The organism is Streptomyces sp. NPDC032822, assembly GCF_055578825.1.
Genome location: NZ_JBVIOL010000031.1, coordinates 1 through 57,671, shown reverse-complemented (window position 1 = coordinate 57,671; position 57,671 = coordinate 1). Strand labels below are relative to the sequence as shown.

Genomic DNA, 57,671 nt, shown 5'->3' with positions numbered 1-57,671 from the left:
CCCGAAGGGCCGGCGTCCAGCACTCTTTCCCGACCTCAATTCGGCCTGACGCGGCTGGACTGGGGCAATCACGTGGAGTTCGTCCTGCCGCACGGTGAGATGCTCCGTCTGCTTCGGTCCTGCGGCTTCGTCGTTGAAGACCTGATGGAGATTCAGGCGCCCCAGCCCGCGCGGGACTACCCAGAGGTCTCCGCCGACTGGGCCCGGCAATGGCCCAGCGAGGAGATCTGGAAAGCCCGGTTGGCAGGCTGACGGCACCGACTCATCCCGCAGAGCCTGTGCGGTCACGGGGTGAGGTCATGTTCGTCCACCACCTCATGCTCTGCATCACCCACCTGCGTGACCTCACCCTCGCCGGATGGCCGGCAGCCGACGGGCAGGCAAGTCAGCACGTGAGACATCTTTCTCGGGAGAGCGAAATTGTGGGGCGGCCACCGACGTTGATCACGTCATGACTCAAGGACCCGCACCTCGCCCCCTGTCGGACGAAGCCCTCTCCCACCTTCTTGGCAAGCAGCAGTTCGGCACGCTCGCCACCATCAAGCGCAGTGGCCACCCCCACCTCACCACCATGCTGTACAGCTGGGACTCCGAGGCCCGCATGGTGCGGTTCTCGACGACGGCCGACCGCACCAAGGTCGGGCATCTGCGGCGCGACCCGCGTGCGGCGCTGCATGTGCAGGGCGGCGACGTGTGGTCGTTCGCCGTCGCCGAAGGCGAGGCCGAGGTCTCCGGGATCACGTCGGTTCCTGGCGATGCGGTGGGCCGGGAACTGCTCGGTATGATCCCGCCGGCCGCGAGGCCGGAGAATGAGGAGGAGTTCCTGGAACAGCTGGTCGCCGAGCGTCGAGTGGTCATCCGGTTGAAGGTGGACCGGCTGTACGGAACAGCCCTGGACATCAGCGGCTGACGACGTCGCCCGCACATGGTGCCGCAGGGTCGGCCATGGGCGTTGTCACGTCCGTACACCCCAACCGGCGACGGGAGTTCACTTCGAGACGGCACCGTGGCTCTGTGGGATGTCCTTCACGAACACGATGCCGTCGATGTCCGCCAGATGGGCCGGGTCGAGCGTCGCGTAGCCGAACCAGGGGGATACCCGGGGCGCGGGCCGTGCGTCGCCCAGGGCCGTGGCCAGCCGCGGCGCGTCGATGACGCAGCGGTCCTCCGGGAGCGCGTACAGGAGCCCTTCGAGGGTCTCCGGGGGCGGCGTGTCCACTCCCCGGTGCCGGATCGTGCCGAGGGCCGTGGCCACGAAGGCGTACTCGTCGCCGAGTTGGGCGCTCACCAGTGCACCGGCGCTCCACCACTCCAGCGGCATCCCGCCCATCCGCATCGAGCTCTTGGGCCGTTGGAGATGGGCGTTCTGGGCGTGGACGAGTACCGGGCCGCGTTCGGCGACGGCGAGGAGGTTGTGGGCCATCATCTGGTCCCGGACACTCGCCAGCCGGGTCATGCGGGCCGGTGAGGTGTCGGCCATCCAGTGGTGGTAGCGCAGCAGGCCGGGCGCGGTGCGCGCGGACAGGCGCGCCCGGTGCCAGTCGTCCGGCGAGGTCGTCACGAGCAGGTCCGGCGTCTGCTGGTCGAGCAGAGCGACCAGATCGTCTGCGAGCAGCCGCAGTCGGCCGGCCTCGGCCGACTGCCCCGTGGACCGGGAGGGGTCCATCATCGCGGCGGGCTCGGTCCATCGGTCGTCCGGACCGAGCAGGCGGTCGAGTGTCTCCGCGGTGCAGGGGAGCAGGTCCGCGTCCACCCGGGCCGCGAGGTAGCCGTGGAGTGCGGTGAGGGCCTGCCGGGGGCTCGCGGCGTGGGTGATCTCCAGCGGGCCGTCGAAACCGGCGAAGCGGAGCCGCTCCGATGCGGGGCGGCCGTCCTTGGCGGCGCGGACGTTGTGGGCCCGCATCCAGCGCACGAGTTCGCGGTTGCCCGCAAGGGCTCCCCAACCGTGGCTGATTCCCTGCTCCATGACCTCGTCGAGGGTGCCTGTGCCCGAGGTGACGTAGTCGTCGACGAGCAGGCCCGTCATGCAGTCGCTCTCGATCGCGATCGTCCGGTAACCCTCCTGCTCGACGAACTGCCGGAAGAGCTCGTTGCGCAGGTCGAGCAGAGCGTCCTCGCCGTGGGTCGGCTCGCCCAGGGCGAGCAGCCGGGGCCGGGTCGGGAGCAGCCGCATGACGGCGGCGGCCTCGACGGCATGCGCGGTGTCCTTGATGTCGGTAGCCATGGCTTCAACGGTATCGTTGAACTTTCGGTTGAGACTTCTTGACGATATCGGCAGGCGTATGGGAAGAAACCTTCAAACGGGCGGGCGTCTCAGGCCTGTTGACCTGGCGCGCGGGCACGGTCTGTCCACGCAGGCGATCAGGAACTACGAGGAGGCCGGCATCCTTCCGGTCGCCGGCCGCACCCCCCACGGCTATCGCACCTACACTCCCCTGCACGCGGGGGCCCTGCGCGCGTTCCTTGCCCTGGTGCCCGGCCATGGCCATCAGAGGGCGACGTCGATCATGCGGGCCGTGAACCAGGGCGCGATCGATGAGGCGTTCCTCCTCATCGACGAGAGCCATGCCCAGCTCCTCGACGACCGGCGGACCCTCCAGGCCGTGGAGAGCGCCCTCCGTGACCTGGAGCCCGGCACGACGTCCGGGCCCGGTGCCGGGTCCGCGCCTGCCGCGCTGTCCGGGCCCGGCGGCACCTTCATCGGGCCGCTGGCGCACAAGCTCGGAATCCGGCCCGCGACGCTGCGCAAGTGGGAGCACGCCGGGCTGGTACGCCCGCGCCGCGACCCCCTGACCGGGTATCGCGTCTACGACGGAGCCGACGTACGCGACGCCCTGCTGACCCACCAGCTCAGGCGGGGCGGCTACTTGCTGGAGCAGATCGCCCCGCTGATCGCCCAGGTGCGGGCGGCCGGCGGACTGGAACCACTGGAGGGCGCCCTGCGCGACTGGCACGGCCGGTTGTCCGCCCGCGGGCGGGCGATGCTGACCGGGGCCGCGGAGCTGGAGGCCTACCTCCGCGCGCGCGGCTGAGACTTCGGTCGCCGCCCGAAGAGAACCGGACGGGCAGGCGTTGTAGTGGATCCCGTTCGTGCTGCACACCGGGAAGGAGCGGGCGCACCTGTCCCTGGGGGCGGGGCTTCGGCCGGTCCTGACGTCCCGGCGCTCTCACCCACCGACAGGCGATCCCGCTCCCGGCGCCGCTGTCCGACGGGAACCGCAACGCCGTTACGTGCTGGCCGCGGTCGTACGGCAGCAGCGGCCTGCGCACCTCCGTCATGCGGCCGAGCGCACCAGCGCATGCCTCTACGGCTTCCGCCGATGGGAGCGAACGTGTATCACCTGAGCGACAACTGGCGGCGGGTCCCCGACAATCCCACCGTCCTCAGCACTCAACGCAATGCGGCCACTGTCGAGTTCGGTCGGAAACTCCGCCGACGCGCTATCGGGCAAATGCTACGGGTGTTCTCGTCGGGGCCCATGCGATACGTTTACGAAACGCAGGTTGACCAGGGGGGCCTCTTGTGCTGTACATCCACTTTTCGGCGGCGGATCTCAGCCGAGTGCGGGTGGCCGCAGAGCCCGATCTTGCCTGGGAACTTCTCCTGAGCCTGCATGCCCTCCGAACCTCCCCCGATCATGCGGTGTTCGGCTCTTGGCGCAACGCAGTCGTGACGACGCCTGATTCCGCCACCAGTTCCCTGCTCGCTTTGGCGCCACCACGCGGCTATTCACCCGACTTCCTCACCCCCACCGGCGCCGACGGCGTGAAGTCGCTGGTCGACGCCGTAGTCGGCACCGCCGGTCAACGGCTGCGCTCCGAAATGGGGTTACTCGCCGCGGGACGTCATCTTCCCTCGTGGATGCGAGGGATGGCCGAGGGCGACTCGGACTCCTTGTGTCAACTCGGTGTCTCACTGCAGCGGTATCACCAGCGAGCGCTGGCCCGGCACTGGAGTCGAATCCGGACCATCACGACCGCAGAGCAGGCGATGCGGGTCCGCGATCTCGCCGACGGCGGTGTCGAGCGCCTCCTGAGCAATATCCACCCGTTGGTCCGCTGGGAACCACCGGTATTGCGAGTTGCCTACCCTGTTCATCAGGAACTGCATTTGAATGGTCGCGGGCTGCTTTTGGTCCCCTCGTTCTTCTGCTGGGGCCAGCCCATAACGCTACGAGACGGACAACTGCCACCGGTGCTGGTATATCCAGCCAATCGCGGCTCCCTCCCCCTCGTCCCGTCCGGCTATGCGGAAAAGTCCACGAACGTGGACCTGGCTCGCCTGCTGGGGCGCAGTCGCGCGGCCGTACTGCAGGACATCGCTGCTGCGGGTTCCACGACCGGTGGGGGCGTGGCACATCGGCTCGGAATGTCGGCGGCCTCGGCGAGCGAACACGCCGCCGTACTCAGGAGCACGGGTCTGATCTCGACCCACAGGGTCTCCAACGCCGTTCGGCACACGGTGACTCCGCTCGGGCAGGCACTCCTTCATGGGCATCAGCCCATCGACGACCCGCGGCGTGCGGAGTCGATGAGAGTGTCGATCCCGAGCGCGCCATGCGATGTTCCCCAGGGACGAGCAGGGTCGAAGGTGTGTGCCTGTTGAACCACGGTCTCGGGTGGGGCAGAGCCCATGAAGCCCACCGCCGGACAGGCGCCCCGGCGGGCCGGGCACGAGAGTCGCTGTGCCCGGCCCGACCGTTGCTCAGCAGTCCGGTACGCCGTCGATCCAGTTGGTGGCGTTCTGAATGTAGTAGCTCGCCATGTAGCCACGCTGACCGCTGGTGTTGAGGACCCACACCCAGTAGGGGTTTCCTCCCACCACCTGCGACCCTTCCTCCTGGCAGTACACGTACACGGCCTGCGGGGCGCTGACGGTGCCCGTGATGGTGGGGCAGTTGGCCACGGACGGGTACAGGTAACACCACTCGCCGCCGGTGCGCAGGTTGACTCCCGTGCCCCACACTCCGTACCAGCCCGGTCCGTTGCCGTCGGCCTGAGCGCCGCCCGCTGTACCCAGGACCGTTCCACAGGCGGTCAGGGCTACGGCGGCAACGCTGACCGCCAGGCGCGCGAGGGAACTCTGTCGGTTCTTCCGTCTGGGGCCGCTGAAGATCTTGTTCATGCGCCTGAGCCTTTCTGAGGTGGTGTCGGTGGTGTCCGGTTCACTACGACCGGTCGTTCCCTGGGCACCGGAGCAGTGGACCGCGCGCGCCCGGAAGGGCAGCGGTCCGCTCTGTGACGGTGGTGGGGACGACGGCGGTTCAGGAGGTCTGGGAACGCTCCAGGCGACGGGCCTTGGTACGGCGTGCGGGTGCTGCCGGATCCGTGACCGCACCGGCTGTCTGGGCCCGGGACCGGGGGCGCCGGCGGGTGTCGAGACGGGCCGCGACCCGGGTCAGGGCCTTGTCGCCGGGCCGGGCGGCGATGTGGAAGTGCGAGACCTTCACGGGGGTGAGGTCGCCGCCCCAGACGACTGTGCCGTCACAGTCCGCGAGGATGTCCCGCACGATCGCCTCCTGGTGCGGCCAGAGACCCTCGACGCCGTTCAAGGGGTAAGCGGTGGGGTGCAGGGCGAGAGCCGTACCGGAGAGGTAGTTGGACTCGAAGTCCGCATCGACGGTCCGACGGGTGGTGTACGCGGTGACGCCGCCGCCCTCGCCCGTGTCGAGGCCGGCGATCTCGTAGTGCCACCGGCGCGCGACATGCAACAGCACCGCGGCAGCGTCTCCGTGGCGCAGCGCGACGGATACGGCCGCTCCTTGGAGATCGTGGTCGGCGATGGCGTCGGGGTCGATCCGCCAGCCGTTGGCGGACAGTTCGCGGGTCCACCGTCCGATGTGGGTGTCGGCGGTCGCGGCCGCTGCGGGGCCGCTCTGGAGACTTGATGCCGCGGCGAGCATGCCGGTGCCCGCGGCGGCGCGCAGGAGAGTGCGTCTGGAGATCATCGATTTTCCCTACTCGCCTTGGCTGAGGGCGGAAACGCCCGGGTCGCTGCCCTGGCGCCAGATGTTGTGGTCCAGTCCCCAACCGGCCTGGAACTCATACTCGTGGATCTGGTTGAACGACCAGTTCTCCGGCAGCGGGAAGCCGAGATTCCCCGAGAAACCCCAGGACATTCCGGAGACGAACGACCAACGGGCGCCGACGCCGAGGGAGATGCGGGTGCAGACGTTGCGGGAGCCGTAGACACCGAAGTCGTATCTGCCTCCCAGTTCGACGAGACCGGCCTTGACACCCCTGAAGTACGGCGCCAGGTGGCTGACGATCTCCTCGTCCGTCGCGTCGTAGTCGACCCCGAAGTAGATGCACGTGCCGGGGCCGATCCGGTGCTCGACGGCCTTCTGGTGGGCCTTCTTCCCTTGGTCGTACCCCTTCTCGTAGGTGAAGTTCATCAGCTCTGTGCCGTTGTACTGGAAAATGGGGAAGAACCTCAGCCCGGCGTTCAGAATGGTCTGCGGCTCACCGGGTTTGAGAGCCTTGCCACGGTATCCGTCGTCGCCCGGGTTGAGATGCTCGTCCAGATACCGCCCGACGATCTGGTATCCGTTGGCCTTCAGCAACTGCCCGCGCTGAAGGGTGATCTCGGTGATGCAGTCGCAGCCGGTGGCATCCCGTGAGGTGTCACCGGACGACACCAGGAGTTGGGCCCAGGTGGTGTAGTCGTTGTGGCCCGTCACCGGGATCTGGGAGAACCTCTGAAAGGCCTGCAGCCAGCCCAGATGGGTGCCGGTCTGCGCGTCGATGCCGATGTCCTCCGCGAGGTACTCCTGCCTCCCCTGGGCCGTGTACGTCGGGGAGTTGAAGTAGCAGGCGGCGCGGAACAGGTAGCGCAGGTCTCCGGTGAGACCGGTGGAACCCTTCCCCTTGAGTGCGGCCTGCGTACCCTGGCCGAAGTATCCGTTGATGGAACTCGGGGCGATACCGATCTCGTACTGAATGGCCATCGTGAGTCCCTGCTGAACGTCACGGGAGTAGATCCCGTCACAGGGCACGAGGCCCATCGCGGGGATGCCCACTCCGGCGACATAGCGCGAGTTCAGCCGCTGCTGGATGGTGCGGACATCGGCATCGCCCCCGGGGACCAGGCGGAACTGGTCCATGCGCAGCAGCGCCTTCAGTACATGGGGCCACATGTTGTAGGCCGCTGCGCCGTCCCAGTACGAGAGACCCAGGTCGTCGTAGACCTGGATGATGGAGTCCTCGGAGTCACTCGTCCACAACTCCCGTTCCATCGACGCCCAGTAGCCCTTGCACCACAGTGCGCCGTTGTAGAGCTGGATCAGGTTCGCGTTGTTCTCGTCGACGGGCATTTTCCGGCGGTTCTTGACCGCGTCGAAGGTGCCGGGGCCGAAGACCTGGACCGTCGGTGATATGCCAATTTCCTTCTGGAGGGCCTGGGTGAGTGACAGCACGGTGGACCAGCCGGTGCGCCCGTCCTCCGGACACTTGATGTATCCGGCCGCGTCGCGGTAGGTCTTGTTCACCCACTTCTGCGTCCGGTACACGTGGATGTCACCGCTGAGACCCGTCCACGGTGCGGACGGGTCGATCGTCGAACCCGGGCGCGCGTACATGCCGAGGTCACCGGGGCATTCGGTCTCATATCCGTACCGGTGCGGGAATATCATCCCGCCGGTCTTCCGGGGAGCCTCGTGCCGCAGGTGATCGATGAGATCTCTGATGCCGCGCAACATGTCCTGGCCCACGGCGTCATTGGAGCGGACCATACCCACGATCGAGTAGAACCCGGCGTTCCGTCCCACGCCTTCGATGGGGTCGGCCGTGCCGCCGTTCCCCTCACCTCGTTCGTACCCACGGCCTTCGTAGATGTAGCCGTGCGGGCAGGCGAGGAAGTTGTAGGCGATGTCCCCTTCGAATTCCCCGCCGGATACATGGTCGTCATAAACGGCCGCGATCTCCCGCCGGCAATCCTCCTCGGTCTCCAGATCGCTGGTGCTTCCGCCACCGAGATAGTGGATGAACACCCCCATGTGCCCTGTCCACGGCTCTTTGGGAACGGGATCCGCCGAGGCGTGTTCTCGTCTCGACCCGGACACGTACTGGCCCCAGGTACTGCGCTTGTGGATGGTGAGTGGCATGGTTCCCCATTCAGCGACGGCGTGGAAGCGGGTGTGCGCGGTCGTGGCCCCGCGGCTCGGCCCTCCACTGCGCTGGGAAATGTGGTGACTGCACGCCGCTCGGTCACCGTCAGCCTGACAACTCCCGCCACGGGACCGCACCCCTTTTCGGCCTCACCCGAAAGACCCGGATGCCGGACCCGGCAAGACAGACGGGGCTTCGGCACGGTCGCATGATGTCCGGTTCGTGATCATGCGAGGGCTCAGAAGGGTGAGTGGGCGCCGTGGGCCGGGTGGCGGCGAGATCCCGGTCGACCGTGCCATGTGCGACGCCGCAGAGCGGTGCGGGCCGATCGCCGCGTTGACGCAGACATCACACGCAGCCCATGCCCTCCGCGACGATGGAGCGACGGAGACCACCAAGGCCAGAACCCGAACACCTTCGGCGCCCTGGGGGCGACGACGTTGACCCGTGGCGTGGTCGCGGGTCTCCACCGGCCCGGCCGTGGGCGGCGTAGTCCTGCCGTTCGCCCCGACAGCGGTCGTCTCATCGTGGCGTTTCTTCGTGGATGCCCCCGGCTTCAGCCGGGGGAGGAAACGAAGCTTCTGCGGAGCAGGGCAGGAAAAGCGGGTCCGCCCCCGGGGCGGACCCGCGTCTGCCGGTTACCGGCCACCGGCCAACACCCGTTGCCTGTATGGAAGCTGATAGCTTGTGGGGTATGGCGCGGCAGGTCAAGCGGGCGTTCAAGTACCGCTTCTACCCCACCGACGGTCAGGCGGCAGAGCTGTCGCGGACGTTCGGCTGCGTCCGCCTCGTCTACAACAAGGCGCTGGAGGAACGCACCCGCGCCTGGCACACCGAGCAGCGCCGGATCTCCTACACGCAGTCTTCTGCCGCGCTCACGCAGTGGAAGAAGAGCGAGGAATTCGCCTTCCTCACCGAGGTGTCCTCGGTCCCGCTCCAGCAGGCCCTGCGGCATCTCCAGATGGCGTTCGTCAGCTTTTTCGCCAAGCGGGCGAAGTATCCGCGCTTCAAGTCGCGGAAGAAGTCTGGTGCGTCGGCCGAGTACACCCGTTCCGCCTTCACCTGGCGTAAGGGGTGTCTGACGCTGGCGAAGATGCCGGGATCGCTGGACATCCGCTGGTCGCGTCCACTGCCTGGGGGAACACAGCCGTCCACGGTGACGGTCTCCCGTGATGCGGCGGGGCGCTGGTTCGTGTCCCTGCTGTGCGAGGATCACATCACCCCGGCCCCCGCCACCACAGCGGCAGTGGGCCTGGATGCCGGAATCACTTCCCTGGTGACCTTGTCCACGGGCGAGAAGATCACCAACCCGGAGCATGAGCGGCGTGACCGCGAGCGCCTGGCCAAAGCCCAACGGGAGCTCTCCCGTAAAGCCAAAGGTTCGGCGAACCGGGAGAAGGCCCGGTGCCGTGTCGCCAGGATCCATGCGCGGATCACTGACCGGCGCCGTGATTTCCTGCACAAGCTGTCGACTCGTCTTGTCCGTGAGAACCAAACGGTCGTGATCGAGGACCTCTCCGTCCGCAACCTGCTCAAGAACCACAGCCTGGCCCGCGCCATCTCTGATGCCTCCTGGAGAGAACTGCGCTCCCTGCTGGAATACAAGTGCGCCTGGTACGGGCGTGAACTCGTGGTGATCGACCGCTGGTTCCCCAGCTCGAAGCTGTGCGGGGTGTGCGGCAGGGTTGCGGCGAAGTTGGCGTTGGACGTCCGTACCTGGACGTGTGAGTGCGGTGCTGTGCATGACCGTGATGTGAATGCGTCACGCAACATTCTGGCCGTCGGGCTGACGGCGTCTGTCTGTGGAGCTGGCGTAAGACCTCAACGGAGCATTCCGGGCGGGCAGCCGGCGATGAAGCAGAAACCCCTACAGCGCGAGCCGTAGGAATCCCCCTCCTTCAGGAAGGGGAGGAAGTCAAGAGGGATCACCACGCCGACTAGGCTGCGCCACCAGGCTGAGGCGGACCGACGGGAGCCATGTGGATGTCACTGAGCGCGAGCTGACCGATCCCTGGGAGGGCGTACTTGTCGCTCCCCGCCAGGGCAGTGAGATCGGTGTCCTGGTGCTGGCGGGATCCAGCGGACGCATCGAACGGCAGAGGGCACACATCCTTGCCCAGCACGGCATGACGGCCGTGTCGATCCGCTGGTTCGGCGGTCCGGGGCAGTCCCCGGGAATCTGCGAGATCCCCTTGGAGACCTTCACCAGCGCCGTCGACCTCCTCCACTCCAACGGAGCACGACGCATCGGCATCCTGGGCACGTCCAAGGGGGCCGAGGCGGCGCTCCTCACGGCCGTGCACGATCCGCGTGTCGACGTTGTCGTCGCCGTGTCGCCCACGTCCCGGGTCTGGTGCAACGTCGGACCAGGGCGCGACGGAGTCCACCACCCCTATCGGTCCTCCTGGGCCTGGCGAGAGCAGGCGGTGCCCTTCCTCCCGCTGGACGACTCCTGGGCTCCCCCACCGACGGACGGCGGGCCCGTCGCCATCCGCGGCTGGTACGAACAGAGCGAGCGGACGTTTGCCGGTCTGCTGTCCGAGGCGGAGATCCCCGTGGACAAGGCGCGGGCCGATCTGCTGCTGGTCGCAGGCGGCGACGATGCGATGTGGCCCTCTCTGCCCTTCGCCGAACAACTGGTACAACGCCGGCGTTCGGCCGGGGCCACGGCACGTCTGATCACCCGACACGACGCCGGCCACCGCCCACGTTTTCCCGGCGAGAGCCCGGCCTCGCCATCCCCGCGCTTCCGGTACGGAGGCACATCCGAAGCCGACGCCCTCTTGGGGAGTGCTGCCTGGCCCCACGTCCTCGACACACTCACCACCACAGGCTGACTCTCCTTCCTCTCCGCTCCTGAGGTCCTGGAGGGCTTCCCGTTCGAACGTTCCCCGCTCCGCCCACCCTTCGGCCGGACGCAGAACGCATTCGACGGCGACGCGTACGAGTACGGCGACGGCGGCAGTCCGCACCTGGTGCCCGCCGGCCCAGGCAGACTGATCACAAGGCCCGGCGCCCAAGGCAGCCGACCACCTCCTCTTCCAGCGCCGCCCGTAGCCGTTGGCATCGACGCTCACGGGAGCAGGGTCGCACTGTGCCTGTGCCGCATGCCGGTCCGGGCATCCCGCGAGAGTCTGCACCCGACTCCACCACCCGGCACCTCGGTCTCCGGCTGTGCCGGCCAGGCCCAGGGTCCCGGGGAATGGACCGGCCGCTACGAGAAGTTGCAGCTGGCATGACGACCGACCAGCGCACGATCACGAACCCGGACGCCCTCCACGATCCGACTCCGTTCGGCTACAGCCACGCGGTCTCGGCACCCGGCGAACTCGTCTTCATCGGCGGGCAGTACGCCTCCGACACCACTGGCGCTCCGGTCCCCGGGGACTTCACCGCCCAGGTGGACCTGGCCTTCGACCGGCTGCGGTCGGCGCTGGAGGGAGTCGGCCTTCGCTACGAGAACGTCGTCCGCCTCGGCACCTTCGTCGTCGACCACGACCTCGACAAACTGGAGATCCTCGGCAAGGCGCTGCACGCCCGTTTCGGGGAGCGACTGCCCGCTCAGACCTTGAGCGGTGTGGCCTCTCTCGCCCTGCCCGGCATGCTGTTCGAGGTGGATGCGGTGGCGGTGCGGCCGTAGCGGACCGTCCGGCTGTCCCGTCCCCTGCCAGGCAGGCCGGGATGCGCCGTCGGCGAGGATGACACCGCTCATCTCCAGAGCCTCCCCGTGCCGGTGATCTCCCGGCGGTCGCGCACGTGCCGCCCTCGCACTGCCACGCCGGCGCACCGATTCCCCAGGCTGCGGGGATGGTGCTGCTATGTCAGGTCGACGAGCGTGGGCGTGGGGTCGTTCTCCAGGTCGTATTCGGAGAACTCCCAGGTCAGGATGGTGGCGTCCTTCGGGACTCGGTAGACGTACCGCATGTCGTCCTTGAATCCGGGCTGCAGTTGGGCATTGCATTCCGGATTGCCGGCGATGTCATAGAGATCGTCGATGGTGTCGGAGCGTCGGTCCTGGTCGTCGATGAGGGCGTTGACGATGGGCAGCGAGCAGGTGAGGTCCATGCTGCTCTTCGCCTTGTTGGTGACGACGGCGTACACGGTCACGTACTTGGCTTCGGCGCCGGCCTTCTTGCGCGCCCCGGCGAGGGTGATCGTGTCGCTCTCCTCGACCTTGGAGATCTTGACGACGGCTCCGCCATTGCGGGCCTGTTCGCCGATCGTGTAGTCGGTCTGCCGGGCGGAGGCGGCGGCGGTGTCTTCTTCGGAGGCGTTGTCGGCGGCGGCTTCGGTGACCGTGACGGTCACGGTGGGGGCCGGGCCCGCCTCGCTGTCGCCGGTGTTGGTGATGATGACGCTGCTGCCCACCACGGTGGCGATGATCGCGGCGGCAGTTCCGATGACGATCGCGTTGGTGTGGCTCCTCTGGGGCGGCGGGAGCGGTCTTCGGGAGGGCACGGGTGGTGGTGTGCCTTCGGTGTTCATGATCCCCCTACGCGGTTCTGTTGAGGGATGAATCATTCCGGTTCGGGTGAATGCATGGAAGTCGCGTGATGGAACTGTGCCCTGACGGGTGAGTGTCTCCGCCGATGCGCTCAGCGCGGGCTGTGCGGTGATCTCCGATTGCCGTGCGGTGTCGGTTCGCCGGCCGCTGGGCGCGACACCATCGGGTGAACCCCTTCGGGTTCCACAACCGGACGCGTCCTCCGGGAGTCGTATCCACCACACGACACCATCAGCCCTCGGGGGAACCGTGCATCATCAGCAGTCCTGTCCGCCTCGGCACTTGGGGAGCGGCTCCTCATGACGCACCGCTTCAACCCTCCGCCCGACTGGCCCACTCCGCCGTCGGGATGGGTTCCTCCGCCGGGCTGGCAGCCGGATCCGTCCTGGCCGGTGCCACCCGGATGGCAGCTGTGGCTGCCGGAACAGTCTTCGGCGCCGCCCGATCTCACATCGCCCTACACCGGCACGGGCAGTGCCGCTCCCGTCGGCCTGTTCGGACGACGACGCAAGCAGGCCGAGGCGGATGCCGAGCGTCTTGCCGCCGAGTTGGCCCACTCCGAGACACGGGCACAGACACTCCAGGCACAGGTGCGTCAGCTGACGGAGCAACTGGCCCGGGTGATCGGCGCCGACAGTGCGCAGATCGCCGCGGAACAGGAACAACTGCGGCAGGCGCACGCCGAGAAGGTCTCCGAACTGCAGCGAATCGACGGCCTGCTGGATGCGAAGGTCGAACATGCCGCGCAGCGGGCCGCCCACTCACTGGTCGATGTGCGCAGGGAGGCGGACGCGCTGGCACAGCAGGCACACCAGGCCCGGCAGCAGGTGGCGGCCTCACAGGCGGACCTGGTGGTCATCGATGAGGTACGGATGCTGCAAGAGGCCGGCATCTACGAATACCGGCATCCGCTGGCCGACGCGGTGTCCTGTGCACGGGAGTTGGAGGGGCTGAAGTCCCGGTACAAGCAACTGGCCCGTGACGACCGTGCGGTACTGGCCGCGCAGGACTGGTCCGTGAACGGTTCACTCGCGCAGGGCCGCAAGATGGTGCGGGACTTCTCCAAGCTGATGCTGCGCGCCTACAACGCCGAGGCGGACAACGCGGTGCGCGGCATGCGACCGCACCGGCTGGCCTCGCTCATCGACCGGCTGGGCAAGACGCGGGAGACCATCGCGCGGCTCGGGACCACGATGCACATCAGGATCAGCGACGACTACCACCACCTGCGGGTGCGGGAGTTGGAGTTGACCGCCGACCACCTCGCGCGCAAGGAAGCCGAGAAGGAGGAGCAGCGGGAGCTGCGGGCCCAGCAGCGTGAGGAGGAGCGGCTCCAACGCGAGATCGAACGCGAGCGGCAGCGTCTGGAGAAGGAGCGCAGCCACTACGAGAGCGCGCTGCGGCGGCTGCGGGCCGGAAGGGCCGATCCGGAGGGCATCGCCGAGCTGGAGGAGAGGCTTCGGCAACTGGACGGCGATCTGCAGGCGGTCGACGCCCGCGAGGCCAACATCCGAGCCGGTTACGTGTATGTCATCTCCAACATCGGCGCGTTCGGCGAACGCATGGTCAAGATCGGACTGACCCGGCGGCTGGACCCCATGGACCGGGTCAACGAACTCGGCGACGCCTCCGTGCCGTTCCGTTTCGATGTCCACGCACTGATTTTCAGCGAGGACGCCGTCGGCCTGGAACGACGCTTGCACCAGGAATTCGAGGACCGCCGCGTCAACCGCGTCAACGCCCGACGCGAGTTCTTCTACACCACCCCCGCCCAGGTCCGTGACGCCCTGCAACGCCTGGCCGGCCAACACCTCCTCGAATTCACCGACACCGCCGAAGCACCCGAATGGCGCGCCAGCCACCCGCCCACGGCCACCTGACACCCCGACTCCCCTACCCCTCACCCCTCACCCCGAGAGGAACCGCGTGCCAAGGGCCGCCCGGGCGATCACCGGGCACACTGGCCGACATGCCCTTGTCGCTGCACCACATCGTCATCGACGCCCACGACCTGCCCGCCCTCGCCCGGTTCTGGGCCGGGGTGCTGGGCTGGCGGATCCTTTCCGAGCGGGAGCGGGAGGTCGTGATCGGGCCGGACGAGACCGCGCCGGTGGGCATCTGCTTCATGCCGGTGACGGATCGTAAGGTCGTCAAGAACCGTCTGCACCTCGACCTGACGTCCGCCGCGGAGGACCGGGACGCCGAGATCGAGCGCATCCTCGCACTCGGCGCCCGCAGGGCGGGCGTCGGACAGAGCGGCGACGAGTCATGGACGGTACTGGCCGATCCGGAGGGGAACGAGTTCTGCGTCGTCCGCCCGAAGGCGACCCTCATCGGCTAGGCATCACGGCTGCTCAGTGCCGTGACCGGCGTGCGAACCTGCCGTCGCGTGTCGGCGAGTCGAGGAGCGAGACTGGCGCGGGTGGGGCAAGAGGGCTTGCGCTTGCCGATGCTCTGACGTCCTTGACCAACGCCTGCACTCCGTCGCCCCCTGCCGGACCACAGGGGAATCTGTGATCGAGACGTGGAGGGTGAGTTGAGGTTCCGCAAGGCGTTGATGCCGGGGGAAGCCTCACGCTCGCCCGCCAGGTCACGCAAGGTGGCTTTCGCGGCCTCGTCGTCACCACAATCACCAGCATGGGCGCACCCGTGACCGATGCGGGCGCGGTCCCGGCCGCGTGGGGACTGCGGTGTGCCGTCGGCCGGCGGGACCGTTCCTCCTGGCGGGCGGTCGTCGTGGCGGCGTTCCGCTCGATGCCCCAGCAGCCGCTCGTGCCCGTACTGTTGGCGGGGTCGGCGGTCGCCGTCGCCGCGCTCCTGGCCATGTCCCCCGTCCTGCTGGTCGTCGTCCTCGGGCCGCTCGCCCTCGCCGCCACCGCTGCCGAGATCTGGCGACCGCTGTCCCTCACCTCCCCCTCCCCCGAGTTGTCCCCCAACCGATCGGAGACCGTATGCCTGCCGACACCGCACGCCGCCGCTGCGCCGTGGTGGGACTGGGCGCCCGCGCCCGGCTCTTCACCCAGGCGCTCGCCGGTCCCTACGCGGACCGGATCGACCTGGTCGGCTTCTGCGATGTCAACCCCCACAGAATGGCGGTGCACAACGAGTGGATCGGCGCGTCGGTACCCACGTACGCCGCCGAGGACTTCACGGAGATGCTGCGCCGCGAACGCGTCGACATCGTCGTCGTGTGCACCGTGGACGGCACCCATGACCACTACATCGTCCAGGCCCTGGAGGCCGGCTGCGAGGTGGTCACCGAGAAGCCGATGACGACGGACGCCGACCGCGCCCGCCGTATCCTCGACGCCCGGCGACGCACCGGCGGCCGCGTGCGGGTCGCGTTCAACTACCGGTACAACCCGGTGCATTCGGCCGTACGGGAACTGATCGCGGCCGGGGAGATCGGCGAGGTCGGCTCCGTGCACTTCGAGTGGCTGCTCGACCTGCGCCACGGCGCCGACTACTTCCGCCGCTGGCACCGCGACAAGGCCAACTCCGGCGGCCTGATGGTGCACAAGGCCACCCACCACTTCGACCTGGTCAACTGGTGGCTGGGCACCGAACCCGAAACCGTGTACGCCCAGGGCGGGTTGTTCTTCTACGGCGACGAAGCGGGCGCGCGCCGGGGCCTGGCCCGTGACTACGCCCGGGCACACGGCTCCCCCGCGGCGGCGGACGATCCCTTCGCCGTCCACCTGGCCGACTCGCCGCTGCTCTCCGCGCTGTACCTCGACGCGGAGGCCGAGGACGGCTACCACCGTGACCAGAACGTCTTCGGTCCCGGGGTGACGATCGAGGACGACATGGCGGTACTGGTCCGCTACGCCTCCGGCGCCAGCCTCACCTACCACCTCACCGCGTACGCCCCGTGGGAGGGATACCGGATCGCCTTCAACGGCAGCGAGGGGCGCCTCGAACTGCTGGTCGAGGAGTCCACCTGGACCCGGTCCGAGGTGGCCGTGCCGGGTGACAGTGCGGTTCTGCACGGGGAGTCGGTGGGCGACACGGCGGGGCGTACGGAGCTGATGCTGCGTCGGTTCTGGGAACCGCCGCGCGAACTCAAGGTCCGGGCCGGCGAGGGCGGACACGGCGGCGGCGACGTACGCATGCTCGCGGACCTCTTCGGTGAGCCCGCACCCGACCCACTGGGACGTGCGGCGGACGCCGCGGACGGGGCCCGTTCACTGGTCACCGGCCTGGCCGCGAACCAGTCCTTCGAGTCGGGCGGCCCGGTGCGGACGCGAGACCTGCTCGACATCTGAGTACGGCCGGCTCACCGTGCTCAAGGCCGTCGGTGTGCCTGCCGTCGGTCCGCGAGGACAGTGGGCCGCGAGGTCGAGTCCTCTCGACGTCGTGGCGCCGGAGCAAGGGCTGTTCGCGTACTCCGGCGCCCGACACAGAACAGTCGCCGTGGCCCGGAGCCGGGGGCGAACCGCGTGTGCTCAGCCTCCGACCGCGGTCAGGCGGTCGGTGATCTCCTGAGCCGTGGTCAGCACCCTCTGAGCCAGTTCCGCCTCCGCTTCGGGAAACACCCTGGAGGTGAGCGCGGCGACGCTCACCGCAGCGACCACTTTCTGCCCGTCGTCGCGGATCGGTGCGGCTACGCCCGTCACATCGGGGTCGGGTTCACCGCGTGACCGAGTACCCGGCCCGACGAATGTGCGCGAGCCGGTCCATGAGCGTGTCCACGTCGGTGAGCGTGGCCGACGTGAGCGCTTCAGTTCGACTGCCTCCAGCCGTCGTCGCGCCTCGTCCTGCGGGATCCAGGCCAGCAGGACGAGCGCGGAGGCACCGGCGTTGAGCGGGAGCGTGCTGCCCCGCTCGTAGGAGATGCGCACGGCCCACGTGCCGGCCTCCGCCCGCTCGACGCAGACGACCAGTTCCCCGGCACGACGGGTCAGGAGCACCGTCTCGCGCACGTCGGCGGAGAGTTCGGTCATCGCCGGAACGGCGATCTCGGTCAGTCCATAGCTGCGCCTGGCCAGCCGGCCGATCTCCAGGACACGCAGCCCGAGCCGGAAGCCACCGCCCGGCGCCTCCTCCAGGAACCTGCTTCACCAGTGACTGCAGGTATCGGTAGGCGGTCGACCGGGCGACCCCCAGACGCTCGGCGACCGCGGTACCGGAGATGACGAGTTGGGTGTCGTCGAACATCATCAGGATGTCCAGGGCCCGGTCGGCCGTGGAGTTGCGTTCGCGATAACCGGGGGAAGCTGGAAACGTTTCAATCACCTGCTTGCAGGCGCGATCCCGGTCCCGTTCATGGCGCCATGTCAACGGTTGTGCAGCCAAGTTCTCGCGAGCGACCCGATCACCCGGGGAGATCGCCGCCGCCAAGGGGGCGAGCGAGGAGGGCCTTACCGCCACAAGCGGACACGGGTGTGAGTGCCGGGAGGCAAACTGGCCAGTTCCATTGACGCGCCCCTGATCCACATCTATCTTCTGCTCGAACTTGCGAACAGTGTTCGATTTTTCGAACCATGGCCGTCAAAGGAGACCGCCTGTGTTGCGCACGCGTCGCCGGTGCACTTCCGAGACAGCACTGCCGACCCTCTCCGCCGCCTTCGTCGCCCGGCCCACCACCGCGCACACGGGAACCTCGATGCGCCGGCCACTGAACACACATTGCGCGACGTCCACCTCCCACGGGAGACCGCCCCGTTCCCCACCCCCTGCCACGAAGGCCAGGGCCCGACAACCCTCGACCTCACTCGCGTCCGATCACGGCACTACAGAGAGACAGGAACGCATATGCCAAAGGTCGTCCTTGTCAGACTGGCGGCGGTATTCGTCGCCGCCTGCCTGCTCTTCACCGCCCAGGTCGTGACCACACCCCAGCGGGCCGCAGCCGCCGACCCGGGGTACCTGATGACGCACTTCATCGGGGAGGGATCGACCGGTCAGCAGATGTACTTCTCGTACAGCGCGGACGGTCTGAACTGGACCGATCTCAACGGCGGCGGGATGACCCTGCGCTCGACCGTGGGCACGCGTGGGGTGCGTGACCCCGCACTGGTCCGCTCGCCCGACGGCAGCAAGTACTGGATCATCGCGACCGACCTGTGCATCGACTGCGGGCAGACGTGGAGTCAGGCCATCAACGACGGCAGCCGCAACCTCGTGGTGTGGGAGTCGACGGACCTGGTCACCTGGTCGGCGCCGTGGCTGCTCAACGTCGCGGGCGCGATCCCCGACGGGCGCAACGCCTGGGCACCGGAAGCCATCTGGGATCCGGCCGGCAACGACTACGTCCTGTACTGGGCGACGAACAAGCCCCTCAACGGCGCGACGAAGCACCGCATCTACTACGCCCGCACCACGAACTTCCGCACGGTCAGCACCCCGCAGATCTACATCGAGCGTCCCGGCACCCAGGAAATCATCGACACCCAGATCGTCGAGGTCCCCTCAGGCGTCGGCAACTACCGCTACGTACGGGCCTCCGGCGACGGCCAGATCACCCTTGAGGGCAGCAACTCGATCCTCGGCACCTGGACCAACCTCGGTAACCTCTCCGGCATCGGCCTCACCGGTTCGCAGGTCGAGGGCCCGATGTGGATGAAGTTCAGGAACCGCAACGAGTGGACCCTCTACCTCGACCAGTACGCGGCCGGAAAGGGATACATGCCGGTCGCGACGACCAACCCGTCCGCCGTCGGCACCTACCACCTCCCGGCGTCGGGCACCTACTCCATGGGCGGCACCAAGAAGCGCCACGGCTCGATCCTGAACCTGACGGCCGCCGAGGACACCCGGATCCGGGCACGCTGGGCCAACGTCCCGGCCAAGCGGCTGCAGTCCTTCAACTTCCAGGACCGCTACGTGCGGCACAGCAACTTCGACGTCCGCATCGACCAGAACGTCACCAACGACGACGCCCAGTTCCGACAGCGGCCCGGTCTGGCCGGCACCGGCACCGTCTCCTTCGAGTCGGTCAACTTCCCCGGCTACTACCTGCGCCACGACGGAGCCGACTTCCAGCTCGTCCACAACGACGGCACCACCCAGTTCGCCGCGGACGCCACCTTTCGGCAGGTCGCCGGACTCGCCGACGCGACATGGGCGTCGTTCCAGTCGTACAACCACCCCGACCGGTACATCCGCCACTACGCGTACCAGCTGAAGCTCGAAACGATCAGCACAGCGACGGGACGCAGCGACGCCACCTTCCGGATGACAGGCTGACCCGACGAGGTGGTCTGCGGACGGCGCCGACGTACCTGTCCCGCCCGGCACGGCCGCGATGCCGAGAAGGCCATCAGGCGTCCGCCACTTCGGCGCACTCGACCACGGTCGCGTGGAATCCGCCGGTATCCGTCCCTCGGCTGGGCAGAGGGACGGATACCGGCGGTCACCACCGTGTCAGCAGGTCATGACAGCGGCGGGTAGGCGTTCTGGACCAACTGCTGGAACTGGGCGGAGAACCAGCGTCCCGCCAGCGGCGAGTTCGGCAGCGCGCCCGTCAGGTTGTTGCCGTTGCGGGCGTTGCCGCCGTATGTCGGGTCGCACATCCGGTCGAAGCCCTTGCCCTCGTCGTTCGGGATGGCGGTGCTGTTGCCGTCCGACTCCCCCGGGGGCTTGACCCACACGTAGGCGTCGATGCCGGCGGCCGGAGCCGCGGTCGGCCGTTCGCCGATGCCCGCGCCGCTCTGGTTGCACCAGTTGTTGGAGGTAGTGCCCAACTGACTGCTGGGTTGGCTCCTCCGTCCAGACACCCCTATGGGGTGGCAGGGACGCGTGACTCACGCCCCGCATTCCACACGATCTCGCCGCGTTGGCCGATCACGTGGGAAGCATTCCCGACGTGGGCAACGACCCCGCAGCTCCGGCAGACAAAGAGGGCCTGGCCGGCCCGGTTCTTCTTCTCAATGTGATGGCACTCGGCGCATTCCTGGCTGGTGTACGCCGGATCGACGTACACCAGCGGGACGCCGGCCCGCTGCGCCTTGTACTCGAGGAATGCGCCGAGCTGGGCGAAGGCCCAGGAGTGGAGCGTGACCCGTTGGGGCTTCCTCAGCCGTACCCTCTGCCTCAGTCACGATCTTCTTCGAGATGATGTGGTTGACGTTCGCAGCGTGCCGCTGTTCCTTGCGGCGCCGGCTCTTCAGGCGGCGCTTGGCGGACTTGGTTCGCTTGGCCTGGAGTTTGCGGCGCAGGTCACAGCGGTGCTTACGGCGCCTGTTCAGATCCCGCCCGGCCGCTCGGTAGCCCGTGCTGGTGGTGGCGATGTTGGCAATGCCAAGGTCCACGCCGATAAATCCATCAGGCTCATACCGATCGGCCTTGAGTACCTCGCAGGTGGCGATCAGCAACCACATGCCGTCACGGTGGACGAGATCACTCTCGCCCTCACGGTGCTCGGCGAGGAGCTTGCGGGCCTGCCCGGAGCAGGTGAACCGCACACTCCGGATACGTCCGGCAGTGGTCCAGATACTTACGGTCTGCTTGTCGATCTCCCAGCTGAGACAGCGATCGTCGTACGGCTGCGCCGCATCCGGCCGGAAGGTGACGGGCTTCGACTCGGCCTTGCGGCGGCGCTTGGAGCCTTCCTTGCCGAGGTTGACGTTGCGGATGTTCGCCTTCAACGTCGCGCAAGCCCTCCCGGAACGGGAGCGCTCCCAACTCTCGGGGCAGGACGACCGCCTGCTCCCGTGCCCCTGGCGAAGTCGTGTGCTCGGTTGCCTCCGGCCGGTAAGATCGGTGATCTCGTGGGGGAGGCGGTCATGGGCAAACGGCGCCCGGGCACACCGACGCTGGAGGAGGTGGCTGCCCACGCGCAGGTGGGAAGGGGCACGGTCTCCCGCGTCATCAACAACGCGGCCGGCGTGAAGGAGTCGACGCGCCGGACCGTCCAGCGGGCCATCGAGGAGCTGGGGTACGTGCCCAATCTCGCGGCCCGTTCCCTGGCAGGCCGGCGGGCCGACGCCGTCGCCCTGGTCATGACGGAGCCGGACTGGCGGCAGTTCGCCGAGCCCTTCTTCTCCGAGATCGTCCGCTCCCTCGGGGACGCGCTGACAGACACCGGGATCCAACTGCTGCTGACCCTGGTCCGGTCGGACGCCGAGCGGCAGCGCTTCCTTGAGTACGCGCGCGGCGGCCGGGTCGACGGAGTACTGCTGATGTCCGTGCACGCCGGTGATCCGCTGCCCGACATGCTCGCCGACGCCCGGTTGCCGACCGTGCTGCTGGGACGCCGCTCAGGGGAGGAGTACGTCAGCTACGTCGACGCGGACAACATCGGCGGAGCCCGTAGTGCCGTGACCCACCTCCTGCGACAGGGCCGCAGAGTGATAGCCACCATCACCGGTCCCCTCGACCTGTACGCCGCCCAGTGCCGGCTGCGCGGCTACGAAGAGGCCCTGGCGTCGGCGGGCCTGGCGGGCGAGCCGACCCGTGTCGCCCAGAGCGACTTCACGGCGGAGAGCGGACGCCGCGCCATGGCCGAGCTCATCGAACGGCATCCGGACATCGACGGCGTCCTCGCCGCGTCGGACACCACGGCCGCGGGGGCGCTGGAAGCCCTGCGCGCGGCCGGACGCCGAGTGCCCGAGGACGTCGCCGTGATCGGTTTCGACGACTTTTCGCTGGCCCAGCGGACCGAGCCACGGCTGACCACGGTGCGGCAGCCGATCGAGGAGATCGGGCGGGCCATGATCCGGCTGCTCCTGGAGGAGATGGAGGAGGGGGCCGTGGCCTGGCGTCACGTCATCCTCCGTACCGAGCTGGTGGTACGCGAGTCGACCTGACCCCTCGTCGGCACACCGGTCCGGAGAAGGCTCCCGGATCCGACGAGCCGCCTCGCGGCGCCCGGGGCTGACCTGCGGATCCGAAATCGGGTCGACACGTTTCGTGCCGACAGTCTTGTCAGGTACCTGAACCATCCCTACAGTCCCAGCCGAAGCCTCGTTTGGGAGCGCTCCCATACACGATCTCGTCACAGCGCTTCCGTCCCCACCCTCTGACACCCGCTGAAGAGGATCCGCATGCGTCCTTCCCCGCACCATGCCCGCAGCACGCGTGGCCTGCTCGGCGCGCTGCTCACCTCGCTCGTCTCGCTTGTCGCGCTTCTGACCACAGCGCCAGGGGCACAGGCCGACACCACGATCTGCGAAACCTTCGGTTCAACGACCATCCAGGGCCGGTACGTGGTCCAGAACAACCGCTGGGGCACCAGCGCCACTCAGTGCATCACCGCCACCGACTCGGGGTTCAGGATCACCCAGGCCGACGGATCCGTCCCCACGAACGGCGCTCCGAAGTCCTACCCCTCCGTCTACAACGGCTGCCATTACACCAACTGCTCGCCCGGCACCAAGCTTCCCGCCCGGCTCAGCAGCATCTCCAGCGCCCCTTCGAGCATCTCCTACAACTACGTGAACGGCGCGGTATACAACGCCTCGTACGACATCTGGCTCGACCCCACGCCCCGCACCGACGGCGTCAACCGGACCGAGATCATGCTCTGGTTCAACAAGGTCGGATCCATTCAGCCCATCGGCTCCCCGGTCGGCAACGCCAACGTGGGCGGGCGCACCTGGCAGGTGTGGTCCGGCAACAACGGCGGGAACGACGTGCTGTCGTTCGTCGCACCGTCGACGATCACCAGCTGGAACTTCGACGTCATGGACTTCGCCCGGCACGCCGTCTCGCGAGGCCTCGCCCAGAACAACTGGTACCTCACGAGTATTCAGGCAGGGTTCGAGCCCTGGCAGAACGGGGCGGGCCTTGCCGTCACCTCGTTCTCCTCCACCGTCAACACGGGCGCCTCCGGTGACCCGGGCACTCCCGGAGGCTCCACCGCCTGCAAGGTGGCGTACGGGGCGAGCTCCTGGCAGGGCGGCTTCACCTCCGACGTCACCGTCACCAACACCGGCTCCTCCCCCATCAGCGGCTGGAAGCTCGCGTTCACCCTCCCCTCCGGGCAGCAGATCACCAATGCCTGGAACGCGACCCTCTCCGGTTCGTCAGGAGCGGTCACCGCGAGCAACGTGGCCCACAACGGCGAGGTCGCGGCCGGCGGCCAGGCGACCTTCGGGTTCCAGGGCACCTCCAGCGGCACCTTCGCCAAGCCCTCCGGCTTCAGTCTGAACGGCACCGCCTGCGCCAACGCGTGACACACGTCCGGCCTCCGGGGCACGCCCGCTTCCGCCACTCCCACGGGCGGGCCCCGGAGGCCGCACGGAACGCACCTGCCGGTACGGAGCCCCTCGGCACATCGACGAACACGCACCCGTTCTTCGGTGCCGCCAAGCATTAAACGACAAAACGGACATGCATGATGACCCGGAGTGATCACGGGTGTGGGCCAGTCACCGATCCGCATCGTGGACACGCCTCACCTCCCCAGCTCCACAGATTGAGGTATGTCATGCATGGGTTCGATCTGAGTCGGCGCTCCGTCCTCGCCGGGACCACGGCCGCTGCCGCGCTCGCCGGCCTCTCCTCCTTCCAGGGCCGTGCCCAGGGCGCCGAATCCGCCATCGGCGCGGCAGCCGAAGCCTCTCCCTACGGCTGGCGCAACGTGGTCATCGGCGGCACCGGATTCGTCACCGGAGTGGTGTTCCATCCCGCCGTCCAGGGACTCGCCTACGCCCGTACCGACATGGGCGGCGCCTACCGCTGGGACGACGGCTCGGCCCGCTGGATCCCGCTGCTGGACTGGCTCAGCCAGGACGACTCGAACCTCCTCGGCGTCGAGTCCCTGGCCATCGACCCGGCCCGGCCGGACCGCGTCTACCTTGCCCTCGGCAGCTACACGCAGTCGTGGGCGGGCAACGGCGCGTTCCTGCGCTCCGACGACCGCGGGGCCACCTGGACCCGTACCGACCTCAGCGTGAAACTCGGCTCCAACGAGGACGGCCGGGGCACGGGCGAACGCCTTCTCCTGGACCCGCGCGACAGTGACACCCTGTGGCTGGGCACCCGGCACGACGGCCTCCTCAAGTCGACGGACCGGGGCGCCACCTGGTCCGCCGCGAAGGGCTTCCCGCCCGTCCCCAGCGCCTCCGGCCAGGGCGTCACCGTTCTCGTCTCCGCCGGGCGCACCCTGTACGCCGGCTGGGGTGACGGCGACGGCTCCGCGACCACGAACACCCTCTACCGCACCACCGACGGCACCACCTGGGTGCCCGTCCCCGGGCAGCCGACCGGGCCGACGGCCAAGATGCCGATGCGGGCCGTGTACGACACCCGCGCCGACGAGCTGTACGTGACGTACGCCGACGCTCCCGGCCCCAACGGCCAGTCCAACGGCAGCGTGCACAAACTGGCCGTCGCCGACGGTACGTGGACCGATGTCACCCCGGTGAAGCCCGGCGGCTCCGACAGTTTCGCGTACGGCGGAGCCGCCGTCGACGCCCAGCGCACCGGCACCGTCGTCGTCTCCACCAACAACCGCTGGTCGGGGGGCGACACCCTGTTCCGCACCACCGACGGGGGCCGGACCTGGACCTCCCTCAAGGACTCGGCGAGCATCGACGTGTCGGAGACCCCCTTCCTCAAGTGGGGCAAGGACGCACCGACGTTCGGCTGGTGGATCCAGATGGTCGCCGTCGACCCGTTCGACTCCCAGCACATCGTCTACGGCACCGGCGCCACCCTCTACGGCACCCGCGACCTGAAGAAGTGGGCCCCGCAGATCCGTGGCCTGGAGGAGACCTCGGTGCTCTTCCTGATCTCGCCGCCGACCGGCCAGGCACACCTGCTCAGCGGCTCACGGGACATCGGCACGCTGTACCACGACCGTCTCACGGCGTCTCCGGCCGGCGGCCTGGCGACCAACCCCCTCTTCACCACGGCGGCGGGCCTCGCCCAGGCCGCGAACAAGCCGTCCTATGTGGTGCGCACGGGCACGGGTGACAACGGCAACGGCGCCTTCTCGAACGACGGCGGGCAGACCTGGACCCCCTTCAAGACCCAGCCCGCCATCGCCAAGGAGGCACCGGGGCCGATCGCCACCACCGCCGACGGCAGCGTGCTGGTGTGGTCTTTCGTGCACTGGGACGGCACGAAGCACCCCACCGAGCGCTCCGCCGACAACGGCGCCACCTGGTCCGAGGTCTCCTCGTTTCCCACCGGCGCCACACCGGTGGCGGACCCGGCCGATTCCGAGGTCGTGTACGCGTTCGACACCGCCACGGGAAAGCTGTTCGCCAGCACCGACAAGGGGCTGACGTTCGCGGCCCGGGCCACCGGACTGCCCTCCGGCGACGCCGGGTTCAAGCTGGTCGCGACACCGGGACGCTCCGGTGACCTGTGGCTCAGCGCCAAGACCAACGGGCTGCTGCGATCCACCGACGGCGGCCGAACCTTCGCGAAGGTCGCCGGCTGCGAGGCCTCGTACACGCTCGGCTTCGGCGCGGCCGCCCACGGCGGCGACCATCCCGCGATCTACCACGTCGCCACCGTCAGCGGGGTCACCGGCGTCCACCGCTCCGACGACGCCGCGAGGACCTGGCTGCGCATCAACGACGACGAGCACCAGTGGGGCTGGATCGGTGAGGCCATCACCGGGGATCCCCGGGTCCACGGCCATGTGTACCTGGCCACCAACGGCCGCGGTATCCAGTTCGGGCAGCCCGCCTGACACACGAACACCGCCCGGCCGGCGGCGGATGAAGCGATACCGGGTCCCTCCGAGTGTTCCGCTCGGAGGGACCCGGTATCAGTGGCGGGGTCAGTGCCGGGCGAACTGGAGCCCCGTCGACTGCACGACGTCCGGCCGCAAGCCGATCCCGTCGACGGTCAGTTGTTCTCCGTAGATGTCGGTGAGCCTGATCGCCTTGCCGCACCCGCCGCCGTCGGGAGAGAGGAAGTAGTTGTAGTCGGTGCGGGCCAGTTGGCGCCAGCCGCCGCCGGTGCGCACCTCTAGCCGGGCGAGCGGGTTACGGTGACCGATCGCCTGGATGCCGCACCAGTAGGGGCTGGACCCGTCCTTGTAGCGGATCGAGATCGTGCCCGCCGTGCTGGGGCTCAACAGGCTCCAGGTGATGGCGAGTCGACCGGTCGAGACGGGGGCCAGTTCGGCGAAGGCCTGTTCACTGAGGTCGAGTTGGCCCGGCGCGCAGGGCAGGGGGCATTCGTTGGTGATCCGGACCGTGACGGAGGCGCCGTTCGCCGCGCGGACGAGTACGTACGCCCCGCATGCCTTGGACGTCTCGTAGTCGGTGGTGTTCATCGCCGCGATCATCATGTCGCCGCTCGGGCCGTACGAGCAGGCGCCGTCCCCCACCCCGGCCTTGTAGACCGTGGCGACTCCCGGGTAGGTGATGTTGTTTCGGATCCGTCCGGCCAGGGACGACGAGGCAGGCGCCTTCCGCGGGGAGGCCGCTGGCGGCGTCTCCGACGCGGATGCGGAGGCCTTCGCGGGGGTGGCACTGGCCGACGGGGACGCGGAGACCGTGGACGCGGAAGGTGTGGGGGATTTCTTCCCGGGCGGCGTCGGCGGCTGGGTCTCCTGGGAGTTGGCGACCGCGGTGGCCGGGGCCCGCCCGGCATCGTCCTCGCGGTCCGGCTGCAGCGCCATGACCAGGCAGACGAGGAGACCTGTGACGACCAGCCCTGTGGTGCTGCCCACCATCAGCCGGCGTCTGCGTCTGCGCTGTCGCGCGGCCTGGCGTGTTTCGTGCATGTCTGTCCGTTCGAAGAGCGCGTCGCTTGCGCTACTCAGTGGCCGCAGGAGGCGAAAAGGTTGCCGTCGACTCTTCTCTCGGACCGGGCAGGGAAGTTGAGCGCGGCCTCGGGGCCGCTCAGCGACCTCGGCCATGTTCCACCGCTGACGGAGCGGGCCGTATGCCGGGGTACCAGGCACGGGCGGCGAGAGCAGGCCCGTGCCCCGACCGGAGGCTGTCCTGCGGCCGGGGCCTGATGGGGGCTCTGACAGGTGGGCGCCGGTCAGCGGACTCGCTCGGGCTCCTTGGACTCCCCCTCGGGGACCTTCCGCAGACGTGTGCCCTCGACGTCGAGGTCGGGCAGGACGCGGTCGAGCCAGGCGGGGAGCCACCAGGCGTGCCGTCCGGCGAGGGCGAGGACGGCCGGCACGAGGGTCATGCGGACGGCGAAGGCGTCGATGGCCACGCCGACGGCCAGCGCGAAGGCGATGGGCTTGATCAGGGCATCGTCGAGGGGGAAGAACCCGGCGAAGACGGTGAACATGATCAGGGCGGCCGCGGTGACCACCCGCACGCTGTGCCGTGCGCCGTCGACCACGGACCGGCGGGCCATGCCGGTGTGGACCCATTCCTCCCGCATCCCCGACACCAGGAACACCTCGTAGTCCATCGCGAGTCCGAAGAGCACTCCGATCAGGATGATCGGCAGGAAGCTGACGACGGGACCGGTGTGGGCCAGCCCGAAGACGTCCGCCAGCCACCCCCATTGGAACAGGGCGACGACCGTGCCGAGCGAGGCGGCCACCGACAGCAGGAACCCGACAGCGGCCTTGAGCGGGATGACCAGGGAACGGAACACCATGGTCAGCAGGATCAGGCTCAGGCCGACGACGATCGCCACGAACGGCAGCAGGGAGTCGCTGAGCCGGTGGGAGACGTCGATGTTGACGGCGGTGGTCCCGGTGACCGCGACGGAGGCCCCGGTGGTCTCGTGGATGCCCGGTGCGGCGGCGCGGAGGTCGTGGACGAGCCGGGCGGTGCGGGCACTGTCCGGGCCGGTCTCGGGGATGATCTGGATGACGGTCTGCGCGGGGTCGCTGGTGGGCTGCGGCGGCATTACCGTCTTGACTCCCTTCAGGTCGCCGAGCTTCCGCGCGGCCTGAGCACCCGCCTGTGCGCCGGACTCGTCGTCGGTCTCGGTCAGCACCAGGAGCGGGCCGTTGAAGCCGGGGCCGAACTTCTCGCCGATCACGTCGTACGCCTTGCGCTCGGTGGAGCCGACCGGGGCCGATCCGTTGTCCGGCAGGGCCAGGCGCAGATCCGCCGCGGGGAGGGCCAGCGCGGTGAGGATGCCCGCGACGGCCAGCACCGTCAGCAACGGCTTGGCGACGGCGGCCTTCACCCAGCGGGCGCCCAGGGTGGCCCTTGCGGTGGATCCGCCCGGGCCGGCGGCCCGCTGAGCCGCCTTGCTGCCGGGCCGGGGCGTCAGCCGGGTACCGGCGAACCCGGCGACGGCCGGGAGCAGGGTGATCGCGGCGAGGACGGCGACGAGGACGGCTCCGGCGGCACCGAGGCCCATCGTGGTCAGGAACGGGATGCCGATGACGGCGAGTGCGGCCAGGGCGATGATCACGGTGCTGCCGGCGAAGACCACCGCGCTGCCGGCCGTCCCGTTGGCCAGGGCCATGGACTCCTGGGGGTCCGTTCCGCGGGCGAGTTGCTGCCGGTGGCGGGAGAGGATGAACAGGACGTAGTCGATACCGACGGCCAGACCCAGCATCAGCGCGAGGGTGACCGCCGTGGACGAGATGCTGACCGCCGGGGCGAGGGCGAGCAGCCCGGTCAGTCCCACCGCCACTCCGAACAGCGCGGGCAGCAGCGCCATGCCGGCGGCGAGCAGCGAGCCGAACGTGACGACGAGGACGAGCACGGCGACGGCGACACCGATGATCTCCGACGGTCCGATGTGGACGCCGTCGCTGCCGAAGACGCTGCCGCCCACCGAGGTCCTCAGCCCACTGCGTTCGGCCGCCTCGGCCGACTGCCGGATCGCCTCCAGGGACGAGGCGTGCACCTCGGCCCGCTGCACCGAGTACTGCACCTGCACGATCGCCGTGGTGCGGTCGGCCGAGACGGCTCCGGAGGCGCTCGGGCCCAGGACGGCGCTGACCTGGGGCGCCTTCGAGGCCGCCGACTCGACCGCGGCGATGGCCGCCCCGTAGCGGGCTTCGGTGACGCGGTGGCCCTCGGGTGCGGTGAGCACGATCTCGGCGCCCACCCCGGAGGCCTCGGGCAGTGTCGTGCCGAGTGTGTCCAGCGCCTGCTGTGACTCGGTGCCCGGCACGGTGAAGCGGTCGTCGAGTTTGCCGCCGAAGACGCTGACGCAGGTGATGAGCGCGGTGAGGACCACGAGCCAGATGCCTAGCACCAGCTTGCGGTGACGGTAGGCACTGCGGCCCAGCCGATGGAGCAGGACAGCCACGACTGACTCCCAAGGTCGGTGAGGGGATTCCCGGACGTCTCGACGCGGACGGGCGAACAGAGGATCGGCGGCCGTCGCGGCCGAGCGGTTGCGGGCAGGGAGGTGTCCTGGTGCCGCGGTCGACCTCCAAGTCGCTTCGAGCACTGGACTTTATCAGTCGCTCAAGTTGACTGAACCGGTCAACTGAATGACTTAACTCACCTCGGCAACAAAACCCACTTCCACCTGCGACTTTACCGGCATCAAGCGACCCGATCGCGCGACAAGGCCTATCGACCTTGTCGCTTGACAAGGTCGCCTGTATGGTCGGGGCAGCCGGGACCCACGACAGGGAGTGATCATGAGCAGCACGCAGCACGCGAACGTCACCACGTCGGTGCACAGCCGCAGGGCGGACGTCGTGGTGATCGGTGCGGGGCTGGCCGGTCTGGCCGCGGCACGGAAACTCGTCGCGGAGGGCAGGTCCGTAGCCGTCCTGGAGGCCCGGGACCGGGTCGGCGGCCGACTGCTCAACCACGACCTCGGCGACGGCCAGGTCACGGAGCTCGGAGGACAGTTCGTCGGCCCCACCCAGGACCACATCCTGACGCTGGCCGAGGAGGTCGGTGTGGACACCTACCGGGCCACCGTTCCCGGCGCGACCGTCTACGTCCACGACGGCAAGGCCAAACGCTTCTCCGGGCACACCCCGCCGGACCTGTTCGCCCTGCCGGACATCGGAATCGCCCTGGCGCGCATCGCCAAGGAGGCCGCCAGGGTGGACCCGACGGCCCCGTGGCGGGATCCCCACGCCCGCGAACTCGACGCCATGACCTACGAGACCTGGCTGCGCAAGGCCGAGATCACCGGCGACGCCGTCGACATGGTCAGCCTCTTCCTCAACTCCGCCTACGGCGGCGAGGCACGCGACGCGTCCGCCCTGTTCAGCCTCTGGTACGTCGCCACCTTCGGCAACGAGACCCACCCCGGCACCATGGAACGCGGCACCGGCACCACCGGCGGCGCCCAGGACAGCCGCTTCGTCGGCGGCTCGCAGCTCGTCGCCCAGCGGCTGGCCGAGCAACTCGACGGCCGCGTGCACCTTTGCGCCCCGGTACGGCGCATCAGCCAGGACGCCACCGGTGTCACGGTCGTCTCCGACGCCGGAGACTGGCGAGCCGACCGGGTGATCGTCGCCGTCCCGCCGCCGCTCGCCGCGCGGATCGTGTGGGACCCGCTCCTGCCGCCGCAGCAGGACCAGCTCTTCCAGCGGCTGCCGTTCGGCACCCTCATGAAGTGCGTCGCCGTCTACGACAAGCCGTTCTGGCGCGAGGACGGCCTGTCCGGCCTGGGGCTGCTACGTGGGGGCTCCCCCATCCGCGAGATGTTCGACAACACCCCGCCCGACGGTGGGCCGGGCGTCCTCATGGGCTTCCTCGGCGGCCGGGAATGGCGCAAGTGGGCCCACCGCGCGGCCGCCGAACGCCGTGGCGCGGTGCTGCGTTCCTTCGCCCAGGTCGTCGGGGAACGCGCCTTCGACACCGTCGACTACGTCGAGCAGGACTGGACCGCCGAACCATGGACCCGGGGTGGCCCCACTTCCGTCGCCGCCCCCGGTGTGCTCAGCGACTTCGGCCGGTGGATGGGGCAGGTCTTCGGCCGTGTGCACTGGGCGGGCGCCGAGTTCTCGCCGTACTGGAACGGCTTCATGGACGGCGCCGTCCGCTCCGGCCGGCACACCGCCATCGAGGTCATGGATCGGGACTGAGCGCGAGAAGCGCCGACGAGAGACACGACGAGAACCCCACAACAAAGGAAGCATGATGAACACGTACGTGGTCACCGAGCAGACTGTCATCAACGCACCCCTGGGACGCGTCTGGGACGTCGTCGCCCGCACCGACCGGTACGCCGAGTGGGTCGCCGGAGCGGTCGAGGTCACCGACCACCACGGTGTCGCCACCGTCGGCAGGACCTACGCCGAACGCAACCACACCCTCGGCCCTCTGAAGACCGACTCGGTCTGGACGGTCAGAGAGGTCGAGCCCTTCAGACGCCGCGTCGACACGGGCACCGGATTCGCCCCGCTCCAGAACCTGACCAACGTCTTCGAGTTCCGGCCGGCGCAGAGCGCGGAAGGCCGCGAGACGACGGAGATGGTCTACCAGGTCGAGTACACCATCGGGCTGGGACTCCTGGGGGACCTGCTGAACCGCATCCAGGAGCCGTCGATGCGGGCCGGGATGCGCACCTCCATGATCAACCTCGACAGACTGCTCCGCTCGGAGAATTCGGCGACCGCCCGGTGACGCGCTTCGCCTGCGATGGGCCGGCGGCCACGTACCGGACGTCAGCGACCGCGCGCCCACAGCGTCCACGTCATGGGCAGCCGAAGAGAAATACATGCCATGTCTGCTCGTCAACAAATGACCCAATGCACTGCATAGCCACCAACTGCCCCTCCGTGCACTGCCTTTCATCCCTCCAAACGGTTGACAGCGCTGTGTCACATGCCCGAGCTTCATGCGTAACATCTGGCGCCCGAGACCCCTGAGTGTCACGGCACCTGTGGGCCTTGTCCGTACCGGGAAGTGCTCATGGACGTCGCCGGGTATGCGCTGTCTCCTTCCTCATGGTCGGAGAGGGCTGGGCTGCGTCAGAACGGTTTTCCGGATCCGGAGCCACAGAAACGGGAGTGCGAGCATGTCGCCAGGAAACCTGTCCCGCCGGACGCTGCTCGGTGCGGTCGGCGCCGCCGGCGCCGCGACCGCGCTGCCCGTCGTCCCCGCCTTCTCGGGCCTGGTGTCCGAGGCGGCGGCAGCCGACCCCCAGACCAATCTGAGCAACATGGTCGACCTGCGGTTCGGCATGTTCAACCACTTCAACGTGGGCACGTTCACCGACGAGGAGTGGGCCGCCCCGAACCAGGACCCCGCCCTGTTCGCCCCCAGGGCCGTGGACTGTGCCCAGTGGGCGGCCGCCGCCGCGGAAGCCAAGATGAGCTACGGCGTGCTGACCACCAAGCACCACTACGGCTTCTGCCTGTGGCCGACCGCGTACAACGACTACAACGTCGCCAACAGCTCCTACAAGCAGGACATCGTCGCCCAGTACGTCGACGCCTTCCGGGCCGAGGGACTGAAGGTGGGCCTCTACTTCTCGATCTGGGACCGCACCTACAGCGTGCAGGCGTACGACACGCGGCACGGCGTCGGCGCCGACCAGACGATCCGGCCCGGCGATCTCCCCTACATGCTGAACCAGATCACCGAACTGCTGACCGGCTACGGCACCATCGACATGTTCATCACTGACGGCTACGGATGGCAGATGGGCCAACAGGCCGTCTCCTACCAGCGGATACGCGAGCATGTGAAGTCGCTTCAACCGGACATCGTCATGATCGACCACGGTGGGCTGTCGGTACCGTTCCTCGGCGACGCGATCTACTTCGAGGAACCGCTGGGCATCACCTCCCCGACCGGAAACACCTACGCCTCCATGCAGGGGCAGACCATCAGCAACGGATGGTTCTGGCATCCGTCCACGCCGAACCAAGCCCTCATGAGCAAGGCGTCGATCCTGTCCCATCTGACGGACCTGGAACCGAAGTACACCTCGTTCATCCTCAATTGCCCGCCCAACCGCGACGGCAGGCTGGATACCAACGTCGTCACGCGGCTCACCGAGGTCGGGGCGGCATGGAGCCCCGACACCTCCCGGGCTCCGCTGCCGACGCAGATGCCACGCGCCGAGCACCCCGTGACACCCGTCAGCGCCTACGCGACCGGATTCCATACCGGCGAGGGCCCCGTCAACGCCATCGACGGGCTGAGCGACAAAGGCTTCGAGACCTGTTGGTCGACATGGGGCCTGTACCCGTCCCTCCCTCACTCGATCACGATCGACCTGGGTGGCGTGTGGACCGACGTCTCGACCCTGGAGTACCTGCCCAAGCAGTGGAACCGCAGCAACTCCACCGACGGGGACATCACTTCGTACACCATCTCCACCAGCACCGACGGCACCACCTTCACCGAGGCCGCCACCGGTTCCTGGGCGGGCGACCACGTCACGAAGGTGGCCGAGTGGAGCGCCCGGAACGTTGGCTTCGTGCGGCTGGAGGCCACCTCCGGCACCGGCGGCTACGCGAACGTGGGCGGCATCCGGATCGGCGGCAGGACCGCCGAGCCGGTCCTGATCTCGCGTGTACTGCCGGGCGACGGCACCGTCTATCGCCTGGTCAACCGCAACAGTGGCCATGTCGCCGACGTGAGCGGGAACGGGACCGCCAATGGCACCGGCATCCTCCAGTGGCCCTGGCTGAACCAGGCCAACCAGAAGTGGACCTTCACTTCCACCGGCGACGGCTACTACAAGATCAAGAGCGTCAGCAGCGGCACACTCATGGAAGTGGCCGACCTCTCGCGTGCGGACGGCGGCAAGGTGGGCATCTGGTCGGACGACAGTGTCTTCCAGCAGCACTGGGCGGTGACGCCCACGGGTGACGGCTCCTGGTACCTCACCAACCGGCTCAGCGGACTGTCACTCAACGTCGACGGCGCCTCCACCACCCAGGGCGCCGGCATCGAGCAGGAGACGTACAGCCGGGCAGCCCGGCAGCAGTGGCAGATCATCGCGGTGTGACGGCTCGGTCGGCTCCGCCTCCCGACTGCCTGCGCCTCACGGCTCAGAGGCGGTGTTGTCGTCAGGGTGAGGACCGTTGCGGCGGGCAGCCACCGTCGGCGTTGCCGCGGTTCGGGATCCGGCCGGCGGAGACCCCGCCGCAGAGGTTGCTGCACATGGCGGGGGCGGCGTCACGAGGATCTGGTCTCCTCGCGTGGCGCACGCCTGTCACGTCCGCGCCGGCGCCCCGGAGAGCAGGGCTTCGCCTGAGTCCAGGTACTCCCTGAGCCAACGCTCGGTGTTGCTCACGTGCAGCAGTGCCGCGGCCTGGCTGAGGGCTGGGTCACGGGTGGACAGGGCCTCGAAGATCGCCTCGTGCTCCGCGAGGGTGCGGCCCGCGGCCCGGGTGTCGACCAGACCGCGCCAGATGCGGGCGCGCAGCGTGCGGCCGGAGATGGCTTCCAGGACCGTGAGCAGCGTTTCGTTGCCCGTGGCCGAGACGACGGCATGGTGGAAGGCCGCGTCGTGCGCGTTGAGCCGTTCCACGTCCTCACGGGCCTCGCGCATGGCATCCAGATGGTTCTTCACCTCGGCGAGCTGCTCGTCGGAGATCCGGACGGCGGCGAGCGCGGTGGCGACCGGTTCGAGAAGCCGGCGTACCTCCATGAGGTCCTGCAGCGCGCCCGAGTCACCCTGCATCAGCTCCACCGCTCCGCCGAGCCCCTCCAGGAGCAGGCTCGGCTGCAGGCTGGTCACATAGGTGCCGTCCCCCCGCCGGACCTCCAGGACCCGGGCCACGGCCAACGCCTTGACCGCCTCACGGGCGAGGTTGCGGGACAGGCCCAGCTGCGCGGCCAGGTCCGGCTCAGGAGGCAGCTTCGAGCCGGGCGGAAGGGCACCGGTCCGGATCAGCTCGCGGATCTGCTCGATGGCCTTGTCCGTCAGAGACAACGCGAACTCCTTCTGTGACCGTTCCGGCGGGCCCGTCCGACCTGATCAGGTGCTGAGTACGAAGACCTCCCGGAGACCCCCGGGACGTGCCGACGACGAAGTTCCACGATCCTTGCCACCTGCTCGGGATTCCGCACACCCAGGGTGACGTTGATGATAGACGGATGCGCGCAAAGGCCGTGGCTGCGGCCCGGAGAGCAGGGCCGCGCGGGTCCCATGCGTGGGTGAGCGCGTGAGAGGGCCGGGTGCGGTGAGTGTGGCGATTCCGCTCGGGAAGCCGGGCAGCGACGTGATGAGACGGTTCCCTAGCAGGCCCTGCACGGTTCCCAGGCTCCGTACGGCTGCCGCGCCCTGTACGGCCGGGAGGTCGGTGACGTCAGTGCGGATCGCTTACGGGGCACGGCCTGCCCGTGCGTTCGCCCTCCCCCGCTCCGGCCCGGACCACGTCCCGCGTGTCTGCGCGGGCGCGGGCGGAGCGTGACCGGGGCGGAACCCCTCCGACCGTGCCCTGTGATGACCGAACCGTGTCCCGGTCAGCCCGTCTCGGCGGGAGTCACGGTGGGGTTCAGCCGGCCGTCGGCGAGTGCCAGTACGCCGGAGACGAGGGCTCGCAGGCAGATCTGTTCGGCCTCTTCGTCGGGCAGCGAGAGGTGCTGCATCGTGAGGCCGTCGAATCCGGCGAGGAAGTAGCGGGCAATGGTCTCTGCGGGCTGGGCGAGCTTCTGACCCGTTCGCCCGGCCGCCTCGGACACAGCTCTCGCCGCCACTTCGACCACATCGCGGTAGTGGCCTTGCAGTGTCTCCCTCAGTGAAGGCGTGCGCAGGGCGAACATCGACAGTTCCGTCAGCAGCTGATGGCTCGCCGGCTGCTCGTGCACGGTGTGCCAGAGGGCAGCCGCCAGAGCGCCGATGGTCTCCTCGAATCCCCCCGTCTCGGGCGTGGCCTGCTCGACCTGCGCGACCAGTTCCGCGGTGAGCTTCTCCATGACGGCGCGGTACAGGTCCTCCTTCGTGCCGAAGGTGTAGTGCACGGTGGCCTGTGCCACTCCGAGCTCGGCCGCGATGGCCCGGGTACTCCCGGCCGCGACACCCTCCCGGGTCATGAGGTCGATCGCCGCTTTGATCAACTGAGGGCGGCGCTCAGCCGCGGAAACGTGAGCCATGCAGGGAGTGTATCGACTTAGTCTCTCGATCAAGTTGCGCGACCATGTGCCGGTCCGGCTGTTCGGTGGTGCGGGCACGCGGCCGGTGACTTCATCCGCGTCGGCTGACCCGTCGTAGCGAGCCGAAGCGATTGAAACCGTTCAATCGTCCGCGTCACGATGCATCACCCCTCGCCGAAAGCGCATGCCCGCCCGCTGGATCTCCCAAGATAATCCCGCACGGTCATTGACCCCTTTCCCGTCCACCTCTACGTTCACCGCCGTGAATCGATTCATCATTTCTGAGTGAGGAGTCGTCATGATCAGCAGGAGGAACATCCTGGGGGCCGCGGCGGTCACCGTGGCGGTCACCGCCGCTGACGCCGGATCAGCAGCCGCCGCACCGGCCCGGCCGCCTGTCCCGAGCGGCACCCTGCGCGTCACCGCACCGACCGTCGAATACGTACGGCATCCCCTGGGGCTGGACGCACCGCACCCTCGTATGAGTTGGACGATGACCTCGGACGAGCCGGGTGCGCGGCAGAGCGCCTACCAGATCCGCGTCGCCTCCACCGCGTCGGGCCTGTCTCGCCCGGACGTCTGGGACAGCGGAAAGGTCACCTCCGGCGACTCCGTCCTCGTCCCGTACGCGGGCCCTCGACTGAAGCCGCGAACACGCTACTTCTGGTCCGTGCGCGTGTGGGACGCCGCGAACCACGCCTCCGGCTGGAGCACGGCGGCGTGGTGGGAGACCGGCCTCATGGACGTCTCCCAGTGGTCCGCCCGATGGATCACCGCTCCCGCGGCTCTCACCGACGCGCCTTCGCTGGAGGGCAGTGCGTGGATCTGGTTCCCGGAGGGCGAACCGGCCAACAGCGCGCCCGCCGCCACCCGTTGGTTCCGTCGCACCGTCGATCTCCCGGACGGGATCACCGCCGCGACCCTGGCCATCACCGCCGACAACGTCTACGCCGTCTCCGTCAACGGCACCGAGGTCGCCCACACCGACCTGGCCACCGACAACCAGGGCTGGCGCAGACCCGCCGTCGTCGATGTCCTCGACCAGGTGCGGTCCGGGAAGAACGTCCTCGCGGTCTCGGCGGCCAACGCGACCGTGGGACCCGCCGGTCTCGTCGCCGTCCTCACTCTGCGTACCGCATCCGGCGAGCAGAAGATCGTCACCGACACGTCCTGGAAGTCGACCGACACGGAACCCGCCGCCGACTGGCGCGAGGCCGGCTTCGACGACAACGGCTGGCCTGCGGCGATGGTCGCCGCCGCGTGGGGAGCCGGCCCCTGGGGCAGGGTCGTCCCGGTGCTGTACACCGCCGGCCAACTGCGTCACGCGTTCCGGCTCCCGCGCAAGAAGGTGGCACGCGCCCGCCTCTACGCCACGGCTCTCGGCTTGTACGAAGCCCACCTCAACGGCCGCCGCGTGGGCCGCGACCAGCTCTCCCCCGGCTGGACCGACTACCGCGAACGCGTCCAGTACCAGACGTACGACGTCACCACACTCCTACGGCCCGGACCCAACGCCATCGGCGCATACCTGGCGCCGGGCTGGTACGCGGGCGACGTCGGTATGTTCGGACCCCATCAGTACGGTGAACACCCCGCGCTGCTCGCCCAGTTGGAGGTCGAGTACGTCGACGGGACGAGTGAGCGCATCGCCTCGGACACGCACTGGCGGGCGGCCTCCGGGCCGATCGTCTCCGCCGACCTGCTGGGCGGCGAGACGTACGACGCGCGCAAGGAGACCCCCGGCTGGACCTCGCCCGGCTTCGACGACCGGACCTGGCTCGACGTCAGCGCCGCCGTCGACGCGACCCCCGCCGCGATCGTCGCGCAGGTGGACGGACCGGTCCGCGTGGCCGAGGAACTCCCCGTCAGGCAGGTGACCGAACCGGCGCCGGGCGTCTTCGTCCTCGACCTGGGCCAGAACATGGTCGGATCGGTACGGCTGCGCGTCTCGGGCGAGGAGGGAACGGCCGTACGTCTGCGGCACGCCGAGGTCCTCAACCCCGACGGCACCCTCTACACCGCGAACCTGCGCACCGCCGCGGCCACCGACACGTACATCCTCAAGGGCGGCGGAGAGGAGACCTACGAGCCGCGCTTCACCTTCCACGGCTTCCGCTACGTCGAGCTGACCGGGTTCCCCGGCACTCCCTCGGCGAACGCCGTGACCGGTCGCGTCATGCACACCTCCGCCCCCTCCACCCTCGACTTCGAGACCGACGTCCCGATGCTCAACCAGCTGCACAAGAACATCACTTGGGGCCAGCGCGGCAACTTCCTCTCCATCCCGACAGACACCCCCGCCCGCGACGAACGCCTGGGCTGGACCGGAGACATCAACGTCTTCGCGCCCACGGCCGCGTACACGATGGAATCGGCCCGCTTCCTCACCAAGTGGCTCGTGGACCTGCGCGACGCACAGACCGCGCAGGGCTCGTTCACGAACGTGGCGCCCGCGGTCGGCGGGCTCGGCGACGGTGTCGCGGGGTGGGGCGACGCCGGCGTCACCGTTCCCTGGTCCCTGTACCAGGCGTACGGGGACCGGCAGGTACTGGAGGACGCCTGGCCGTCCGTCCAGGCCTGGCTGAAGTACCTGCAGAAGAACAGCACCGACCTGCTGCGGCCGGACGCGGGTTACGGCGACTGGCTGAACATCTCCGACGAGACGCCCAAGGACGTCATCGCCACCGCCTACTTCGCGCACAGCGCCGACCTCGCGGCCCGGATCGCCCAGGAACTCGACCAGGACCCCGCTCCCTACCTCGACCTCTTCACCCGGGTACGCCAGGCGTTCCGCAAGGCCTATGTCACCGACGCCGGCAAGGTGAAGGGCGACACGCAGACGGCGTATGTCCTGGCCCTGTCGATGAACCTGCTGCCGGACGCGCTGCGCGAGGCGGCGGCCGACCGTCTCGTCGCACTGATCGAGGCGAAGGACTGGCACCTGTCGACGGGATTCCTCGGGACGCCGCGACTCCTGCCCGTCCTCACCGACACCGGCCACACCGACGTCGCCTACCGCCTCCTGCGGCAGCGCACCTTCCCCAGCTGGGGTTACCCGATCGACAGGGGCGCCACCACGATGTGGGAACGCTGGGACTCCATCCAGCCCGACGGCGACTTCCAGACCCCCGACATGAACTCCTTCAACCACTACGCGTACGGCTCGGTGGGCGAGTGGATGTACACGAACATCGCCGGCATCTCGGCGGGCCGGCCCGGCTACCGCGAGATCGTCATCCGCCCCCGCCCCGGCGGCGACGTCACCTTCGCCCGCGCCACGTTCACCTCGGTCCACGGCCCCGTTTCCACCCGGTGGCGGCAGAAGACCGGCGGCTTCGTCCTGACGTGCGCCGTGCCCGCGAACACGACCGCCGAGGTGTGGATCCCCACGGACGACCGGGACACCGTCACCCACACCCCGGCGACGTTCCTGCGCGAAGAGACCGGCCACATGGTGTACCAAGTCGGCTCCGGCACCCACCACTTCACCACCGCCTCAAGCTGACGTGGCGCGTCGAGGTCGATCGAAGGCGGGACCTCGCCGATTCGCCGACCGCACCCAGCCTCTACCCGTCCAAGCCCGGCCCGGCCGCCGCTCGTTGGCCGCTCGCGGCACTACGGGTTCGTCGGCGTCACCGGTGCGGGCAGGGCCAGGGCGCGGCCGAGGGCGGTGGTGACAGGGGTGGCGTAGTCGGGCAGGTGCCGCGCGGCCCAGGCGGCGGCGAGTCGGAGGAAGTCGACCAGGTCGCGCTCGGCGCCGGCGAGCAGGCGACGCAGGTCGGTGACGGACAGTTCGATCACCGGGCTGTCGTCATGCTCGGTGTCGACGGTCAGTCGGACGCGTTCGCCCTGGCGTTCGGCGAGCGGCGAGGGGTCGTGGCCGAAGGAGGCCCAGCCGTCGCCTTCGACGACCTCAAGCCAGTCGCGACGCTCTTCCAGACCGTTGCAGCAGCCCGGCACCAGCGTGACGCCGGTCGCGGTGTCGGTGATCCGCAGGCCGCCAGGGGCCAGGAGGTCCTCCATGGTGAGCAGTCCGTGCAGGAAGCCCGCGAGTGGGTCGGCGGGCCGCGAGGGGGGACCGTCGTCCTCGGGATCGGTGGTGTTGTAGTCGGCGAGGCGCATCACCGCCGTGCCGACCTCCGTCGGCCCAAGTGCGCCGCTGAGGGGCAGGAAGTCGTACGGCCCCAAGTCGGCGACGGGCCAGAGGGTGAAGCCGTCGGGGGCGCACACCTCCAGCACGGGATGCAGAACGATCACCCGGGAAGTCTGCGGCACGCCTCCTCGCACCGCACCTCGTTTTGCCCGAGGTCGAGATGCGGTCGGAGTGGTGATCACATGGCTGAGAAAGGGTTGGACGGGTTGATGCTCGGGCTTGTAGCTTGCAGCCGACCGCGACACCACCCGAGGAGGTGAGACCCATGAACGCTGTATCGACGTGGGTGCTCCCCCTTCCCGTCACGGCCGGCGATTGACGTAGGTGTCGCCGGGAGCGCCCAGCCAACAAGGCACTCCCGAAAGGCAACACCTGTGCACGCTTCTCAGTTCACCCCCGAGCCGTCGTCGAACGACGCGGTCGAGCGCGACCTCACTGGGGGTGACGTCCCCCGACTCCGGTCGTCGGCCGCCGGCGCCGATCGCGCGCCCCTCATGTTCGACGTGATCATTGCCGGGTGCGGGCCGACCGGCGCGATGCTGGCCGCCGAACTACGGCTGCACGATGTGCGGGTACTCGTTCTGGAGAAGGAAACCGAGCCCGTGTCCTTCGTCCGCATCGTGGGTCTGCATATTCGCAGTATCGAGCTGATGGCCATGCGCGGACTGCTGGATCGCATCCTCGAACACGGACGACAGCGTCCGGCCGCCGGCTTCTTCGCCGCCATCAACAAACCCGCGCCCAAGGATCTGGACACCGCGCACGCCTACCTTGTGGGCATCCCGCAGCCGGTCATCGTCCACCTCCTCGAAGCACAGGCGATCCACCTGGGCGCGCAGGTCCGGCGCGGTTGCTCGGTGGCCGGTTTCGAGCAGGACGACCAGGGAGTGACCGTCGAGCTGGCCGACGGCGAACAGCTGCGTGCGCGCTATCTCGTCGGCTGTGACGGCGGGCGCAGTACCGTGCGCAAACTGCTCGGCGTCGGCTTCCCCGGCGAGCCCTCGCGGACCGAGACGCTGATGGGCGAGATGGAAGTGGGTGTGCCGCAGGCGGAGATCGCCGCCAAGGTGGCCGAGTTCCGAGGGCCCCATCAGCGATTCTGGCTCCGGCCTTTCGGCGAAGGGATCCACAGCGTCGTAGTCCCGGCGGCGGGAGTCAGTGACCGCGCGGAACCGCCCACCCTTGAGGATTTCAGGCGACAGCTGCGTGCCTTCGCCGGAACCGATTTCGGTGTGCACTCCCCGCGCTGGCTGTCCCGCTTCGGGGATGCCACCCGGCTGGCCGAACGCTATCGGGTCGGGCGGGTGCTGCTGGCCGGCGATGCCGCACACATCCATCCGCCCATCGGCGGACAGGGCCTCAACCTGGGCATTCAGGACGCGTTCAACCTCGGCTGGAAAGTGGCCGGACAGATCCGCGGCTGGGCGCCGGAAACACTGCTGGACACCTACCAGAGCGAACGTCATCCGGTCGCCGAGCAGGTGCTGGACAACACCCGCGCCCAGACGGAACTGCTGTCCCCCGAACCGGGCCCGCAGGCGGTGCGCAGGCTCCTCGCCGAACTGATGGACTTCGACGAGGTGAACCGCCGTCTGATCGAGAAGATCACCGCGCTCGACATCCGCTACGACTTCGGCGCAGGCCCCGACCTGCTCGGCCGCCGCATGCGCGACATCGACGTGAAACAGGGCCACCTCTACGGCCTGCTGCACCGCGGCCGCGCCCTGCTGCTGGACCGCACCGAACGACTGACCGTCGGCGGCTGGTCGGACCGGGTCGATCACCTCGCGGATCCCACCGCCGGACTCGACGTCCCGTGCGTCCTGCTGCGCCCCGACGGCCACGTCGCCTGGATCGGCGACGACCAGCAGGACCTGGACGACCACCTCTCCCGCTGGTTCGGCAAGCCCGCCGACTGACGCCGACTGAGCTGTCGACAAGGCCTGCGGAGAGGATCGAACGGCCCGTAACGACTTGCCATCGGGAGGCTGGAGCAGCATGCGCCGTGGTGCTCCGGCGCCAGGGTCGGCCCGCGAGGAGGGCCGGTCCAGGGATGCCGAAGCACCGACCGATCCGCGTGGGCATCCCCACCGCCGCGTCCGCACCTCTGGACATCAGCCCGGATCGTGCCGGTACGCCCTACCCCGCACGCTCACCGTGGCGACCATCGGCGTGCGTCGACGTGTCCCGTGCGGCCCCCACGGGTCACGTTGACGAACGCCGTACGACCTGCGGGTCGACCGAGGCGACGGTGAGGTGGGGTTCGCGGCCCGACAGGCTGGCGATGACCGCTTCGGCGCGTTGGCGGCCCACCTCGTGCAGGTCGAAGCGGATAGTGGTGAGCGGTGGCGTGGTCAGTGGCGCGGTGGGGATGTTGTCGACTCCGATGACGGCGAGGTCGTCGGGGGCGGTGAGGCCGTGTTCGCGCAGCCCTGCCAGTACGGCGATGGCGGTCTCGTCGTTGAAGGCGCACACGCCCGTCACCGACTCGCTCGTCCAACTCGTCACGGCCTGGGCCGCGTCGGCGATCTCCAGGCTGGTGGTCAGCACGACGGGCGGGGCGAGGCCGAGGTCGGCGCAGGCGTCCATGACGCCGCGCAGGCGATCGTCGGCCATCTGCCGATAGCCGCGATGCGCGGGCAGGGCGTAGCCGATCCGCCGGTGTCCGAGGCCGATCAGGTGCTCGGCCTGCAGGCGGCCGATCGGCCGCATGGCCTGGGAGTGGTCCGCGGCGACCGGCAGCATGACGGTGACGCCCTGCCGTTGGAGGGCGTCGATGGTCTCCTGATCGAACGGTTCGATCCCGAGAACCGCCGAGGCGTCGACACTCGCACACACCTCTGGCAGGGAACGCCCGTGTGTGCCCATGACGCGGATTGTCTCAGGACCGCAGAAGGCGCCCATAAGCAAAGGCAAGGAGGTTCTCCACTCCTTGCCACTCTCAAGGTATAGCGCACCAGGGGGCTTGCGGCAAGGCCCCCGTCTTGCCTCAGAATGGTCGGCCAAGGCCCGGACCTGCGGAAATGGAAGATTCGAACCGCCGTTGGCACTCGTACCGCGCGGAACGGTCCGGCCTGATTCCACATCTCGTTGAATGGGTGTTCTGATGATTGACGTGATCGTGGTCGGCGGCGGACCGACCGGTCTGATGCTGGCCGCCGAGTTGCGGCTGCACGACGTGCACGTCGTCGTGCTGGAGAAGCTGACCGAGCCGACCGGGGAGTCCCGGGGTCAGGGCCTGCACGCGCGCAGCGTCGAGTTGATGGACCAGCGCGGTCTGCTGGACCGGTTCCTCGCGGTCAGTGAGAAGTTCCAGGTCGGCGGTCTCTTCGGCGGCATCATCAAGCCGTGGCCCGACCGGTTGGACACGGCTCACCCGTACGGTGTCGCCACCCCGCAGCCGGTCACCGAACAGTTGCTGCACGAACGCGCCGTCGAACTCGGTACCGAGATCCGGCGCGGGTGCGAAGTGGTCGGGGTGAGCCAGTCCGATGACGGGGACGGCGCCGGGGCCGGGGCCGGGGTGAGTGTCGAGCTGGCCGACGGCACTCGGTTGCGCTCGCGCTATCTCGTCGGGTGTGACGGCGGTCGTAGCGCGGTGCGCAAGCTGCTGGGCGTCGGCTTCCCCGGCGAGGCGTCCACGGTCGAGACGCTCATCGGTGAAATGGAGGTGGCCGAGGATCCGGCGGTGGTCGCCGCCGTGGTCGAGGAAGTCCGCCGGACCCAGCTGCGGTTCGGTGTCGCCGCCCCCACCGAGGACGGGGTGTGCCGCGTGGTCGTGCCCGCCGACGGCGTGTCCGAGGACCGTGTGACCGCGCCGACCCTGGAGGAGTTCAAGGAGCGGTTGCGGGCCACCGCGGGCACCGACTTCGGTGTGCACTCGCCGCGTTGGCTGTCCCGGTTCGGCAACGCCACCCGGCAGGCCGAGCTCTACCGGGTGGGCCGGGTGCTGCTGGCCGGCGACGCGGCACACATCCACCCGCCGGCCGGTGGCCAGGGGCTCAACCTCGGCGTGCAGGACGCGTTCAACCTCGGCTGGAAGCTGGCCGCCGTGGTCGACGGCTGGGCACCGGAAGGGCTGCTGGACACCTACCACGCCGAACGGCACCCGGTGGGCGCCGCCGTGCTGGCCAACACCCGCGCGGGAATCACGCTGCTGGGCAGCGATCCGGGGGCCACGGCACTGCGGGAGCTGTTCTCGAAGCTGATGGACTTCGAGGAGGTGAACCGGTACGTGACCGGGATGATCACCGCGGTCGACGTCCGCTACGACTTCGGTGAGGGCACCGAACTGCTCGGTCGGCGGATGCGGGACGTGGAGTTGAAGCACGGTCGTCTCTACGAGCTGATGCACGACGGCCGCGGGCTTCTCCTCGACCGGACCGGCCGGCTCTCGGTGGCAGGCTGGGAGGACCGGGTCGACCACGTCGTCGACGTCAGCGGGGAACTGGACGCGCCCACGGTGCTGTTGCGGCCGGACGGCCACGTGGCGTGGGTCGGCGAGGACCAGCAGGATCTGCTCGGCCGGCTGTCCCAGTGGTTCGGCGCGGCCACCAGGCAGTAACCGACCGACGGCCCGACCCGACCGCCCCGACGACCGACATCGGGTAGTGGGCCCCGGTCAGCTGGATTCACCTGGCCGGGGACCCAGGGAGCCGGTGGGCGCCGGCTGGCTGGCCCGGTCGCCTGAAGTGGGCGTAGGGCGGATACGGCTTGAAGCAGACCAGCACCTCGAAGGGGTGCCCGCCGCCGGGCCTCTGGACCAGATCCGGGAGGGCCGTCATCATCGCCGAGTGGCCTTCGGCGACACGCTTCTGGTGTGGCCCCCAGCCCGCCGCGTAGGCGAGCGACGTGGCCGTCTCGGCGAAGACGTCGCGACCGCCGAACAGGAAGAACGTCCGGGCGTAGGTGGCGTGCCTCAGCTCGTGGCGGAAGTCGGCCCGCTGCCAGTGCTGTTGACAGGAGGTGGCGTCCCGGGCGGTGCGTGCCTCGTCGGTACCGACCGTCAGCGAGACTCCGTTCACCAGCTTGCGCCGCAACTCCGGCCATTTACTGGGGCGCAGACCGAGCGCGTGGTGGACCAGGACGAGGTCCACCAGCTCACCGACGCCCTCGTCGGGCGGCAGACCGGCCCGCAGCGGTACGTGGACGATGGTGTGGCGGGAGTAGGCGGCGAAGGAGAACAGGCCCGCGAGCCGGTTCAGTCCGTCGTGGTCGCCGAGGAGCATGCCGATGGGCTCGGGGGCACGCAGCGAGGTGTGTCGAAGCGGCTGCCGGGGCTGGACGACACGGTATGCGTGAGGCCCGCTCCGGGGCCTGAACTGACGCAGCCTCAGCCGCATGGGGAGTTCCTCATGGCCTCAGCATCGCGGGCGCCGAGTCTCCTCGGCAACGGAGATTCACCCGGGCGGCGACAGACGGGCATGCCCCTGGTCACGGCGACCGCTCGACGGCCTCTCGCCGGTCGGTACAGAGCGGGCTCCGGACCGGTCGGGGGCACAGTCGAGGCGAGCAGCGCGGCCGGGGCAGCGGCCGGGCGGGCGGGAGCAGCGGTCACGGTCCCAGCTCCAACTGCGCGACGACCGCCACCACGTCGGCCACAAAGGCCGCGCGGGAGACGTCGTACGGATGCCGCTCGCTGGCGCCATACCCACGCTGATCGACCGCGACCACCCGGAATCGTGGAGCCAATTCCCGTGCCAGGGCGTCCCATTCACCGGCATGGACGGCCAGGCCATGGAGCAGTACGACGGCCCGCCCCGGGCCACCCCGGCCGCGGCAGGCCAGCCGGACACCCTCCCGGACGACCACGCGCTCAGACCACGGCATCTCCGCCTCCGACAGCGTTCCCCGGTTCCCGATCATGTCGCACGGCGGGTGGTGGCAGGCGGGATCGGACGACCGCGTGGCGCAAGGGTGGTGGCGCCGGCCGGGACGAACCAGGGCATTGGAGGGCGGACGGCCTCCTCGCAGTCGCGCGGAATGGCACAGAGGAAGCGGAACGAGCCGGCCGTCAGACAGAAAGTACGTCCGAGACCAGCTCTCGGACGCGTCGCTCGATCGCGTCACGGATCGGCCGGACGGCGTCCACGCCCTGCCCGGCCGGGTCATCCAGCCGCCAGTCGAGATAGGTCTTGCCGGGGAAGACGGGGCAGGTGTCACCGCATCCCATGGTGATCACCACGTCGGATCCCTGTACAGCCTCGACGGTGAGGATCTTCGGGCTCTCGGCGGCGAGGTCGATGCCGACCTCGGCCATCGCCTCGACGACCGCGGGGTTCACATGGTCGGCGGGCGCCGATCCGGCGGAGCGGACCTCGATGCGGTCACCCGCGATGTGGGTGAGGAAGGCAGCGGCCATCTGGGAGCGGCCGGCGTTGTGGACGCAGACGAACAGGACGGAGGGGCGAGGCGCGGTGGCGCTCATGGAAGGGGTCCTCACAGACGGAACACGGAAGGCGGAAGGCAGTAGGCGGTCAGCGGGAGGCGAGTTCGGGTTCGCCTTGCGCGAGGGCCTCGTCGACTCCGACCTGTGCGGGACGGCCGTACACCATCGCGACGGCGCCCAGTCCGATTGCGGCGCCGACCAGTTGGGCCGCGACGAACGGCAGGACCGAGGCGGGGGCGATGGAGGCGACGGTGTCGGTGACCAGCAGCCCGGTCCCGGCCGTCTCCGCTGCGGCGCGGCGACCGAGGCACGCACTCACGCGGTCGTCGCGGCGGCCTCAGGGGCGGCCGGGGTGTTCCGCGGGGTGGCCGTGGTGTGGTGCGCAGTGGCCAGGAAACCGGCGAGGCGGTCCAGGGCACCGGGCAGCACCCAGTAGTACACCCACGTGCCACGACGCTCGCAGTCGACCAGTCCGGCCTGACGCAGCAGCCTGAGGTGGTGGGAGATCGTCGGCTGGGACAGGTCGAACGCGGGCGTCATCTCGCACACGCAGACCTCGCCACCCTCCCGGGAGGCGATCATCGACAGCAGCCGCAGCCGGACCGGGTCCCCGAGAGCCTTGAACACCTTGGCCAGCTCCGACGCACGCTCGTCGTCCAGCGGCGCGGACGCCAGCCCGTCGCAGCAGGAACCGGCTGTGCTCCGGCCGATCACCTCACGCTCTTGTTTCGACATACCTCTATGTTGACGTTTTTCGATCCAAGGCGCAAGGTTGCATCAATGAACGTCAATACAGGCCGTTCCGGGGCACCGCCATGCCCCGCCACGCCTCATCACCCGGGAGCCAGACATGAGCGAGCAGTCCACCGACCTACGTGAGACCGTCCGTCGCCGGTACGCCGCCGCAGCCGTGCAGGTCACCGAAGGCGGCACCGCCTGTTGCGGGCCCCAGCCCGTCGAGGTCGACGAAAACTTCGGCTCCGCCCTCTACGCCGCCGCAGAGCGCGACGGCCTGCCCGCCGACGCGGTGGCCGCCTCCCTCGGCTGTGGCAACCCCACCGCCGTGGCCGAACTCCGCGCGGGTGAACGCGTCCTCGACCTCGGTTCCGGCGGCGGCATCGACGTCCTCCTCTCCGCGCGCCGCGTCGGGCCCAGCGGCAAGGCCTACGGCCTCGACATGACCGACGAGATGCTCGAACTCGCCCTGGCCAACGCCGAGAAGGCGGGGGCGACCAACGTCGAGTTCCTCAAGGGCACCATCGAGGCCATCCCCCTCCCGGCGCGCACCGTCGACGTCGTGATCTCCAACTGTGTGATCAACCTGTCCGTCGACAAGTCCGCCGTCTTCGCCGAGACCTTCCGCGTACTCAAGCCCGGCGGTCGCATCGGTGTGTCCGACGTCGTCGCCGACGACGTCCTCACCACGGAACAGCGGGCCGAACGCGGCGACCACGTCGGCTGCATCGCCGGCGCCCTCTCCTTCGCCGAGTACCGGGACGGTCTGCGAGCCGCGGGATTCACCGACATCGAGATCACCCCGACCCACCCGGTCGCCGACAGCATGCACTCCGCCATCGTCCGCGCCACCAAGCCCTCCACGGGCCCGGAGGTCACCGCGATCCGCACGGCGGCCGACGGCTCCTGCTGTGGCTCCACCGGTTGCCACACGCCGACCGAGCAGGAGACCGACTCGTCCGTGACCGCGGCCGATCCCGGCGCCCGGTAACGCCGCCAACCACCGCGGCCGGAGGCGGCCAGGCCGTCCCCGGCCGCGCTCTCCGCGCCCGGTCCGGCCCGTGGTCTCGGCGGCTCGTCGGCGTCCACCTCAGGGCGCCCGCCGCAGCCCTCGGCACGCCGCACGACGGACAGGCCCCGGCCCGGGCGCGGCCAGTGACCGCCGGGGGCGGCATCCCGCAAAAGGCTGCACCCAGGCGGCTGTTGGGGAGACAGGAGGCCACGTCGGGGCCGATCAGGGCTCCCAGATCCTCGACACACCGAAACTCACTGGCGGGCGTGGGCTCTCACGGACGACGATGGCACGCATGAGTGACCAACCCGCACGGTGGAGCCAGGCGACCGTCTACCCCGACATGTGGGCCGACCCGGGAGACGACCCCCGCGACAGTGAGGGAGCCAGTCCGGACGGCGAACTCGGCACGCTGCAGGACTTCCTGACGAACTACCGCATGACGCTGCGGATGAAGTGCGAGGGCCTGGACCCGGAGCAACTGGCCCGTCGGTCGGTTCCGCCGTCGACGATGTCGCTCCTCGGCCTGATTCGGCACCTCGCCGAGGTGGAGCGGGACTGGCGCAACTGGATCAGCGACGACGCCCCACTGCCGACGCTGTACGCGGAGAATGACGGGGACTTCGACGGAGCTGTCGCCGAACAGACCGTGGTCGACGCCGCGTACGCCGCCCTGGAGCGCGAGCAGGCCGCGACCGACGCCGCGCTGGCCGAGCACCCGGATCTGGGCGAACGTGTGGGGAAGGACGGCATCGCCGTAAGGGAGTTGATGGTGCACCGGATCGAGGAGTACGCCCGCCACTGTGGGCACGCCGATCTGTTGCGCGAGTGCGTCGACGGAAGGGTGGGCCAGTGACCAGGGCCGCGGACCGCCTCCGGTGCCGGGGGCGCCTGCGGGGTTGCGCCTGACATCCCTGGCACCGCATGACGAGTCGGGCCTCGCCGAAGCAGTGGGCAGTGAGGCTCTCGGGCGGATGAGCCCTTGGGGGTGTCCTCCTCGCCCCTGGTCGCCCCAGCCGTCCCCGGATCGCCGTCACCGTCGAACGGGGCGAGGACGAACCGGCGTTCGGCCTCCCGGTCCAGGCAGCGGTCACCCCAGACGCGTTCGATGCCGACCTCCGCGTGCGCGTCCTCGTATTCCATCGGGCCCTGGCCGGGCACCGCATGGCCGCCACCCGGCCACCGACATCGATCCGCGTCCCCGCCTCAGCCAGTGCCACCGAACCGTGCCTGGTCGGCGCGGTCGGAAGCGGTCGGAAAATGGGCGTGATCAGGCGGTTGCGACGCAATGCGTGCATGAGGAACTCGGGTGGCACAAGGTGTGTGAAGGTGGGCACCAGCTTGGGCCCGAAGATCTGCTGTCCGCGCCAGGGTGTCGGTGTCGTTGCAGGGGGCGCTGTCGTACGGGGTGAACGTGTCTGGACGGGCACTGGTGAAGGGGTACGTGTATGCCCGGCGGAGGGCAGCCCAGGGCTCGGGGCGGGCGACGTAACGGACCGCTTGCGGGTCTGAGCCGGGAGGGCGACGCGCTGGCCGCCTGGCTGAGGGAGATCACCGCGGACCGGACGCTGGACGAGCTGGTCACCGAGTTCGGCGCCTATCAGCGCGCCACCTGGGGGGAGTTCCGCAACGGTCACAAGCCCATTCCTCTGGGCTTGTTGCGCACCGTGGTCACCGCGTCGGTCACGGACCCCCGGCGGCAGGCCGTGGAACTTGAGCATGCCCGCGCTCTGCACCGGGCCGCCCTGGCCGCGGCCACCGGGAAGGACCGCGGGGTCGGGGAGGTGTCCGGACTGCCGGTGCGTGAACTGCAGCTGCGGCTGGACGAAGCCCGCCGCGGCCACATCGAAGTCCAGCAGACCCTCCTGGACAACAAGGACACGATCCGCGTGCTTGAGGCCACGATCACCTCGCTGGAGGACCGCTGCGCGCAGTTGGAGAGCGAACGGGACCTCGCACTGGGCCAGGCACGTTCGGTCACGGAGACGGAACGGGATCTGCGGGCCTTCGTCACCGTGCTGGAACGAACCGAGCGGCGCCTGGAGTTGGCCATCCGGGATCGTGGTTCGGCCGAGGTGCTCCTCGTGGACGTCCGTCGCCACGCCGAGGGATACCGGCGTGAACTGCAGGCACTGCGGCAGGCGGACCCGTCTGGTGCGAGTGCGAGTTCGCGCCCGGAGAGGCCCGGCCGTGAGCGGCAGGAGGACCCGGAGGCGCGTACGGCTCCCGATGCTCGCCGGCAACCGCAGCAGTGGGAGTACGAGTTGCTGCTGGAGAAGGTCGACGACAGCCGTGAGGCACAGCATGAGCGGTTGTCCGGGGTCCGGCGGCGGATGGGGATCGCCGGACCGCCCGAGCGGGACGACCGGGGAGCAGATGTCGTCAAAGGGATGGTCCGTGTTGTCCAGCCGAAGACACTGAACAACACGGACACCACCGCTGACAGCGGTACGCCGGCCCGTGCCGACGAGGCGGAGCGAGCATCCGGCGGGCGGGGCGGCGTAAAGGAGCGCGTGGAGGAGCGTCTGGAGGACGGCAGTCGGCCCTCGCTCGTGCGCGAGAAGCGGCGGCGAAGGCTGTCGGGCCGGGTGGCGGCAGAAGCACTCTCCGCTGCGGCCTCGGGTCCGAGGAGGGTGCTGCGCGGCGCGGCGGACATCGGCCGGCGGCGCCCCGGACGGCGAACCGTGCGGGCTGGTGCACCGCGATGGCTGCAGGGACTGTGCGCGATGATGCTGATCGGGCTGACCGTCAGCACCGCGGCACCACCCCTGACCGGCCCTTCCGAGGCCGGCGGCAATCCTGGACCCTCACCGTCGCCGTCGACGAAGGGCACCGAGCCCGTTCCGCCACTGCGGTGGACGGGCTCCCTGAGCGACTTCGCGCGCCTCGGACCGGCCGACGACCGCACCCGGTTCGTCATGGACAGCAAGACCGTACGAGCCATCGACGTCGGCACTGGCACTGGCACTGGCAAGACTCTGTGGAGCCGGCCGTCCCCGGGCACGACCGGCGGGACGATGACCCATGGCGGCAACACCCTTTACACCACAGACGACTCCAGCACCGTCGAAGCCCGTAACGGCACCACCGGGGCGTTGCACTGGAGCAAGGATCTGGCGAGCCTCCTGCCGGACACCGAAGAGGGCAAGCAGCGTTACGTCTCCCTCTCCGGCATGGACGCCCCCCTGCTGAGCCGCACGGCGCCGGGTGTCGTCTTCGTCAGTCTCTGGGGGGCGCAGTGGGCCACGAACGTCCCGCAGGCTTCGGAACCGGGTATCGTCCCGTCCCTGTCCCGCTCCCGACCGGGCGTCTGCTTCACCCCTGGATGCGCCGACAGCTCACCGCGGAGCTTCATCGCCTCGCCCGTCGACCGGGTGACGGCAGCCCTCGACACACAGACGGGCGCCGTGATCTGGCAGACGGACGGCAGGTTGCTCGCCGAGGCAGGACAGACGTGCCTGGTCTCGGACAGCGACGGGACGAAGGGCCTCGACTGCCGTACCGGAACCGTCCACTGGGACATCACAGCGGACTGTGACGTCACCGTGGTCATCGACGCGGGCACCGCGGCCGTGTGCACCGCGCACGGGTTCGTCCACCGGATCGACGTCTCTTCCGGCCGCCAGACGTGGACGTCCAGCGACGTCCCCCGGCCCCAAGGTCTGCTGCGAGCCGCGCACGGGACGATCTACCTCACCAGCGGCAACGGGCGCCTCTACGCACTCGACCCGGGCACCGGCGCCATCCGCTGGTCCACGGCCGTCGGCCACAGCACCACATCACCGGTCACCGACCGGTCGCAGGTCTACGTCGCCGGCGCCGACGGACGTCTCTACGCCGTCGACGCCGCCACCGGCGCACGTGCCTGGTCCGCGCCCGCCGGCCGCGACATCACCACGGAGCCTCTCGTATCCGGTGCGACCGTCTACGTCGGCGCGCAGGACGGCCGGGTGTACGCCCTCAACCGCACCGACGGCGCAAGGCGTTGGAGCACGTCGGTCGGTGGCGGCCCCGTCGCCGACCTGCATGTCGCCGGTGGCCGTGTGACGACCCTCACCGACCGGCACACCGCTCAGATCCGATAGCGCCGCCCACCGGCCGTCCGGGTCGCTCACCGAATGCCGGGGGGCGGAGACACGCTCCATGCCGGTACGACTCGTCCGGCTCCTCGACAGACCGTCCCCGGCCAGTGCCCCTCCGCAGGGATGTCGCGCAGCCGCTTGAGGAGATCCCGTTTCCGAGCCGACCGAGCGGAAGGCCGGATCGCCTGCGTCACCCGGCGGGTTCGGAGTCCCGCTCGCCGGGCGCCGTCGTCGCGGACTGCCGCGGCTGCCCGTCGTGTCGCTCATCGTGTTGCGCGAGGACCGACAGTAGCTCCGCCACGGTCAGGCCGGCCTCGGCCGGATGCCGCAGGATGGTCCCGGACTCGATGCGGTAGGCGTTGGTGCGCCCCTGCCGGGTGTGACTGAGATAGCCGTCCTGCTCCAGATCGGAAATGATCTTCTGGACGGCCCTCTCCGTGAGTCTGCACCGCGCGGCGATGTCACGGATGCGAGTGCCCCGGTCCTCTGCGATCGCGGCCAGCACCCGGGCGTGGCTGGTAAGGAACGTCCAGCCCGTGTGTGTCTCGGAAACTTCACCCATGCACCCCATCATAGGGGGCGGTATTCACGTATTCATAGGCACGATATTTATTTCATGTATCTCTTGACGCGTTACGTGCGGAGGATGACACTGAAGGAGGCTGCAGACAGACGGATGTCTCAGGAGCGACCGCCATGCCTGACCACGAACTTTCCGTCCCACCCGGGAACAGCGGCGGGACCGGCCGTGCGCCGTCGGAACCGGCGTTGTCGGCCCCGTCAGGGCTCCTGAAAGCGACCGCCCGTCCGGCCGGAGACCGCGTGATCGTGGCACTCTCCGGCGAGATCGACATCGAGACGGAGCACGCGGTACGCAGCGCGCTCAAAGAGGCGCTCACCCGTTCTGCCAGCGGTGTCGACCTCGACCTGACCGGTGTCGTCTTCTGCGACTGCTCCGGCCTCAATGTCCTGCTCGACCTCCGTCGACTGGCCCTGGCCGACTCCAAGACGCTCGGCATCCGGGCCGTCAGCCCGGTGGTCGAACGACTGCTCGCACTCACCCGCACATCGTCACTGTTCGACCCCGTACACACCCCCGCAAGCGGGCGTGCCGACGTCCGGAACGAAACCTCCGCCACCTCGGACCAGCCCATGGAGGAGAACGGGGAGCCGGACGACGCCGAGGAACTCCGCATCGAAGTGGTCCAGCTCAAACGGGCCATGCAGACCCGGCCGGTCATCGACCTGGCCCGCGGAGTCCTGATGGCCTCCTTCGGACTCAGCGCGGACGACGCCTGGAACGTCCTGGTCGACGTCTCCCAGCGCACCAACACCAAACTCCACCACCTGGCCGAACACCTCGTGGACACGGTCAACGGAACACCCCTGCCCGAACCCCTGCAACACCAGCTCTCCACGGCGGTCGCCGTGGTCTCCCGCCCGGCATAGAGACACCCCGGGTCGCGGGTCGCGGGTCGCGAGGCGCCGGGCGCCGGCCGGGCGGTGCGTTAAGCAATCCGCGGCACGGGAACCCGTCATGCGTTCACCAGGACGCCGACGCGAGAGGAGTTACGCGATGCCGGCCGGATCGAACAAGAAGCGGGAACGACAGTACGAGCACATCAAGGAGAGCGCCGAACAGCGGGGCGAACCCACACCGCGGGCCAAGGAGATCGCTTCCCGCACCGTGAACAAGGAACGCGCCCGCTCCGGCGAGGCCAAAAACCCCGGCAAGACCTCCACACGCGACCCGAAGTCCGCCTCCCAGCGCGGCGGACAGCGTTCACACAGCGGCGCCCAGGGCCCCACGAAGGACCAGCTCTACGCGGAAGCGAAGAAGCGCAACATCGAGGGCCGCTCCTCCATGAACAAGCAGCAGCTGCAGAAGGCCCTCGGCCGCTGACCCCGGACCCTGCCGCACTCGGGTGGCCGCTCCCCATCCGTCCCCAGCGCGGACGGGGAGCGACCAGATCCGCCCGGGCCACGGCGAGGCCCTCGCCCCAGCCCCCGGTGATCTCCCCGAGGGGATGGAAGCGTGCCGACCGCCGTCCCGAGGGGACCGCACCCGCGTCGATGCCGGCACCTGACACCACCGGGACTCCCCCGCCGTCCGGGGCACCGGCCTCCACTACGGCAAGCGTTCCGCACCCGCTGGGCCGGTCGCAGCGTCCGCCTGCACGGCACCCACGGCACCGGAGCGAAACGGTTCCACCACCCGGTGGTTGGCGACCTCACTCCGTCCTGGGAGCGCCTGAAGATGATCGTCGCACCCGGCCTCGCCCTCACCATCTTCACCGTCGAGCCAGGCTCGCCTCCCAGGGAGGGCTGCGCCTGTTCTCCTCCGGAGGCGCCACTCAGGAAAGCTCCTCACCGACACCACCGCCCACGGCAGGCTGACGGCGCCGCCCCGGTCCGGCATCCGCGGCTCAAAGCGGCCACTGTGACGCGGTGGACCACCGGTGGGCGGCATGGGGAAGTCGCGCGAGGACAGGCAGCCGCCGTACCGGCTCGACGAGGGTGTGCCGCCGAGGCTGTCTCGGCGAGCGGTGCCCGTCCGCCCTCACCAGCCGTGAGCCGCTCGGCGCCTGAACGGGGAGGCCGGCCGAGCGGGGGCGGGCCCTCAGGGGGTGGAAGGGCTGCTCGTGAGGTGGAGCAGGATGAGTTGTTCGGGGTGGAGGGTGGGAATCTGGATGCCGACGTGTGCCAGGACACTGCCGGGCAGAGTGAGGCCGTCCTTGGTGCACCAGGCGGGGGTTCCGCGTGCCATGCCGAGGGCGTGGTCGGCCGGGGGCAGTGGGCGCAGGTGGTAGGTGGTGTTCGGGTCGAGGCCGGGCAGCCGTAGTGTGCCGGGGTGGGCGGCGACCGGGGTGGCCGTGGCGGCGAGGGCGAAGACGGCTTCGGCGCGGTCGTGGGAGATGACGCCGTGGGCCCACAGGGCCGGGTCGGCATGGTCGACGCGGACGACACGGCCGGTGTGCAGCAGGCCGCGGAGCTGCTTGTGCAGGGAGACCCAGTGGGCGAGTTCGGTGCGTTCGCTCTCGCTCGCGCGGGTCAGGTCCCATTCGATGCCGAGGTGGCCGAAGAGCGCGGTGCCGGCCCGGAAAGCGAGGTCGTGGGTGCGGCCGGTGGTGTGGGAGCGGGCGGCGCCGATATGGGAGCCGACGAGTTCGGGTGGCACGAGCAGACCGGTCCAGCGGTTGATGGACTGGCGCTCCAGGGCGTCGTTGCAGTCGCTGGCCCAGACGCGGTCGGTGCGCTCCAGGATGGCGAGGTCGACCCGTCCTCCGCCGCTGGCGCAGGATTCGATCTCCAGGCGCGGATGGCGTGCGCGTACTTCGTCGAGCAGGGCGTAGACGGCGAGGGTCTGGCGGTGGACCGCGGGTTCGCCGTTCGGTGAGTGGCCGGCGTCGACCAGTTCGCGGTTGTGGTCCCACTTGAGGTAGGCGATGTCGTACTCGGTGAGCAGCTGGTCGAGTCGCTCCAGGATGTACGCGTACGCCTCGGGGTGGGTAAGGTCCAGGACCTGCTGGGAGCGGCGGTCGGCAGGGGTGCGGCCGCCGGTGGCCAGGATCCATTCGGGGTGGAGACGGGCCAGGTCGGAGTCGGGGTTGACCATTTCCGGTTCGACCCACAGGCCGAACTCCATCCCGAGCACGCGGACACGGTCGATCAGCGGGCGCAGGCCGTCGGGCCAGACGGTCTCGTCGACGTACCAGTCGCCGAGTCCGGCCCGGTCGTCGCGGCGGTGGCGGAACCAGCCGTCGTCGAGGACGAAGCGTTCCACGCCGACTTCCGCGGCGAGGTCGGCGAGGTGGGTGAGCTTGTCGAGGTCGTGGTCGAAGTAGACGGCTTCCCAGGTGTTGAGCACCACCGGTCGGGGCCGGTGTGGATGTCGCGGGCGGGCGCGGAGGTGATCGTGGAAGCGGGCGGACAGTCCGTCCAGGCCCTGGTCGCTGTGGGAGCCGTAGAGCCACGGGCCCGTGTACTGCTCGCCGGGGCCGAGGATCACCTCGCCCGGAAGCAGCAGTTCGCCGGCTGCGAGGGTCGGGCGGCCGGTGGGCAGCCGTTCGGCCAGGATCCGGTGGTTGCCGCTCCAGGCGATGTGCAGACCCCACACTTCGGCGTGGCCGAAGCCGAAGCCTGGTGTGCCGGCCGTCAGGACCAAGGCGGCGTCGTGGCCGGTGCGTCCGCTGCGGGTCTCGCGCAGCCAGGTGCCGGCGTGGAACGGATGGCGCTGCGGGGCGCGTTCACGGCACCAGCGGCCGGTGAGGTCGAGCAGTTCGGTGGCGGCATCAGGGACCGGCAGCGCGAGCATCAAGCCGTCGAGCGTGTACGGCCGTACGGAGTCGTTGTTACGTATGGCTGCTCGCATCCGCACCAGCCCGGAAGGGGTGAGCCCAGCCTCCAGGACGAGACCGAGCCAGGCGGCGGTGTCGGCGGCCCGAATCTGTACTGAGCGGCCGACAGTATCCACCGAGTCGAGGGTGAACAGAGGTGACCAGTCGGCGCCTTGGCGATGTCCGGTCAATCCCGGCTGTCCGGGCCATCCGGTGCCGTGCTCGGGCAGCAACGCGACCCGCGGCACGACGTCGTGGAACCCGGGCATGTTCGGCAAGGTGACGGCAGTGGCCAGCTGTGACAGCTCCTGCTGGGTGCGGTCGCCGAGATCGGAACCCCAGTGGAGCACCGCAGGCAAGCCGTTGCCCCGCAGGTCGAGCACCAGGCTCACGCCTGCTGCCCGGAGATGGATGAGTCCTTCGGCTACGGCATCGGTGGAAGGCTTCGTGACTCCTCCCCCGGCTGAAGCCGGGGGCTTCTCGCTATGCCGGGTTGGCGTTGCGATGGACCAGCCCGGCCCGTAGAACGTTGATGGCGCCC

Annotated in this window: 45 protein-coding genes and 2 pseudogenes (1 of these 47 running past the window's edge); 26 read left to right on the top strand and 21 right to left on the bottom strand. The window is 69.3% G+C overall.

Annotated elements, in window-relative coordinates; translation table 11 throughout:
• Positions 1-252 carry the 3' end of a class I SAM-dependent methyltransferase gene (locus ACZ5VD_RS41525; RefSeq protein ID WP_468554507.1) on the top strand. It extends 510 nt beyond the left edge of the window, so the window shows 252 of its 762 coding nt (coding positions 511-762); its start codon lies off the left edge, out of view; its stop codon occupies positions 250-252.
• Between the two features lie 199 nt (positions 253-451).
• On the top strand, positions 452-910 hold the full coding sequence (locus ACZ5VD_RS41520) for a PPOX class F420-dependent oxidoreductase (RefSeq protein WP_468554508.1): 459 nt from the start codon (positions 452-454) through the stop codon (positions 908-910).
• A 78-nt stretch (positions 911-988) separates the two neighbouring features.
• Here ACZ5VD_RS41520 and ACZ5VD_RS41515 read toward each other — a convergent pair whose 3' ends face one another.
• Positions 989-2,224 (bottom strand): erythromycin esterase family protein, encoded by a 1,236-nt coding sequence (locus ACZ5VD_RS41515; protein WP_468685636.1) that lies wholly within the window; start codon positions 2,222-2,224, stop codon positions 989-991.
• A 58-nt stretch (positions 2,225-2,282) separates the two neighbouring features.
• Between ACZ5VD_RS41515 and ACZ5VD_RS41510 the strand changes: the two genes are divergently transcribed.
• A complete protein-coding gene (locus tag ACZ5VD_RS41510; protein WP_468554510.1) occupies positions 2,283-3,032 on the top strand; it encodes a TioE family transcriptional regulator in 750 nt (249 codons plus the stop codon).
• A 491-nt stretch (positions 3,033-3,523) separates the two neighbouring features.
• Positions 3,524-4,606, top strand: coding sequence for an ArsR/SmtB family transcription factor (locus tag ACZ5VD_RS41505; RefSeq protein ID WP_468685635.1), 1,083 nt, complete (start codon positions 3,524-3,526; stop codon positions 4,604-4,606).
• A 99-nt stretch (positions 4,607-4,705) separates the two neighbouring features.
• Here ACZ5VD_RS41505 and ACZ5VD_RS41500 read toward each other — a convergent pair whose 3' ends face one another.
• From ACZ5VD_RS41500 to ACZ5VD_RS41490, 3 genes are all read right to left on the bottom strand, one after another.
• The gene (locus tag ACZ5VD_RS41500; protein ID WP_468685634.1) at positions 4,706-5,125 is read right to left on the bottom strand and encodes a hypothetical protein; all 420 of its coding nucleotides are present in this window, start codon (positions 5,123-5,125) and stop codon (positions 4,706-4,708) included.
• Positions 5,126-5,264: 139 nt separating this feature from the next.
• Complete coding sequence (locus tag ACZ5VD_RS41495) at positions 5,265-5,948, bottom strand: hypothetical protein (protein ID WP_468685632.1); 684 nt, start codon at positions 5,946-5,948, stop codon at positions 5,265-5,267.
• Between the two features lie 9 nt (positions 5,949-5,957).
• The gene (locus ACZ5VD_RS41490; protein WP_468685631.1) at positions 5,958-7,994 is read right to left on the bottom strand and encodes a glycoside hydrolase domain-containing protein; all 2,037 of its coding nucleotides are present in this window, start codon (positions 7,992-7,994) and stop codon (positions 5,958-5,960) included.
• 806 nt (positions 7,995-8,800) lie between these two features.
• Between ACZ5VD_RS41490 and ACZ5VD_RS41485 the strand changes: the two genes are divergently transcribed.
• The 3 genes from ACZ5VD_RS41485 (at position 8,801) to ACZ5VD_RS41475 (ending at position 11,746) form a co-directional block, all read left to right on the top strand.
• Positions 8,801-9,991: an RNA-guided endonuclease InsQ/TnpB family protein gene (locus ACZ5VD_RS41485; RefSeq protein ID WP_468685628.1), complete on the top strand. Its 1,191-nt coding sequence runs from the start codon at positions 8,801-8,803 to the stop codon at positions 9,989-9,991.
• Positions 9,992-10,085: 94 nt separating this feature from the next.
• Positions 10,086-10,943, top strand: coding sequence for an acyl-CoA thioester hydrolase/BAAT C-terminal domain-containing protein (locus ACZ5VD_RS41480; protein ID WP_468685627.1), 858 nt, complete (start codon positions 10,086-10,088; stop codon positions 10,941-10,943).
• A 398-nt stretch (positions 10,944-11,341) separates the two neighbouring features.
• Complete coding sequence (locus ACZ5VD_RS41475) at positions 11,342-11,746, top strand: RidA family protein (protein WP_468554793.1); 405 nt, start codon at positions 11,342-11,344, stop codon at positions 11,744-11,746.
• A 176-nt stretch (positions 11,747-11,922) separates the two neighbouring features.
• On the opposite strand, the gene ACZ5VD_RS41470 is transcribed toward ACZ5VD_RS41475, so the two are convergent.
• Complete coding sequence (locus ACZ5VD_RS41470) at positions 11,923-12,564, bottom strand: hypothetical protein (protein WP_468685625.1); 642 nt, start codon at positions 12,562-12,564, stop codon at positions 11,923-11,925.
• Between the two features lie 345 nt (positions 12,565-12,909).
• On the opposite strand from ACZ5VD_RS41470, the gene ACZ5VD_RS41465 reads away from it, so the two are divergent.
• The 3 genes from ACZ5VD_RS41465 (at position 12,910) to ACZ5VD_RS41455 (ending at position 16,875) form a co-directional block, all read left to right on the top strand.
• On the top strand, positions 12,910-14,490 hold the full coding sequence (locus tag ACZ5VD_RS41465) for an SNIPE associated domain-containing protein (RefSeq protein WP_468685624.1): 1,581 nt from the start codon (positions 12,910-12,912) through the stop codon (positions 14,488-14,490).
• Between the two features lie 89 nt (positions 14,491-14,579).
• Positions 14,580-14,951, top strand: a complete 372-nt coding sequence (locus tag ACZ5VD_RS41460) for a VOC family protein (protein ID WP_468685623.1) — start codon at positions 14,580-14,582, stop codon at positions 14,949-14,951.
• Between the two features lie 610 nt (positions 14,952-15,561).
• The gene (locus ACZ5VD_RS41455) at positions 15,562-16,875 is read left to right on the top strand and encodes a Gfo/Idh/MocA family protein (RefSeq protein WP_468685621.1); all 1,314 of its coding nucleotides are present in this window, start codon (positions 15,562-15,564) and stop codon (positions 16,873-16,875) included.
• Between the two features lie 180 nt (positions 16,876-17,055).
• Here ACZ5VD_RS41455 and ACZ5VD_RS41450 read toward each other — a convergent pair whose 3' ends face one another.
• Positions 17,056-17,553: an IclR family transcriptional regulator domain-containing protein gene (locus tag ACZ5VD_RS41450; protein WP_468685619.1), complete on the bottom strand. Its 498-nt coding sequence runs from the start codon at positions 17,551-17,553 to the stop codon at positions 17,056-17,058.
• Positions 17,554-18,364: 811 nt separating this feature from the next.
• Here ACZ5VD_RS41450 and ACZ5VD_RS41445 point away from each other — a divergent pair.
• Positions 18,365-19,798, top strand: a complete 1,434-nt coding sequence (locus ACZ5VD_RS41445; RefSeq protein WP_468685617.1) for a glycoside hydrolase family 43 protein — start codon at positions 18,365-18,367, stop codon at positions 19,796-19,798.
• Between the two features lie 185 nt (positions 19,799-19,983).
• On the opposite strand, the gene ACZ5VD_RS41440 is transcribed toward ACZ5VD_RS41445, so the two are convergent.
• Both ACZ5VD_RS41440 and ACZ5VD_RS41435 read right to left on the bottom strand, forming a co-directional pair.
• Entirely contained in the window at positions 19,984-20,334 is a 351-nt protein-coding gene (locus tag ACZ5VD_RS41440) for a glycoside hydrolase family 6 protein (RefSeq protein WP_468685650.1), read from the bottom strand.
• On the bottom strand, positions 20,331-20,630 hold the full coding sequence (locus ACZ5VD_RS41435; RefSeq protein ID WP_468685648.1) for a zinc ribbon domain-containing protein: 300 nt from the start codon (positions 20,628-20,630) through the stop codon (positions 20,331-20,333). The genes ACZ5VD_RS41440 and ACZ5VD_RS41435 overlap by 4 nt, the downstream gene beginning before the upstream one ends.
• Before the next feature lie 706 nt (positions 20,631-21,336).
• On the opposite strand from ACZ5VD_RS41435, the gene ACZ5VD_RS41430 reads away from it, so the two are divergent.
• From ACZ5VD_RS41430 to ACZ5VD_RS41420, 3 genes are all read left to right on the top strand, one after another.
• Positions 21,337-22,359 carry a LacI family DNA-binding transcriptional regulator gene (locus ACZ5VD_RS41430; protein WP_468685615.1) on the top strand — a complete coding sequence of 341 codons (1,023 nt, stop codon included), beginning with the start codon at positions 21,337-21,339 and terminating at the stop codon, positions 22,357-22,359.
• A gap of 237 nt (positions 22,360-22,596) precedes the next feature.
• A complete protein-coding gene (locus tag ACZ5VD_RS41425; protein WP_468685614.1) occupies positions 22,597-23,727 on the top strand; it encodes a glycoside hydrolase family 12 protein in 1,131 nt (376 codons plus the stop codon).
• Between the two features lie 254 nt (positions 23,728-23,981).
• The gene (locus tag ACZ5VD_RS41420) at positions 23,982-26,198 is read left to right on the top strand and encodes a 1,4-beta-glucanase (protein ID WP_468685612.1); all 2,217 of its coding nucleotides are present in this window, start codon (positions 23,982-23,984) and stop codon (positions 26,196-26,198) included.
• A 90-nt stretch (positions 26,199-26,288) separates the two neighbouring features.
• Here the strand turns inward: ACZ5VD_RS41420 and ACZ5VD_RS41415 are convergent, their stop codons facing one another.
• A complete protein-coding gene (locus ACZ5VD_RS41415; RefSeq protein WP_468685611.1) occupies positions 26,289-27,242 on the bottom strand; it encodes an expansin EXLX1 family cellulose-binding protein in 954 nt (317 codons plus the stop codon).
• 263 nt (positions 27,243-27,505) lie between these two features.
• Positions 27,506-29,704: an MMPL family transporter gene (locus tag ACZ5VD_RS41410; RefSeq protein WP_468685610.1), complete on the bottom strand. Its 2,199-nt coding sequence runs from the start codon at positions 29,702-29,704 to the stop codon at positions 27,506-27,508.
• 340 nt (positions 29,705-30,044) lie between these two features.
• Here ACZ5VD_RS41410 and ACZ5VD_RS41405 point away from each other — a divergent pair, with 340 nt between their 5' ends.
• The 3 genes from ACZ5VD_RS41405 (at position 30,045) to ACZ5VD_RS41395 (ending at position 34,330) form a co-directional block, all read left to right on the top strand.
• Positions 30,045-31,451 (top strand): flavin monoamine oxidase family protein, encoded by a 1,407-nt coding sequence (locus tag ACZ5VD_RS41405; RefSeq protein WP_468685609.1) that lies wholly within the window; start codon positions 30,045-30,047, stop codon positions 31,449-31,451.
• A 52-nt stretch (positions 31,452-31,503) separates the two neighbouring features.
• Positions 31,504-31,992, top strand: a complete 489-nt coding sequence (locus ACZ5VD_RS41400) for an SRPBCC family protein (protein WP_468685607.1) — start codon at positions 31,504-31,506, stop codon at positions 31,990-31,992.
• 394 nt (positions 31,993-32,386) lie between these two features.
• Positions 32,387-34,330, top strand: coding sequence for an alpha-L-fucosidase (locus ACZ5VD_RS41395; protein ID WP_468685606.1), 1,944 nt, complete (start codon positions 32,387-32,389; stop codon positions 34,328-34,330).
• Between the two features lie 207 nt (positions 34,331-34,537).
• On the opposite strand, the gene ACZ5VD_RS41390 is transcribed toward ACZ5VD_RS41395, so the two are convergent.
• Entirely contained in the window at positions 34,538-35,260 is a 723-nt protein-coding gene (locus tag ACZ5VD_RS41390; RefSeq protein WP_468685604.1) for a FadR/GntR family transcriptional regulator, read from the bottom strand.
• A 533-nt stretch (positions 35,261-35,793) separates the two neighbouring features.
• Positions 35,794-36,423, bottom strand: coding sequence for a TetR/AcrR family transcriptional regulator (locus tag ACZ5VD_RS41385; RefSeq protein ID WP_468554777.1), 630 nt, complete (start codon positions 36,421-36,423; stop codon positions 35,794-35,796).
• Positions 36,424-36,721: 298 nt separating this feature from the next.
• On the opposite strand from ACZ5VD_RS41385, the gene ACZ5VD_RS41380 reads away from it, so the two are divergent.
• Positions 36,722-39,928 carry an alpha-L-rhamnosidase gene (locus ACZ5VD_RS41380; RefSeq protein ID WP_468685602.1) on the top strand — a complete coding sequence of 1,069 codons (3,207 nt, stop codon included), beginning with the start codon at positions 36,722-36,724 and terminating at the stop codon, positions 39,926-39,928.
• A 110-nt stretch (positions 39,929-40,038) separates the two neighbouring features.
• On the opposite strand, the gene ACZ5VD_RS41375 is transcribed toward ACZ5VD_RS41380, so the two are convergent.
• A complete protein-coding gene (locus tag ACZ5VD_RS41375; protein ID WP_468685601.1) occupies positions 40,039-40,698 on the bottom strand; it encodes a hypothetical protein in 660 nt (219 codons plus the stop codon).
• A gap of 252 nt (positions 40,699-40,950) precedes the next feature.
• On the opposite strand from ACZ5VD_RS41375, the gene rox (ACZ5VD_RS41370) reads away from it, so the two are divergent.
• Complete coding sequence (gene rox / locus ACZ5VD_RS41370; RefSeq protein ID WP_468685599.1) at positions 40,951-42,495, top strand: rifampin monooxygenase; 1,545 nt, start codon at positions 40,951-40,953, stop codon at positions 42,493-42,495.
• A gap of 286 nt (positions 42,496-42,781) precedes the next feature.
• Here rox (ACZ5VD_RS41370) and ACZ5VD_RS41365 read toward each other — a convergent pair whose 3' ends face one another.
• A complete protein-coding gene (locus tag ACZ5VD_RS41365; RefSeq protein WP_468685598.1) occupies positions 42,782-43,444 on the bottom strand; it encodes a LacI family DNA-binding transcriptional regulator in 663 nt (220 codons plus the stop codon).
• A 238-nt stretch (positions 43,445-43,682) separates the two neighbouring features.
• Between ACZ5VD_RS41365 and rox (ACZ5VD_RS41360) the strand changes: the two genes are divergently transcribed.
• Entirely contained in the window at positions 43,683-45,140 is a 1,458-nt protein-coding gene (gene rox / locus ACZ5VD_RS41360) for a rifampin monooxygenase (protein WP_468685597.1), read from the top strand.
• 67 nt (positions 45,141-45,207) lie between these two features.
• Here the strand turns inward: rox (ACZ5VD_RS41360) and ACZ5VD_RS41355 are convergent, their stop codons facing one another.
• From ACZ5VD_RS41355 to ACZ5VD_RS41335, 5 genes and pseudogenes are all read right to left on the bottom strand, one after another.
• Entirely contained in the window at positions 45,208-45,918 is a 711-nt protein-coding gene (locus ACZ5VD_RS41355) for a hypothetical protein (protein ID WP_468685596.1), read from the bottom strand.
• Positions 45,919-46,138: 220 nt separating this feature from the next.
• Positions 46,139-46,405: pseudogene (locus tag ACZ5VD_RS41350) on the bottom strand (alpha/beta fold hydrolase); the annotation flags it as partial.
• 184 nt (positions 46,406-46,589) lie between these two features.
• Entirely contained in the window at positions 46,590-47,003 is a 414-nt protein-coding gene (locus ACZ5VD_RS41345) for an arsenate reductase ArsC (RefSeq protein ID WP_468685594.1), read from the bottom strand.
• Positions 47,004-47,052: 49 nt separating this feature from the next.
• Complete coding sequence (locus ACZ5VD_RS41340) at positions 47,053-47,283, bottom strand: hypothetical protein (RefSeq protein WP_468554769.1); 231 nt, start codon at positions 47,281-47,283, stop codon at positions 47,053-47,055.
• The gene (locus tag ACZ5VD_RS41335) at positions 47,280-47,699 is read right to left on the bottom strand and encodes an ArsR/SmtB family transcription factor (protein ID WP_468554768.1); all 420 of its coding nucleotides are present in this window, start codon (positions 47,697-47,699) and stop codon (positions 47,280-47,282) included. The genes ACZ5VD_RS41340 and ACZ5VD_RS41335 overlap by 4 nt, the downstream gene beginning before the upstream one ends.
• 115 nt (positions 47,700-47,814) lie before the next feature.
• Between ACZ5VD_RS41335 and arsM the strand changes: the two genes are divergently transcribed.
• From arsM to ACZ5VD_RS41320, 3 genes are all read left to right on the top strand, one after another.
• Complete coding sequence (gene arsM / locus ACZ5VD_RS41330) at positions 47,815-48,690, top strand: arsenite methyltransferase (RefSeq protein WP_468685593.1); 876 nt, start codon at positions 47,815-47,817, stop codon at positions 48,688-48,690.
• Between the two features lie 307 nt (positions 48,691-48,997).
• The gene (locus ACZ5VD_RS41325) at positions 48,998-49,567 is read left to right on the top strand and encodes a DinB family protein (protein WP_468685591.1); all 570 of its coding nucleotides are present in this window, start codon (positions 48,998-49,000) and stop codon (positions 49,565-49,567) included.
• Between the two features lie 592 nt (positions 49,568-50,159).
• Complete coding sequence (locus ACZ5VD_RS41320; protein WP_468685590.1) at positions 50,160-52,796, top strand: outer membrane protein assembly factor BamB family protein; 2,637 nt, start codon at positions 50,160-50,162, stop codon at positions 52,794-52,796.
• A gap of 187 nt (positions 52,797-52,983) precedes the next feature.
• Here the strand turns inward: ACZ5VD_RS41320 and ACZ5VD_RS41315 are convergent, their stop codons facing one another.
• Positions 52,984-53,355: a helix-turn-helix transcriptional regulator gene (locus ACZ5VD_RS41315; protein ID WP_468554764.1), complete on the bottom strand. Its 372-nt coding sequence runs from the start codon at positions 53,353-53,355 to the stop codon at positions 52,984-52,986.
• 260 nt (positions 53,356-53,615) lie between these two features.
• Here ACZ5VD_RS41315 and ACZ5VD_RS41310 point away from each other — a divergent pair, with 260 nt between their 5' ends.
• The 3 genes and pseudogenes from ACZ5VD_RS41310 to ACZ5VD_RS41300 all read left to right on the top strand — a co-directional run.
• Complete coding sequence (locus ACZ5VD_RS41310; protein ID WP_468685588.1) at positions 53,616-54,242, top strand: anti-sigma factor antagonist; 627 nt, start codon at positions 53,616-53,618, stop codon at positions 54,240-54,242.
• A gap of 127 nt (positions 54,243-54,369) precedes the next feature.
• Positions 54,370-54,696, top strand: a complete 327-nt coding sequence (locus ACZ5VD_RS41305) for a plasmid stabilization protein (RefSeq protein ID WP_468685586.1) — start codon at positions 54,370-54,372, stop codon at positions 54,694-54,696.
• A gap of 132 nt (positions 54,697-54,828) precedes the next feature.
• Positions 54,829-55,104 (top strand): annotated as a pseudogene (locus tag ACZ5VD_RS41300) (MmyB family transcriptional regulator); the annotation flags it as partial.
• Positions 55,105-55,413: 309 nt separating this feature from the next.
• Here the strand turns inward: ACZ5VD_RS41300 and ACZ5VD_RS41295 are convergent.
• Positions 55,414-57,513 carry an alpha-galactosidase gene (locus ACZ5VD_RS41295; protein ID WP_468685647.1) on the bottom strand — a complete coding sequence of 700 codons (2,100 nt, stop codon included), beginning with the start codon at positions 57,511-57,513 and terminating at the stop codon, positions 55,414-55,416.
• Positions 57,514-57,671 lie beyond the last annotated feature (158 nt).

What these genes read in the sequence shown, in the direction of transcription:
- ACZ5VD_RS41520 (WP_468554508.1), top strand. Translation starts at nt 452, where the DNA reads ATGACTCAAGGACCCGCACCTCGCCCCCTGTCGGACGAAGCCCTCTCC.
- ACZ5VD_RS41515 (WP_468685636.1), bottom strand. Translation starts at nt 2,224, where the DNA reads ATGGCTACCGACATCAAGGACACCGCGCATGCCGTCGAGGCCGCCGCC.
- ACZ5VD_RS41510 (WP_468554510.1), top strand. Translation starts at nt 2,283, where the DNA reads ATGGGAAGAAACCTTCAAACGGGCGGGCGTCTCAGGCCTGTTGACCTG.
- ACZ5VD_RS41500 (WP_468685634.1), bottom strand. Translation starts at nt 5,125, where the DNA reads ATGAACAAGATCTTCAGCGGCCCCAGACGGAAGAACCGACAGAGTTCC.
- ACZ5VD_RS41495 (WP_468685632.1), bottom strand. Translation starts at nt 5,948, where the DNA reads ATGATCTCCAGACGCACTCTCCTGCGCGCCGCCGCGGGCACCGGCATG.
- ACZ5VD_RS41490 (WP_468685631.1), bottom strand. Translation starts at nt 7,994, where the DNA reads ATGGGGGTGTTCATCCACTATCTCGGTGGCGGAAGCACCAGCGATCTG.
- ACZ5VD_RS41485 (WP_468685628.1), top strand. Translation starts at nt 8,801, where the DNA reads ATGGCGCGGCAGGTCAAGCGGGCGTTCAAGTACCGCTTCTACCCCACC.
- ACZ5VD_RS41475 (WP_468554793.1), top strand. Translation starts at nt 11,342, where the DNA reads ATGACGACCGACCAGCGCACGATCACGAACCCGGACGCCCTCCACGAT.
- ACZ5VD_RS41465 (WP_468685624.1), top strand. Translation starts at nt 12,910, where the DNA reads ATGACGCACCGCTTCAACCCTCCGCCCGACTGGCCCACTCCGCCGTCG.
- ACZ5VD_RS41460 (WP_468685623.1), top strand. Translation starts at nt 14,580, where the DNA reads ATGCCCTTGTCGCTGCACCACATCGTCATCGACGCCCACGACCTGCCC.
- ACZ5VD_RS41455 (WP_468685621.1), top strand. Translation starts at nt 15,562, where the DNA reads ATGCCTGCCGACACCGCACGCCGCCGCTGCGCCGTGGTGGGACTGGGC.
- ACZ5VD_RS41450 (WP_468685619.1), bottom strand. Translation starts at nt 17,553, where the DNA reads ATGACCGAACTCTCCGCCGACGTGCGCGAGACGGTGCTCCTGACCCGT.
- ACZ5VD_RS41445 (WP_468685617.1), top strand. Translation starts at nt 18,365, where the DNA reads ATGCCAAAGGTCGTCCTTGTCAGACTGGCGGCGGTATTCGTCGCCGCC.
- ACZ5VD_RS41430 (WP_468685615.1), top strand. Translation starts at nt 21,337, where the DNA reads ATGGGCAAACGGCGCCCGGGCACACCGACGCTGGAGGAGGTGGCTGCC.
- ACZ5VD_RS41425 (WP_468685614.1), top strand. Translation starts at nt 22,597, where the DNA reads ATGCGTCCTTCCCCGCACCATGCCCGCAGCACGCGTGGCCTGCTCGGC.
- ACZ5VD_RS41420 (WP_468685612.1), top strand. Translation starts at nt 23,982, where the DNA reads ATGCATGGGTTCGATCTGAGTCGGCGCTCCGTCCTCGCCGGGACCACG.
- ACZ5VD_RS41415 (WP_468685611.1), bottom strand. Translation starts at nt 27,242, where the DNA reads ATGCACGAAACACGCCAGGCCGCGCGACAGCGCAGACGCAGACGCCGG.
- ACZ5VD_RS41405 (WP_468685609.1), top strand. Translation starts at nt 30,045, where the DNA reads ATGAGCAGCACGCAGCACGCGAACGTCACCACGTCGGTGCACAGCCGC.
- ACZ5VD_RS41400 (WP_468685607.1), top strand. Translation starts at nt 31,504, where the DNA reads ATGATGAACACGTACGTGGTCACCGAGCAGACTGTCATCAACGCACCC.
- ACZ5VD_RS41395 (WP_468685606.1), top strand. Translation starts at nt 32,387, where the DNA reads ATGTCGCCAGGAAACCTGTCCCGCCGGACGCTGCTCGGTGCGGTCGGC.
- ACZ5VD_RS41385 (WP_468554777.1), bottom strand. Translation starts at nt 36,423, where the DNA reads ATGGCTCACGTTTCCGCGGCTGAGCGCCGCCCTCAGTTGATCAAAGCG.
- ACZ5VD_RS41380 (WP_468685602.1), top strand. Translation starts at nt 36,722, where the DNA reads ATGATCAGCAGGAGGAACATCCTGGGGGCCGCGGCGGTCACCGTGGCG.
- ACZ5VD_RS41365 (WP_468685598.1), bottom strand. Translation starts at nt 43,444, where the DNA reads ATGGGCACACACGGGCGTTCCCTGCCAGAGGTGTGTGCGAGTGTCGAC.
- rox (WP_468685597.1), top strand. Translation starts at nt 43,683, where the DNA reads ATGATTGACGTGATCGTGGTCGGCGGCGGACCGACCGGTCTGATGCTG.
- ACZ5VD_RS41355 (WP_468685596.1), bottom strand. Translation starts at nt 45,918, where the DNA reads ATGCGGCTGAGGCTGCGTCAGTTCAGGCCCCGGAGCGGGCCTCACGCA.
- ACZ5VD_RS41345 (WP_468685594.1), bottom strand. Translation starts at nt 47,003, where the DNA reads ATGAGCGCCACCGCGCCTCGCCCCTCCGTCCTGTTCGTCTGCGTCCAC.
- ACZ5VD_RS41335 (WP_468554768.1), bottom strand. Translation starts at nt 47,699, where the DNA reads ATGTCGAAACAAGAGCGTGAGGTGATCGGCCGGAGCACAGCCGGTTCC.
- arsM (WP_468685593.1), top strand. Translation starts at nt 47,815, where the DNA reads ATGAGCGAGCAGTCCACCGACCTACGTGAGACCGTCCGTCGCCGGTAC.
- ACZ5VD_RS41325 (WP_468685591.1), top strand. Translation starts at nt 48,998, where the DNA reads ATGGCACGCATGAGTGACCAACCCGCACGGTGGAGCCAGGCGACCGTC.
- ACZ5VD_RS41320 (WP_468685590.1), top strand. Translation starts at nt 50,160, where the DNA reads ATGCCCGGCGGAGGGCAGCCCAGGGCTCGGGGCGGGCGACGTAACGGA.
- ACZ5VD_RS41315 (WP_468554764.1), bottom strand. Translation starts at nt 53,355, where the DNA reads ATGGGTGAAGTTTCCGAGACACACACGGGCTGGACGTTCCTTACCAGC.
- ACZ5VD_RS41305 (WP_468685586.1), top strand. Translation starts at nt 54,370, where the DNA reads ATGCCGGCCGGATCGAACAAGAAGCGGGAACGACAGTACGAGCACATC.